The following is a 52,805-nucleotide window of genomic DNA, read 5'->3' on the forward strand; positions in this document are numbered from 1 at the left end:
AGGCGGCGCCGTCCCGCATAATGTCGCCGCGACATGCGCCGCCGCGCCGACCGCGGGCGGACTCCTCTCGCACAAGGCCCGAATCCATGCCCTCTCATTTCCATGCCGTGATATGGATCGACCACTCGCAGGCCAGGATCTTCCATTTCGGCCTCGGCGGCTCCGACGAAATCACGCTGCATCCGCACCTGGCGACACGCCATCTTCATCACAAGGCCAATGCGATCGGCAGCGGCCATGCAGCTCCCGACAAGGCGTTCTACACTGAGGTGACCAAAGCCGTCGCCGATGCCGGCGAGATCCTCATCATCGGTCCGGCGAGCGCGAAGACGGAGCTTGCCGACCACATTCACGCGAGCGCCCCCGATCTGGCCAAGCGGATCGTCGCGGTGGAAGCGGCCGATCATCCTTCGGACGCCGAGATCGTCGCCTATGCGAAGCGTCACTTTAAAATGCCGCTGCCGCGCGTGCAGACACCGGGCTCGGCAACAGGCGAGCGGCACTCGGGTTAGGACTGCACGGCCTGAACAGCCCGGGGCGCGATGATGTCTCGTCCCGGTCTCACCGCGCTTCAGGCCGCCTCTTCGCTGTCGAACTCGGTGAATTTCTTGTAGATCCAGTCGCGGCCGTCGCGGCGGCGCCAGACCTTGCCGACCACGAACTGCCCATTGATGGAGCGGCGCGGCACGATCACCGTCCAGAGGTGCCAGATATCGGTCCAGCTCGACTGCGGACCAATGGTCTTGAGGTTGCGATCAAGAGACATGTGGCGGAACTCGCTGGCGCAGAACTCAACCGATGGGCGCCGCGGCGAACCGTGACCTGTGGTCGCACGGATCGAAGGCCGCCCATCGCGAGCCGGGACAGACCTGATAACAGCCACCCGGACGGCCGCAACAAACGCTCGCCTTTAACCTAACCGATCAACCTTACTTCTTGGGATGGAGCGGCGCGACCGGTTGTAAGCCGGCGCCAAGTTTTCTAGACTACACGTGATTTGAGAACGAACGCTGTTTCAGACGCACGTTGATTTTCCAGCTGACGTCGAACTTTGAAAACGACCGGACGTTTGGAAATCATCGACGTGCCGGGATGACAATAATGAAACTGCAATGCGCATCTCTGCGCCTCGCGCTGCGAGTGATGCCGCCAGCGTCAGTGGTGAAGACGCCGCCGCAAGAGCGGCCGAACGCCGCCAACGACAACGAGGCGATCTGGCCGCTGGTGCCGTTTCCGCCCGGCTGGCACGCGTCGAACTGACCGGCCCGGCCGGAAAAGCGCAACGCCGCGCAAGCGCAATATCATCGCTTGGCGGCGTCCGTTAGGCATTGGGCGCTGAAATCCCCAACACACATATGTCGGTGGCGACGCCCAAAGGTTCGACGAGGTCAACGTCGGGACTGGTCGGGGCAGCTGGATTCGAACCAACGACCTGCAGTACCCAAAACTGCCGCGCTACCAGGCTGCGCTATACCCCGAATGTCCGGCGAGCCCCGTCGATACACGCTTCCCAGGGCGCCAGCAAGCTTCAGAAGGCGCCAGCAAGCTTCCAGAAGGCGCCAGCAAGGCCCGCAATCGCCTCGCCCGGCCCTATTTGCTGCCGAACAGGGGGTGGCCGACGCGGTCACCGGGGCGGATGCCGTACTTCTGCGCCGTTCCTGCCACCACCTCCAGCACGGCCCGGGCCGGGCCTCGGGACGAGATGATCTTGGTCGACAGCGGCTCGGTGTTCTCGGCGATGCGCAGGATGCGGCCGTCGGCGCGGATGAAGATCATGTCGAGCGACACGTACGTGTTCTTCATCCACATCGACACCTCCTGCTCGGGATTGAAGTCGAACAGCATGCCTTTGCCGTCCGCCAATTCCTTGCGATACATCAGGCCGGTCTGCTTCTCCTCCTCGGTCGTCGCCATTTCCACCGAGAAAACCTGCACGCCGTTCTTGGTGACGATCTCGAGCGGCTGGAAGCTGGCGGCGCCGACGGGCGCGCTGGCGAGGACACAGCCGATGATGACGAGGATGGCGGCAAGCCAGCCCTGCGCAGCGGACCGGGCGGCCTTTCGATCAGAATTCATGGGGCTCTCGAGGCGTGGGGGACTGGGCAAGTCCTTACGCGGCGGCCACCGGAAAGGAAAGAGGCGCGCCGGCCAGCCGGCACGCCTCTGCTCACGATCGCGAGAACTGGTTGTGTTCAGTGCGACTGCAATCCCGGCGATCCAGTCTCGGGATGGATCTCGGCCGCCATCATGCCCTTGGAGCCGGGCCCGAAGCGGACCAGGACGTACTGGCCCGGCCTGAGTTCAGTCATACCGAAGCGGCGCAGGGTCTCCATGTGCACGAAAATGTCGGGCGTGCCCTCGCCGCAGGTCAGGAAGCCGAAGCCGCGCAGCCGGTTGAACCATTTGACCTGGGCCCGTTCCAGCCCGCTGGTCGGAGTGACCGTGACGTGGGTGCGCGGCGGCAGCATCTGCGCCGGATGGATCGCGGTCGACTCGTCCATCGAGACCACGCGGAAGGCCTGGTAACCCTTGGTGCGCTGAATGCACTCGACGACGATGCGGGCGCCTTCATAAGCGGTCTGGAAGCCGTCGCGCCTGAGCACGGTCACGTGCAGGAGCACGTCGGGCCAGCCATTGTCGGGAACGATGAAGCCATAGCCTTTGGAGGCATCGAACCATTTGATGACGCCATGGACCTCGACGAGATTGGCGCTGGCCTCGCCGAGCCCGCTGAAGGGGCTGAGCCCGCTGTCGCGGCCGGCACCGCCGTGCTCGCCCGGCGTCATCCGCCCAGGCGATACTCCCTGCCCGGGAACTCCAAGCTTCTTGGACTCAAATCCGTCCGACGACCCCATAACCCCGGACCCCACAGTGCCATGCCATCCGCCACATTGGCGGCGCTCGAATCACGCGTCTTTTGAAAATCTTCTCAACTCGACGCGACGCGAATCTTCCGACTCAAAAGATAACACTCCCGGTTGAGAGGCATAGACAAAAAAGAGATTCGCCGGAACCTATGAACAGCTTGCATCGCAGCGAATCAAATTGATTCGTCTCAATTGCCGACGAAGGGACCGAGCGTCTCGCCGATGTCGTGATGGATGACGAGGTCGGCGACGTCATCCTGCTCGGTCGGCTCGCGGTTGATGATGACCAGACGTGCACCGGCGCGCTTGGCCATGAGCGGAAAACCCGCGGCCGGCCAGACCACGAGCGAGGAACCGATCGCGATGAAGAGGTCGCAGGATTGCGACAGCGCGGTCGCACGCTGCATTTCGTCGTCCGGCATCATCTGGCCGAAGGAGATCGTGGCGGTCTTCACCGGCTCGTCGCATGCCGTGCAATTGGGCGCCGCGCCATCGTCGTCGAAACGGCGCCTCACCCAGTCGAGCGGATAGGCCTGCCCACATCCGATGCAGCGCGCATAAGTAGTATTTCCGTGAAGTTCAACCACGTGCTCGCTGGCGAAGCCCGAGGCTTGGTGCAGATTGTCGATGTTCTGGGTGATCACGGCGGGAACCTTGCCGGCGCGGTAGAGCGAGGCCAGCGCGCGATGGCCGCGGCCGGGCTTCGCTGCGGCAAATACCTCCTCCATCGCGAAGCGGCGGCGCCAGGCTTCGTCGCGCGCCTCCGGGCTCGCGACGAATTCGTCGAACGGGATCGGACGGTTGCGCGTCCAAATTCCGCCCGGCGAGCGGAAGTCGGGAATGCCGCATTCGGTCGAGATGCCCGCGCCGGTGAACGGTACGATGGCCCTCGCCTCGGCGATCATGTCGCCGAGCCGCTCGACGCCGCTCTGAAGATCCGATGCGATCAATCGCGCCTCCCGACTCGTTTGGCCTGACAGCAATATGCACAAGCGACAAGATCGCTGACGTATTTATCAAGCGCGAACGCAACACGCTCGGCAACTTTTTCTCCCGGTCTTCGCTTATCACAATCCTGCAATGCCGCCTCCCCATTGACGCCCCATTCAGGAGCGCCAATGGATGTGTTGACGCGACTCAACGTGATTGCGGCGGCAGCGCTTGAGTTCAGATACGCACATACTCAGGTGTGGAGGGGATTTCACATGACCGAAGACGAAGAACGCAAAGCGCGCGAGCGCGATGAGATCGCCGCCCGGGTCGCCGCCTTCCGTGCTACGCAAGAGAAGTTCAAGCGCGAGCGCGAAGAATACTTCGTGTCGACGCTGGAGAACGCCCGCAAGGTGGAACGGCCATCGCTCTGGCCCTAGCATCGTCGCGCAGGCAAGCGCGAGGAGTTGCGAATGAAAAAAGCCCGGAGCAACGCTCCGGGCTTTTCGCTATTGGCGGCTACCAATGGCGCCAGTGGTGATGGCGGTAGTACGGCCCGCCGCCGTAATAGGCGTACGGACCCGGCCCGTAATAATAGCCCGGGCCGCCATAATAGCCGTAACCGGGACCGTAATAGCCATACGGTCGGGAGGCTGCGACCGCGCCCGCGGTGATGGCGCCGGCGGCAAGCCCGAACGCGAGGCCCGGGCCGATGCCGCGACCGCGCGCCTCGGCCGGCGCAGGCGCCGCGACGGCGGTCACGCCGACGGCCGCGATCGTGGCCAGAACTGCCAATGTCTTCTTCATGCTCCTCTCCTTCGCGTCTTCGCGGGATAACCGCGAGCGCCCGCGATGGTTGCGCAACCCGCGGAAAGCCGGCGCGGTCAAAAAGCGTTGATGCGCGGGGAACGAAATCGCCGGACGCGAATTGGTTTTCCAAGTGCGGGAGCCTCCGCCATCCGGGTTGAGGCAACAGCACGAAGACCCCGTCAGTATCTCCGCGATGCTGGCGGGGTTTTTCAGTTAACGGGAGCCAATGGCAGCAGAGCGCAATTGCTGCCAGCGGGGCGGACGATCGAGGAGGAATTTTTGCCATTAGCCGCTTTGCTGGCCCGTATCCGCAGGTTGGTTCCCAGATCCGACGATCAGCACTACGACGAGATCGTCCGCAGCTTCGGTGACGGCACACTGCGCCCACCGCCGACGCCGATGACCGACGGCGAACTGGCGCGGGCGATCGCCGAGTTCCTGAAGGAGCAGCCGTCGAGCAAATCCGTCGCGGTCCTTGGCCGCCGGCTCGACCCCTCCTCTCCCGTTTGAGTTCCTTTCGGGAGTAGGGAACCAGGATTGCGCGCGGACGTTGAGTCCTTCCTTACGCTGAGCGGAAGGAAAAGAGGTCCGACATGCCCGCGTGGCTCGAAGTCTTGCTCAACCTGTCCGGCTATGCCGGCTTCGTGGCGCTCGCCTCTCGCGGCGGCGTCGCTTGCCCGCAGGCGCCGGCCGACGATCGCATCTACGGCGACGAACGCTAAAGCATGATCCGGAAAAGTGCGCAGCGGTTTTCCCTCGCGACAAACGCGGAACGCGTTTGCGCGGAGATCATGCCCAAACAACAACCTGAAGCGCGATGACAGTTGATCCCAATCACATCGCGCTTTAGTTGGCGTGCGCCGCCTGGCCCGCCGTGCGCACCAGCCTGACGGCCTTGACCGCCACGCGCGTGTCCTCGGCCTGCGGCCGCAGCGAGAAGCTGATCACCACGAAAGCGAGACAGAACAGCGTGCCGACGACGGCGACGCGCCGGTAGGTGTACCGGTCGCCTTGGTAGAAGGACGGCGTCGAAAAAGGCGTCATGACAAAATTGCTTGTTGGCAAAGTCGCTTCTTGCTTCTTGCCAGACACCTACCCCACCCCGCGGCAAGCGCAACGCGATTGGGCTTTTAACCTAACCGAATAGGGTTATCGGCGTCCGCACAAGCACTCGTTAGGCACATCAGAGGCGGCGCCTCTGCCGTCGGGACAGGCGAAAGACCGGCCGACTTTGTTCCGGCTTCGACTCCATTTCGTTCTCGAAGAACGAATCGGAATCGCAGAAATGGATGCGGAGCAGTTCTTAACAAACACTTTGCGACCTCGATCAGAGCAGTCCGCATCCATGGCGCCTTCCTCGCCTCGCGCTTTCGGAGAAGCCACGCGCGGGGGCCGGGCATCACTCCGTCTCTTTCCGACTGCGGGGCGCATCGCCGCCGCGAGGCGCCCCCTGTTCTGCATCCGACTCCATTTCGTTCTCGAAGAACGAATCGGAGTCGAGAAAACCGGTGCGGAGCGAATCCTAACGATCGATGAAGGCGCGAACTCTCGCACCTTCGGCTGCACAGCTCTTCGGCGCCAAACTCTTCGGCGGTAAATCGAGCGCGAGCCGATGGAGCACGATCGCCGGTTGCCGCGTGTCGTCGACGCCGATCAAGCCGCCCGCTTCGTCTTCTCCTTGGAGAAGCATTCGAGGATCTGGATGCGGAGCTCTTCTGCGGCAGGCCCCTCGAGCTTCCTGAGCTCGTTCCAGAGCCTGATCACTTCGCGCTGTTTTTCGACAGTCATGAGTCACCTCCTAAAATGTCTCCCAAGGCGACCCGCACTAGAACAAAGAGGGAACAAAAAGTCCAGCCCCTCCGGTTAAATTTCACTGGCCTCGCGTTGAACCTTTTCCGAGCGGCACAGACTTACGGAAGCTGGGGATTTCAGCGCCCAGTCACACGGCAGCGCCGCCTGACGAACATACTCCGTCACCGCGGCGCTGTTGCTTTTTAGATTTTCAACCTTAAGTTTGAAATACGGTTGGCGGCCAGGCGCTGAAATCCCAACGCCGTCAGCCAAGAGAGCCCCGCGCGAAAGCGCGGGGCTTTTCTCTTGAAGTCGGTGTGATCTCTTGAAGGCGACGGGCGCGGATTGCATGCCAGCGAAGCGAAGCCTCGCCCTTGCGCATCGATCGGCTGAAATCCAGCGGGCCGGCAACGGTGCAGCGCAACCGCTCGGCCCTTTGGAAGCCGGCATCGCGAGCTTCGTCGTGGAGACGCGATGATCTGCGAGGTCTGTGAGAACGAAAGTCGCTTGCGCCTCAGACGGCGTCCTTGGCGACCTTCAGCGGCGAGGCCTTGACCGATTTGCTCGCGGGCTTCGCCGCAAACTGCATCGGCTCCTTGGTGAAGGGATTGACGCCCATGCGCGCTTCGGTCGCCGGCTTGTTCACGACCGACATCTTCACGAAGCCGGGAATGACGAACTCACCGGACTCGTTGAGCTCCTTGTAGCCGACCGTCGCCATGTACTCGATCACCGACTTCACGTCGTTCTTCGAAAGCTGCGTGCCCTCGGCAATTGCATCGATCAATTGGGTCTTCGTCATCTTCGCCATGTCTGAATTCCTTTGAATGGGGGGCGCGAGCAATTCCCGGAGAGGACGCGGCCGGACCGCGGGGGCGCGCTGCTGATTCATGCCAGAGGTCATGAAGTGTCCGGGCTTAGAACCCATCGAGGCCGAAAACGCAAGCACGGGTTCGCAAGGACTCCCTTCCTCCTGTGAACGATCCCCGCTCTCTTTTTGACCATTCGGCTGCTGGCGCGCCTTAGGATTGAAGTCCCTGAGCCTCCCCTACCAGAGAGCCCCGCTGCCCCCAGGCGGGGTTGGGCTGTTGCGACTCTTCTTGATCCGCCTGCCGGGTCACCTGCACGTGAAATCTGTGGCGCGGCCGGCGTTGTTGACACTTCGGTAACCTAACGCGGCCAAGCTTCAATCAGGTCTGTTGCGTTGGAGTACCCCACAGTGCTGGATTTTGACGAGCTGCGTGAACTCGCGGCTGATGTTCGTATTTTTGTCGAGGTCGCCGAAGACAAGGCCGAAGCGCTCAGGGCCGTCATCGCGGCTTACGACGTCGTGCTGGCGATCTTCCCCACTGAAGAGGGCATGGGTCTGCACGTCATCAAGGGCCGCGAAATCCTGGACGGGATTGCGAAGTCGCGGACGCATGCGATGTACAGCCACACCGCCATCGCCGTTCCCGACCTCGCACATGCAGAAGCGCTCAAGTTCCTGACGACCCCTGTCGACCACCGGATTGCGGCCTGAAGCATCATCCGGAGAAGTGCGCAGCGGTTCTCCCTCGCGACAAACGCGGGAACGCGTTTGCGCGGAGATCATGCTTGAACAACGACCTGAAGCGCGATGACGATTCACAGTCGCATCGCGCCTTGGTCGCTGGTGCGAACGTGCCGGTCTCGCCGCGAGGCACGACCGATGTGGCGCGCGCTCAGCTCGCGAATGAAGCCATATGCGTTCGCCCGGCAAGTCCGGCTGCGGATTTTCTTTTGAACTTTCTGCCGGCTCGCGCGTCTTACAGTTGAAGCGTCCCCAAGCTTCACCCCCGACAGAGAACCCCGCTTCCCCCAGGCGGGGTTTTCGCTTTTTGGCGCGCTTGCGCTGCATCGGCTCGCCCGGAATTTCAAGCCTCTCTTTGCCGTTGACCCGGCTTCCCTCCCGAAGCACCTTTTCGGCGGGCAGGCTTTTGAGGAGGAGTTATGCCGAAAACCCTTGTGGAATTCAGAGCGCAGAACCTTCGTTTGCTGGAACGGCTTTATCCCGATGATCCCAGATACATCCAGGCCTGGCTGAAGCAATTCGACGAGCAGAACGGGATCACCCCCGAAGCACGTCCAAAGTCCCGCAAAGCGCGAAGGACTTCTCCGCCGAGGAAGGTTGCTTCGCCCGGTCGGACCAGGTCAGCGCCCTCCTCCTCGGTCTCGCCACGCTGATCGGCGCAACGACGAGCGCGCATGCTTCGTTGCTGCGTGCTCCCCGTCGTAACGGGAGCGGCGACACCGGCGACGTGCCCCGATGCGATGCACGAGCAACGATACGAGGGCGCAGCCGATCACGGAATATCCGCGGCCTTCCGGCTGTCGCCGATTGAAACCGGCTTGTTCAAAAAATACTCGCGGTTGCCCGTCGCGGCCTCTGCGTACTGGTCGATGGCCACGATGATGGCCTGGACGTGGGCGTAGCACCACCCTTCCCGTGTCGCCTTTCTACGAACGTCCTCGAGCGCGGTCAGGAAGGGCGACAGTTCTCTCTCGTCGTCGAACCAGCGCCTGCTCACCATGTCCTCCCGCCGAGCACCCTGCCCTTGTTGTGATGCGGCTCTGCGCTCCTCAACGCGTCACGCTGGGCGCAGAGACTTTCAACCTTCGCCTCCATCCGAGACAGCAGCGCTTCGGCCGAGGCCGTCCCGACGCCCGCCCGCTGCAGCTGGAGGATCTCCTTCCTCTGCCTGCCAATCTGGATGCGCATCCGTTCGATCTCCCGCCTGACAAAGTCCAGGTCCGGCATGTTCAGCCCTCGCGATTTGAGTATGGTTGAAGAGAACAAAAACGGAACGAAGAGTCGAGTCCGACGTTTGACGGAAAAGGAGATTTTCGATGGCGGACAACACCCGGAAGGAACCAAAGGATTGGGTCTCCGGGGACGACCCGATGACGGGAGCCCAGGAATCCTACCTCAAGACCCTCGCCGAGCAGGCGCATCAGGACCTGCCCGAGGAGGAACTGACCAAGGCCGAGGCCTCGGAGCTGATCGAGGAGATGCGGCAAAAGGCCGGGCTGGAGCGGTGACCCGTATTCTTGCGGGAATCCGGAGCCATGTGTATGCAAACGAAATTGGGAATCGAAAATGCCTTATTTCGTTTGCGCCCGCGACGGAGCGGGCCAGATCATTTTGAAGCGCGACACAAGGGAAGCGGCCGAGAAGAAGGCCGCCGAGCTCCGCGACATGGGCTATTTCGAAGTCGAGATCGTCGCGAAGGGTAACGAGAAGGCGGCATGACGCTCGTCTGATCCGCCTTCGCGCTGCTCACTCGGAGCCAGCGCTTCATGCTTCCCTCAGCGCCTTGAAGGCGCTGAGAATGACGAATGCACCCAGACCGTAGGTCAGCGCATTCACGCCCCACGAGATGGCTATGCCGAGGAAGGTGGATCCTCCGACCGCTCCCCAGAAAAAATAAGCTGCGGTGATGCCCGGCCACTCCAGCGAGAGGAACGCGAAGTCGGTCAGCGGCTCCAGGACAAGGAGCACCGTCGAGATGAGCGCCCCGATGGCCAATGCGATGATGAGGCTCGCTTTAACGGAGTACATCAAAATCCCAGCAGAAAGCGGCCCACGACAAAGCGTGCAGCACGGCCATGAATCTTCGTATCGAGCCACCCACAGATGGCCACCCCAGCATGTCTCAGCCAGCCACCAACGAGGCACCTGACGAGGTCAAACAGGAGTTCTGCAACGAGTGCGGCCATGCCTTTAGTCGGCGCCACCTCTGGCGGGGTTCAAGGGTGGAGGGAATTATTACGGTGACAGTGCACTAAATACCCCCCTCCTCCACCGACGGCTTCGGCCCGCGCTTGGCGGGCTTCAGGACGCGCCCGGTCTGACGTTCGAGACGAGCGAGAAAGCGGCTGTCTCCGAGCGGCCGGCCGATGCTCTCGGCTGAACGCAGGGCGTCGAACAGATCGTCTTCCGGTTCGGTCGCCAGCAAATCGGCGAACTCTGGAAAACGATCGCGGATCGGCGCCAGCGCGGTCACGCCGTCCTCCCTGCCGCGCAAATGCGCGCGCGTGCTCGACCAGCGCCAGTCCTGTGCCCGCGCTACCTGCCGCGCCCGCACCGGATTGAGCGACACGTAGCGCAGCGCCGCCGCAAGATGCTCTTCGTCCATGGCAACGGCGCCGAACCGGCCCTGCCAGAAATGACCGGTACGCTTACGTCGCGCATGGATGATCCCGGCGTAGCTGCGGTGCACGCGCGAGAGCGCACGCCGCAGCCCGTCGGGATCGGACGGCACCAGGATCAGGTGCACGTGGTTCGGCATCAGGCACCAGGCCCACACCTCGACCCCGGCATCCCGGCAATTCGCCGCAAGCAGGTCGCGATACAGCGCATAGTCGCCGTCCTCGAAGAACGTGCGCCCCCGGCCATTGCCGCGCTGGGTGACATGGTGGGGGTGACCGGGAATGACGACACGAGCGAGACGGGCCATGCCGCATCATGGCCGTGAAAGCGGCCGGCGTCAAATTAAGTGCACTGTCACCGTAATTGTAATTTCGCGCGACAGACGCTGGAGCCAACCGTCGCTTTGGAGCTTTCGTTTCAAGATCGCCATCGAATGTGTCGCTCGGCGGCAACAGTTGGACGCGATGTGAATGTCTTCCTGCACTGAATTTCAGCTGTAATGGCGGGCGGCCCTTCCTGAAATCGAAGCGTAACATCAGCCCGTCAGGACGGTCTCTGGTCCTCGAACGTTCGCCGGCTAGAGCAAGTGTCATCGGGCGTCGGGACCGCAATCAACATGCAGGACGTCGTTATGCTCAAGAAACTGATCGTCGCTTTCGCTCTCATGAGCCTCCCGGGCCTCGCCGTCGCGGCGGACCTACCGGTTCGGTCTCAGATGCCGCTGAAAGCCCCTCCTCTGCAGCAGCAAGCGTTTTCGTGGACCGGCTTCTATATCGGCGGGAATGTTGGCGGCGCGTTCGACAACTCCGACCGCGTCGACGTGACCGGTCTCGCAGGTCCCGGCTCACTCGACCTTCGCAGTAAGAGCGACGGCGTCACGGCGGGTGGCCAGTTCGGCTACAACTACGAGTTCTCGCTCGGCAATCTGAGCGGCATCGTGATCGGTGTCGAGGCCGATGCGGCCTACACCGATCTGTCGGGCAGCCTTCCTATTGCTGCCGGGCCAGGCGCCACGGTGAACCTCAACAGCCGGCTGGATTATCTCGGAACGATTCGCGGCCGGCTCGGCTACGCCTTTGACCGCCTCCTGGTCTACGGGACCGGCGGTTTTGCCTATGGCACCGTCGAACACAGCGCCGACTTGAATGGTGCCAACTTCGCGAACCTTAAGACCACCGAGACCGGCTTCACCTATGGCGGCGGCTTCGAATATGCGCTGCCCGTTGACGTGTGGCTTCACATGTCTAGCACCAGCGCCGTCACAGTGGGTGCCGAATATCTGCGCTACGAGCTTGATGACAACAGCTTAAATTTCGCGGTTGGAGCCACTGCTGCGTCGATCAAGCTCAAGGATGTTGGCAACCTCGCCCGGGCCCGGATCAACTATAAATTCTGATCGGCCGCGAACCTGGGTGCTGGTTCCAACCTGTCATCGTCGGTCCCGCAGGGCCTCGCCTTCGGCCAGTCCGATGGACAAACACCGGCGGTCGATCTGGTGACCACGTCAGTTCAGAGGGCCACGGCGCCTGGATGCCGCGGCTCTGCTCAGCTACCGATGGTCTTGCGGTGGCCCTCAAGGTAGCCGCGCTCGGCCGGGGTTGGTCGGTCCATCCCCTCACATAGCACGGTGCCAGAAGGGATAGAGTGGGAAGGACGACCGGCCTTCTCGATCCGCGCGGCCTGCTCGGGTTTGAGCACAAGATCGATTGAAGCGAGGTTCTCGGCAAGTTGCTCCTCGGTGCGCGCCCCGAGCACGATTAGAGCCGATACTGGGACGATCACGCACATTACGGAGGCAGTGCACCAAATTTCGCATTACGGTGACAGTGCACTAAATTTCCGGATCTCTCCGTCGGGTTTCGGGGCCGGGCTTCGCCGACGATGCTGATTGAGTGCACTGTCACCGTAATTTTGCGAGGGCCGGGCTTAGGTCCTGGCTTCCGGTTCAAACCATCCGGGCCATCGGCCTTCCAGGCCTTGATCCAGTCATGGAGAATCTTGCGGGAGATCCCAAGCTCCCGGGCCACAGGGAGGACGCCTTCGCCCCGCTCAACCCGCTTGATCGCCTTCAATTTGTACGCCGTCGGAAACTGACGCTTCTTTCCTCGTCCTGCCACAAGTCATCCTCGAAATGCCTGTCACTGTAATTATCGTGTCTCACTTCAGGGGTGCAGTCCAGCACTGTCACCGTAATCCGAAGCTTGAGGCCGCTCGCGAGCGCTCCGCGAAGGTCATTGAACGGCGCGCGAACGACCGAGGGCCGGCGATCACCTCAGAGTAGAAAGCCGGCCCGGGCGCTATCGCATTGCATTGCAGGGTGTTAAGCTCCGCATCGCTCCACGTGCCTCAAGGTCGCGAGGACACAACCATGCAGCTCGATCGCCGGTTCGCCGATTACGGTTTGACTGGTGGGCTCTTTCTTGTTTGTCAGTTAGGTCTCCTTTGGGCTTTAGGGTATTGGTTCCCGGTTCTCAAAGAACTTGAGAAGCTTTGGTTGCCACCCAACAATTCCCTACTTGCGCCCATCACTGCGGGATTTGCTGGCGCGCTTGCTGTGATTGCCGTTTTCGTGGTGGGACTCGTGCTTGATCTACTGGCGTCCTATTTTCGAAACTTGGAGATGCACGTCTTCACAACTCACCTCCACTATAATCGCGACTGGCTAAACGGTCTATTTGAAGCGAACAAGGTCTACTGCGGGAAAGACTTCGAACCCTTCCAGCGCATGCAACAAGACCTGCTGTCCCGATCGCAACAAGGCCTTGGCGACGTCCTTATGATCCTTAAACTATGGAAGCTTGAAAGCAGACGCACTTATGTGGAGCTCGCGAAGGCCCTCTTCGGACGGATGCCATCTCAGTATCAACGGCTATGGAGCTTCCTCATATCCTACATCGCGGTGCAGTCTGGATCATCTACGCAGCTAAGTTTGATGACTGATGAATATTCGCTGTGGCGAACGGCACGGGCAATCGGGCTCGCCCTGTTCATATTTGCGGCCGAGGTCTTTCTTATTCCGGTTTACTCAAATGACGCATCGATGTTGACATTTTTCTTTGGTGCGCTGTTTTTTCTGTTCGGCATGATTTTCTCTATGTACATCACGCATGCAACCTATAGCCGGCTGTGTTTCACATTGTTCTCGCTGGTGTACGTCATCTACGACAAGCAGCTTCACGCGAAGAAGGATGCGAAGATCGCTTAGACGATCGCACTATCGCGTGCCCTGCCCCCACAAGCACAACCGCAACCGTTTGTGACAGTGCTGGACTAAATAGGTGTCCGGCATCAAATATCGTCGTCCCGCACTGCGGGAGTTTAGTGCACTGTCACGGACGGCTCTCGGGCACCACCTCCCCTGACTCTCAACAAGCGATCCGGGAATCAACGCAAAACGGTGGCTTGAATGAAAACCGCACTTGTCTTCGGCGCCACCGGCTTCATCGGCTCACATTTGCTGCGCGACCTGTTGGACAGTCCCGACTATTCGCGGATCGTCGCGGTGGCCCGCAAGCCGCTGGCGGTGAGCCATCCGAAGCTCACGGTGCTGATCGGCGATCTCGCTTCCCTGCCCGCGCTCAAGCCGCAACTGGTTGCGGACGAGATCTTCATCGCGCTGGGGACGACGCGCAAGCACACGCCTGACGAGGCCGAGTACTACAAGATCGATCATGATTATCCGCTGTTGGCGGCCGAGATCGCCAGGGCGAACGGCGCGCGGTCGGTGTTTCTGGTCACGGCCGTTGGCGCCAACGCCGCTTCCAGCGTGTTCTATCTCAGGACCAAGGGCGAGGTGGAGCGGGACATTCTCTCGCTCGATTTCGAGCACACACATATCTTCCGCCCCTCGATGATCCTCGGCGAGCGCGACGAGGACCGCCCGCGTGAACGCCTCATCATCGCGATCTGGAGCGTGCTCAATCCGCTGCTCGTTGGCCCGGCCGACCGGTATCGCGGGCTCGCCGGGAACGACATCGCGCATGCCATGGCCAAAGCCGCGCGGCATCAAACGGAGAAGACGCGAATCTATCATTGGAAAGAGATGACGGCACTGCTTCGAACGTGATCCGGTCCGAGCCGGACCGGCACCCCTCACGCACATTTGCCTCGGCCCCCTGCCCCTCCTCCCCGTTTCCTGCTATCTCACACCCGCCGGCACCGCCGCCCCAAAACCCTCCACCACCCAGGGAGCAACAACCATGCGATACCTCCACACCATGCTGCGCGTGCGCAATCTCGATGTCGCGCTGAAGTTCTATGTCGATGCTTTCGGTTTGAAGGAGGTGCGGCGGATCGAGAACGACAAGGGGCGCTTCACACTGGTGTTCCTGTGCTCGGCGGACGATCTCGAGGCGCTGAAGAAGCAGCCGCCGACGCGCGGCGCGCCGCTGGTCGAGCTCACCTGGAATTGGGACGAGGAGACCTACGGCGAGGACCGCTTCTTCGGCCATCTCGCCTATGAGGTCGACGACATCTATGCCACTTGCGAGAAGCTGATGAAGGCCGGCGTCACCATCAACCGGCCGCCGCGCGACGGCAACATGGCCTTCGTCCGCTCGCCGGACCTCCACTCGATCGAGCTGTTGCAGAAGGGCGATCCGAAGCCGCCGCAGGAGCCCTGGGCGTCGATGCCGAACACCGGTCATTGGTAGGTCTTCGCGCGGGAACAAGCGCTCACGGCCCGCGTTCATCTTCCAGTGAGGCAATTGGAGGAGGATGCGATGGCGAGAGGGCTGTTGCTGTGGATGCTTGGCGTGCCGATCCCGGTGATCATTCTGTTGTGGCTGTTCTTCGGCCGCTGAGCGTCAGGTTGAACTTTGCAATGAAAGCTCCGCCGCGTGCGGAGCTTTTTGCATGAGGGGCGCGCCGCAATCGCGCATCGCTCCGAGCGGCGAATTCCGCTATCACCCGCAGCAAGCGACAACGCGGGGAGACGCTTCATGCCTGGGACCAAGCTGACGATCTGGGGCCGTGCCAATTCGGTCAACGTGCAGAAGGTGCTGTGGTGCCTGACCGAGCTCGGCCTCGCCTACGAGCGCATCGATGCCGGCATGCAATACGGCAAGACGCGCGAGGCCGAGTATCTGACGATGAATCCCAATGCGCGGATCCCGACGCTGGTCGAGGGCGACTTCGTGCTGTGGGAGTCCAACTCGATCATGCGCTATCTCTGCCTCGCGCATGGAAGCGGCACGACGATCTACCCGGAGGCGCCGAAGCAGCGCGCCTCGGTCGACCGCTGGCTCGACTGGACGCTGTCGACCGTGCAGCCGGTCGACCGCCCGGTGTTCTGGGGCATCGTGCGCACGGCGCCCGCCGAGCGCGACATGATCCAGGTGCAGCGCGATGCCGATGCCGCCGCCGAGGTCTGGGCCATCGCCGACCGCCTGCTCTCATCGCGCCGCTTCATCGAGGGCGATGCGTTCACGCTGGCCGACATCGCGATCGGGTCCTATGCGCGGCGCTGGCTCGGGGTCGAAGGCATCAGCCGGCCGGTGCAGCCGCACCTCACCCGCTGGCTCGCCGAGCTCGGCAAACGGCCCGGATTTGCACAATTCGTCGCACCGCCGATGTCGTGAGCGCCGGCAGGGTGCAAGCTGCGGCGATCGCGCGAGGAATCGTCGTGCTGGCGCGCTGCTCCGGCGTCACGGCAGCACTTGACGGCTACTGTGCATGGGGTTGTTTTCGCAGTTTTGTCGGGGCTTCAGCGCCAGCCGCGCTCGACCAGCAGGACGGCGATGATGAGCACCAGCGTCACCACGGCGGTCGCGAGCCGGGCCGTCCAGCTCAGGCCGCGGCCGACCCACCACAGCAGCGCGCAATACATCATGATGGGAACGATGAGGTCGAGCCGCAGCAGGTCCGCCGGCATGGCCGTTAGCGCCTGACGCTGGTGTCGATGCTGATCGAGCCACCGACCTTCACGCAGGTCCCGGTGCCCTCGACCATGACGAAGCGCGGGCCGTAGGAGGCGCAGGAGCCCGCCCTTGCCTTTCCGGCGGCGCTCTTCAACGGCAGGGCGTTGCCCGCTTGCTGCCGTTCGGCGGGCGGGAGGCGGAGGCTCTCGGCCGCGGCCGCAGGCGTGGCCAGCAACGAGATCAGGATGAGGAGCAGCGTACGCATCGCCGCCTTGTAGCCCGGACCGGCGGGGCGCGCCATCGGGGGCGTTCGCGTCCGCGATCAGATGAACCTGACGCCGGCCGACTTGCCGCGGCGCCAGACCACCTGGCAGCTCCGCCCGGTGCGCGCGTCGCGTGCGAAGGCCATCCGGATCACGCCCGGAAGCTGGCTCGCGTCCTCGTCCAGCGTGATTTTCGCGCCCGTGTCGGAGATGTCCTGGACCAGGCAATGCCGCGCGGCGAAGCCGCCGTCGAGCGTGATCCAGGCGTGCTGCGACAGCAGCTTGCGGGCGGCGCGCTTTTTCGGCGGTGGCATTGGAAAATCTCCCGCTCCAGCGCTACGCAGGGAACCCTAACAAACCGTTGAAATCGACCCCGATGCCTCCCGGCCCGCGCTATCCACGGGCGCCAAAAGTCCGTTCCCGAACGGCTTGCCCGGGAGCGCAAAGGCCACTATACGTTCGCCCGCTGCAAGCCGCCGGGCGCTGTTCGGCCGGCCAGCGGCCGTGCCGCGGCAAGCGGCGGGGCCCTGCGTTTGCTCCCTTCGTCTATCGGTTAGGACGCCACCCTTTCACGGTGGAGAGAGCGGTTCGATTCCGCTAGGGAGCGCCAAAAAGCACCCAAAGTCATAGCGATGTCGGCAGGTTGGACAGACCACCAGGCGACAAGACCCAGGACGCCAAGAGCCGGTCCGAGCTGATCAACGACCTGCGCAGGCAGATGCGGGAGGTGCAAGAGAAGGCCCGCAAAGCTTACCGGGAGATCAGGCGGCGGCAGCAGACGCTCGGCCTGCGGACACATTGTTTCTGCGCAGAAACTCGGCTACCGGTGCGGTTTCAATCTATGGATCCGCAGCGATGACGGCCCGGGGGCTCACGTTCATCTACGTTGAGTATGGCGACATGGAGCGGCTCCAATTGGAGCTGAGGTACAGTCTGTCGACCTTGCTATATTGGGGCCGCCCCTTCCCTTTGGACGTTGTCGTCTACACTGACAAACCATATCGCCACGCGGATTTGCCGGTTCGGCTGGTCGACATTTCCAGCAAGATTTCGGAGTTTTCCCGCGACGGTCTCTACCATCACCGCATCAAGCCATGCGTCCTCCAGAAGGAAATGGAGACCAGCACGAACTATTGCGTCATGGCTGATACCGACACCTTCTTCCGCGAGGGATTCTTCGAACGTCTGCTGGCCTCGCTGAGATCCGGTGCTGTAGCCGTCGATCGCCGTCACGGCCGCGATCCCATGCCCCAGCTCGCGGGGTTCGCAACCAGTCTGCCTAATGCAGGTCCCTATCGCTACGATCCAAAGCTCGCCGTTGAATACAACAGCGGGCTCACGGCCGTTGATCCGGAGCGGCATCTTCCGGTGGTGCAGGATGCCATAGCATGGATCGACGCCGTGCTCGACCATGGCGCACGGCAGCTCACCATCGAGCAGATCGCCTTGTCCGAGTGCCTGCGTGCCCACGCGATTCCCATAGCGACGATGCAACCCACTTTCGGGCACTACTATCGGGTCGCTCACAAGCGATACATGCAGTGGCAGCTGCGACGCTGGAAGGAAACGGACGGCCGGCTGTTCTCACCGCAGCCAGGAACAATCCCGTACACGCGACTTCGGGTGAGGTGGTTCAGGATCTTCGCCAAGATCAGTACGATGCTCGGGCGCAATGTCGAGACGCAGACCCGGTGGAGATGAGCCGTCGAGTTCACGGTCGGCGCCAAAAGACCAGTGAGACGATCGTGACCAGTGGGACCAGCACAGCGGTGACCCTGCCAACCCATCTGGCCATTCGCTCGATCCGAAATTGAAGCGCCGCGTCTGGGGCTGGTGAGGCAGCGGGGTCGGTTGGCTTTCTACGCATGGCAGCTTTCTCTTAGCCGATCCCCTTCAACTTGGCACGCTCGGCTTGGGCGAACGCCTCGGCATCCTTCAGCCTCGGCCTTCGGGCGGCCCTTTAGCAGGTCAGCCAGCGATCCAGAACGGGCGAGCGACATGCTGGCGAACCACCGCGGTCAACCATCTGAGATTGCTCATGGTGGCCCTTGCTGGCGCTGCTGGTCTGATCGCCACCGCTTGATTCCGCAGCGAGGATGTTGCGACCTTACGCCGCGAGCCGTCGCTCGACTCCGGTCTGCGCATTTACCGGAAATTTACCCCTGCTCATGTTCGCCGGTATCAATTGCTTAGAGTTTCGCCGCTAGCCGTGGAACCCACGGAATCCCAAACAGATCGGCGCTCATGTCCGTCGAAGAGTTCCTCAGGCAACGGGCAGTGGACGTTGCGGTGAGCGGCAGCTACTCGCTCTCCCGCTGGTACGATTGCGAGGGCAAGCTGCGCAGCTTCGCCTGCCGGACCAAGCGCGTCTCGCCCTTCCGCATGATCGTGGACGTGCCTGTCGTCGGCAAGGTCGGCGAGCGCGTGACCTCCTACTTCCAGGATTTCGGCGAATTCCAGTGCACCATCAGCGCGACGCTGAAGGCGGGCTTCCTGATCGAGCTCGACATGACGCGGGCGCGGCGCGCCTGGATGTCGGAAAAGCTGACCTGGCTCGAAAAGAAGCAGAAGGATGCCAGCGTTCGCGAGCTACGGCGCGACGCGCGCTTCGTTCCGCAGGTCTCGCACACCGTCCTGACCCTCGCGGACGGGAGCACTCATTCCTGCTTCATCATCGATGTCTCGACCGCCGGCGTCGCGGTGTCCTCCGAGTACGATCCGCCGGTCGGAACCCCGCTTGCGGTCGGTGCCTGCGTCGGGCGGGTGATCCGCAAATTCGCGCATGGCTTTGCGGTCAAATTCGCCGAGAAGCAGTCCCGGGACGACCTCGTCCGCCTGATCGTGCGCGCATCGCAGCCGGCCTGATCCACCGCGTCGCTGCCCTATCGCGGCCAAAATGCGGTCTCAGCCTATGTAGGTCTGTGCCTCGGGCCGGACGTCATCTGCAGACTTGCGCTCGGGGGACCGAATGGCAGTCGACAAGATCACAGCTGATAAAATCACAGTCGATAAGATCACTTGGGACAGGGTCGGCCGGGTCACCGAGCCCGGCCGCTACATGTACACGTTCGGCTGGCTCACCATCACCGCCGGCGATATCGAGATCTGGAAGCGGTACCCACAGGCTGCGTTCACCCTGCTGGCGCAACCGGCCGATCCGGACGCATCGATCGGCGAAGAATTCCACCTCGGCGCCTTCGACGTCGCTCCCGGCGCCGCGCCGCCATTCACCACGCATTGAAGAACGGCTTCGAGGCCGCCGAGTCGCTGCAGCGCAAGTAGTAAGCCGCCGCGCGCTGCCTTGAGAGGTCATACTGCCCGCTGATCCGCTGCCGGGACAGGTGTGCAGTGAATCGAAGAAACCTACGCATTTCCTTGATCTGCCTTGCCAATCCCGGACCCGACATCCGACGCAAGGTCGTTGCCATGGATGACGAGGATTTTTTGTCATGCAATTGATTGCGCTTGTATTCTACTGCTTCGCAGGCGACGGGAATGAACGGCAGCTGTCGCCCGCATTCAGCGAGCCGACAGCAGGCGCATGACACATGGTCGCATCGGCCGCCGTAGATAAGCGGATCAAGGGAACCTATTTTCGGCGCCAATGTATCTGATCGAAGCGCTCCCCACCGTGATTGGAACTGCGGCCATCGCCCCGGCGCTGCTGATGCTGTGGCTTGTCATCGCGGCCGAAGAGCGCCCTGGTCCGCCGGCCCAGGTCTGGACTGCCTTCCTGCTCGGCGCGGCCAGCATTTCGCTCCTGGGGCTCGCCCGCGCTCCCTTCGCCAAGATGGTCGCAGCCCCCGACGACCCCTGGGCGGCGCTGGCCATGCATTCGATCTTCGGCGTCGCGCTGCCTGAAGAGGCCGTCAAGGTGATCGCCATCGTGCTGATTTCGTCGACCAAGCGGCGGACCTTCTCCAATCCAATGGACACCGTGGTCTATGGCGCCGCGGTCGGCCTCGGCTTCGCCGCCTACGAGAACCTCGCCTATCTGGTCCAGCACGCGGAGATGTGGCGCTCGCTGGCCGCCCTGCGCAGCGTGCTGACCGTGCCCTTCCACGGCGCACTCGGCATCATCGCGGGCGCCTACCTGACGATCGCACGCGCAGGCACGGCACTGGGCGCCAACCGCCGCCATCGCGATTGGGCACGCCTCTCCAGCCGGCTACTGATCTTCGCCGCCCCGCTCGCGCTGCATTCGGCCTTCGACTTCCCGTTGCTGGCGCTCCAGCGCATGCCCGATCTCGATCCGACGCTCCGGATGTGGCTGGGCGCCGCGAGCCTCCTGGTCGGCTTCGGCTCGATTGCTTTCGCCATCCGCCTGGTCCGGCGCGTCGCGCGCCACCATGCGCCGCGGACCGATGTCGCGCGCGAGCGGCTCAGCCAGCTCCGCCGGATGTGGGCGCTGCTGCTGGCCGGCGGCGGCATCGGCTTTCTGGGGCTCGCCTTCGTGCTGACCTCGATCCATCACTGGCTGATCAATCCCGAGCGTAACCTGACGCTGGCGCTGATTCCGATTGGTTTCGTCTCGATCCTGCTCGGCCTCGCGCTTCTGATTGTCACGACGGCGATCTACATTCTCGGCCGCAACCGCATCCGCACCAGCGCGGAAGGCTTTTCGTCGGCACCCGGCGGCGGCTGAGCCGCGCGATGGCAGGCGCGGTGCACACATACTAGATTGAGCGGCATGGGCTGCTGACGAGATCGAGGACTTCATGACATCGCCTGAGGAATTTTCACGGCTGCAATCCGCAATGAACCAGGCGGTCAAGACGCATTGGAAGGCCTTCCTGTTCGAGGGCATCCTGCTCGTGGTTCTCGGCGTTGCTGCATTGGTTCTCCCGCCGCTTGCAAGTCTTGCGACGGCGATCTTCCTCGGCTGGATGTTCCTGATCGGCGGCATCGGCGGGCTGATCGCGACCTATTGGGCGCGCAGCACGCCGGGCTTCTGGTGGTCGCTGATCTCGGCCGCGCTGGCCGTGCTCACCGGCATGCTGCTGCTGGCCCGGCCGATGCAGGCCGTACTGACGCTGACCATCGTGCTCGGCGCCTATTTCCTGGCGGAGGGCGTCGCTACCATCATGTACGCGCTGGAGCACCGCCGCGAGCTGAGCGGCCGCTGGTCGTGGCTCCTGGTCTCCGGTCTCGTCGACATCGCGATCTCGTTCATGGTGATCACGGGACTGCCAAGCTCGGCGGACTGGGCGATCGGCGTGCTCGTCGGTATCAACCTGCTGTTCGGCGGCGCCACCTTGATCGGCATGGCAATGGCGGCACGCAACAGCAAGACCTGAGGCGCCTCGCCGCCCTACGCGCCGATTGGGGGGTGACAAGCCGCCAGCGGCAGGCTATATGGCCTGCCATGATCACCGTCGCCACCAGCTATTTTTGGTATTTTAGCTACGACAGCTCGCTGGCGGCGGGAGGATCGCGCTCAATCTGACACATTGCAGCAAACGTCCGAACAAGCCGCCAGACCTGGCGGCTTTTTTATTGGCCGGCAGGTTCTAAAACAGACAGGAGCCCGCCGTGCTGAGCACGACCGACGATCTTCGTATCCGCGAACTGAAAGAACTGAGCACGCCGGCAGAGGTGATGCGAGAGGTCCCGCGCACGCTCACCGCGACGCGCGTGGTGATGGCCGCCCGCAATGCCATCCACGCCATCCTGAGCGGCCAGGACGACCGCCTGCTGGTCGTGGTCGGCCCCTGCTCGGTGCATGATCCCGAGGCCGCACTCGACTACGCCGAGCGCCTTGCGCGCTTGCGCGAGGACCTTGCCGACCAGCTCGAGATCGTGATGCGGGTCTATTTCGAGAAGCCGCGGACCACCGTCGGCTGGAAGGGCCTGATCAACGACCCAAATCTCGACGGCAGCTTCGACATCAACAAGGGCCTGCGGCTGGCGCGCAACGTGCTGTCGGCCGTGAACAATCTCGGTCTGCCCGCCGGCACCGAATTCCTGGACATGACGACGCCGCAATACATCGCCGACCTCGTCTCGTGGGCGGCGATCGGCGCGCGCACGACCGAGAGCCAGATCCACCGCGAGCTGGCCTCGGGGCTGTCCTGCCCGGTCGGTTTCAAGAACGGCACCGACGGCAACGTGCGGATCGCCGCGGACGCGGTGAAATCGGCCTCGCATCCGCATCATTTCATGGCGGTGACGAAGCTCGGCCGTTCGGCGATCGCCTCGACCGTGGGCAATGAGGACTGCCACATCATCCTGCGCGGCGGCAGCAGGCCCAACTACGACGCGGCCAGCGTTGCGGCCGCCTGTAACGAATTGACCAAATCCGGCGTCGCGCCGCTCGTGATGGTCGATGCAAGCCACGCCAATTCGAGCAAGAAGCCGGAGAATCAGCCGCTGGTGATCGCCGACATCGCCAGTCAGATTTCGGGCGGCGAAAGCCGCATCATGGGCGCGATGGTCGAGAGCAACATCGTCGCCGGTCGCCAGGACGTGGTGCCGGGCAAGCCACTCACCTACGGCCAGAGCATCACCGACGGCTGCATCGACTGGCCGACCACGGCAGGCGCGCTCGAGCAGCTCGCCGACGCCGTCGAGATCCGTCGCAACACCCGGCACGCCGGGCGGCACGAACGATCGGCCTGAGAAATCACGAGGCCAATGCATGATCCGGAAAAGTGCGCAGCGGTTCTCCGAAAAGATCATGCTTAAACAACAACCTAAGGCGCGATGACGATTCATCCTGATCGTATCGCGCTTTAGGTTGGCTCGCTCCTGACCTTCCCCGACGGGGAGAGGTCAAAGCAATCAGCAGCCGCGGCAGATGCTCCTGATCTTGCGATCGAGCTCCGCATCTTCCTTGTTCGCGGCGGTGTTCGGATCGCTCAGATTCTTCTCGCTCGGCACGTCAGCCGCACGCGGCTGGCGGTGACCAACGGGCGCCGGCCACACCGTTCCACGGCTTGCACCGGTGGAGGTCGATCCCTTCGAGCCGTTCGGCTGCGCAACCGCCGCGCCACAAAGCAAGACCACGAGCGATGCTGCCACCATGATCTTCTTCATTCTCAGTGCTCCATTCTCAAAACCGGCGCGCTCTCCACCCCACTCAGGTCTCGGGCGGGTAAAGATGAACGTCGCCGCAATAATCGACGATACGATAGCGCGTTTCGGCTCCCGCATCATCCGCATCGGGTGCGGTATTTTGCGGCGCCAGGACGTAACCTGGCCCCACCGGCGATTTGCCGGCGCCGCCGGGAATGTCGATGACATAGTCCGGCTGACATAGCCCTGACACCCGCCCGCGCAGCTGCCGCATCAGGTCCTGTCCCTCCGCCAGCGTCGTTCGCAGATGCGAGGTGCCCGGCGCGAGATCGCCGTGATGCAGATAGTAGGGCTTGATTCGGCATTCGACGAAAGCTCGCATCAAATCCGACAGAGCGGCGATGTTGTCATTGACGCCGCGCAACAGCACGGACTGGCTCACCAAGGGAACTCCGGCGTCGACGAGCCGTGCGCAGGCAGCACGTGCGGGCCCTGCCAGCTCGCGCGCGTGGTTGGCGTGCACTGCCAGCCAGGTGGTCGCGCCCGCGACCTTCAATGCCGCAACCATCTCCTCGCTGACGCGCGCGGGTTCGGCCACCGGTACGCGGGTGTGAAGACGGATGATCTTGACGTGATCGATCGCAGCCAGTTCGGCCATGATCTCGCTCATCCGCCGCGGCGACAGCATCAGGGGATCGCCACCGGTCAGAATCACTTCCCAGATCTCGTCGTGTGCCCGGATGTAGTCGATCGCCGCGCGATAAGCGCTGTCCGACAGCGCATTCTCCTTGCCGGGCCCCACCATCTCGCGGCGGAAGCAGAATCGGCAATAGACCGCGCAGACGTGAACGAGCTTGAACAACACGCGGTCGGGATAGCGATGCACGATCCCGGGAACTGGCGAATGCGGGCGGTCGCCGATCGGATCGGCATTCTCGCCCGGCCTCAGGTCCAGCTCGGCCGCGGTGGGAACGAATTGTCGCGCGATGGGGTCGTCGGGATCGCTGGTGTCGATCAGCTCGATCAGCGCCGGCGTGATCGCCACGGCATAGCGCGCGGCAACGCGTTCGAGCGCCGGCAGCGCCGCCGCGGGGGCCAGACCCTGGGCGACGAGCTCGGCAGGCTCGCGCAGAGTGCGTAAAAGGTTCGCCTTCGTCATCTCTCATCCGCAGGCGGTGTCCACACCACCTGATCAATTCGTGTTGCGCCGCTCGCCAGCATGACCAGCCGGTCGAAGCCGAGTGCGACACCACTCGCCTCCGGCATTACGGCGACCGCGGCCAGAAAGTCCTCGTCGAGCGGATAGGCTTCGCCGTAGCGGCGCTGCTTCTCCCTCATCGATTCCGTGAAGCGTTTTCGCTGCTCCTCGGCATCGGTCAGTTCGCCAAAGCCGTTGGCGAGCTCGACGCCGCACGCATAGACCTCGAATCGCTCGGCGACCCTCGGGGCGTCCGCCTTCACCCGCGCCAGCGCCGCCTCTGGAGATGGGTATTCAAACAGGATGGTCAAACGCCCCTGCCCGAGATGCGGCTCGACATGCTCGACCAGGACCTTGCTGAAGATGTCGGACCATGTGTCATCCTCGGCCACACGGACCTTACCGCGGGCCGCCGCGGCGAGCGCGTCACGGTTACCCTCGCCACCCGAAATTGTCGACAGCAGGTCGATGCCGGCGAAGCGCTCGAAGGCACCCGCGACCGTCAGGAGTTCCGGCTCGGCGAAGGGATCGGCGGTCCTGCCGCGAAAGGAAAAGGTCCCGATGCCGGTCGCCTGCGCCGCACGAGCGATTACGAGGAGACAATCGGTCATGATGGCATCATAGGGGGCACCCGCCCGGTACCATTCCAGCATGGTGAATTCGGGCAGATGCAGGTCGCCGCGCTCGCGGTCCCGAAACACCCGGGCGAACTCGAAAATCCGCGTCTCGCCCGCCGCCAGCAGCTTCTTGCAAGCGAATTCGGGCGAGGTCCGCAGGTATCGGCTGGCCCGGCTGCCGTCGGGCCGCATGATCTCGGTCCGGGGGGCGTGCAGATGGGTCTCGTTGCCCGGGGAGACCTGAAGGACCGAGGTTTCGACCTCCATGAAGCCTTGTTCGGCGAAAAAGGCCCGTAAAGCTCCGGTCACCGCGCCCCTGGCCTGGAGGAACGGCCGCCGGTCGAGGTGCCTGCCGGGCGACCAGAACGGCGACATCGGCTTGTCCCCGGCCATTAACTGACCGCTCCAGCCAGCAGCAAAGTGCTGGCATCCAACGGCAAAATCAGTATGTTGCGGCCCGAAACGGGCGCCGAGGTCCGATTTGAGGCCCCAAGTCCCCCATCAATTTGACCACGTCCTGGCCCTCGCCGGGCCAAGCAAGCAGGAAATACAGCTTTGAGAGTCATCGCCAGTTCTATTCGCAAGGGCAACGTGATCGAGCAAGACGGCAAGCTTTATGTCGTCGTGAGCGCCGAGAACATCCATCCCGGCAAGGGCACCCCGGTCAGCCAGATCGAAATGCGCCGAATCTCGGACGGGGTAAAGATCTCCGAACGCTACAAGACCACCGACCAGGTCGAAAAGGCCACGATCGAAGAGCGCAACTACACCTATCTCTATGAGGATGGCGACGGCTACCACTTCATGAACCCTGAGACCTACGACCAGGTCCAGGTCTCGAAGGACGTCGTCGGCGACGCCGCCGCGTATCTCCAGGAGAGCATGACGGTCAAGCTGTCCATGCACGACACCAACCCGGTGTCGATCGCGCTGCCGCAGCGCGTGACGCTGGAAGTGGTAGACACCGAGCCCGTGACCAAGGGTCAGACCGCCTCCTCCTCCTACAAGCCCGCGGTTCTCTCCAACGGCGTGCGCACCACCGTGCCGCCGCACATCACGGTCGGCACCCGCGTGGTGGTCATGACTGAAGACGGCTCCTACGCCGAGCGCGCCAAGGACTAAGCGGGCAATCGAGGATCGGAACAGGTACCGCCGGGGGCGAGGCAGTGGACAGGAAGAATTTCCGCTTCGTCCCGCTTCTCCTCGCGTCGCTATCGCTCCTCGCTGCCGCGCCGGTCGCTGCGGATGAATTCCGCGGCCCCTCGCTCACGGCCCTGCGCGTCGACTGGCGCGCAGCGCTCGACCAGCTCCGTGTCGAGATCAACAGTCGCCCGCAGATTGCGGGCGACTTCATCTTTGCACCCCGCCGTTCGGTCCCGCGCTACGATCCGCGCGCGATGCCCGCGCTGGTGCAGCTCAACGCGATCTCCTCGCGCTTCTTCACCGGCATCACCCGAAGTCCCGTACCCGTGCTGCTGCCGTTCGACGCTGCCGCGTACCTCGAGGCGCAGCGCAGCGGCGCGCCTGCGTCGCTCACGCTGTCGCGCTACCTGGCCGACTTCAATCCCGTCGACATGTTCGATGCCGGTCCGGCCGGCTACAGCGCGACCTTCTCGTTCGAGCCCGGCGCCGGCGAGGGTATGCCGAGCCGGCTATTCGCAAGGCCGGTCGAGGTGCAGATCACGGGCTCGGCGCTCGTCTACGACATCGCCGATCCAGCCGGCGGCAAGGGGGAGCCAGTCAAGCCGCTCGCGGCAACCTACCCGGACCTGCGCAAATTCATCCGGGAAGGCTATGTGCGCTACGCCTTCACGCGCTTCGGCGTCGCCTATGTGGTGTCGATCCAGTGCCTCGACAGCATCGCCAAGCCGCGGCGGCTCGCCTGCAAGGAAGCCTATCCAGTTGCCGAGCGCTTCTTGAAGGCCCTGCGTATCGCCGGTGGCCAGCGCATGCGGCCGTTGATGGACATTGCCTCCAACGTCCTTGACCGTCCCGCGGGACGTTCACCGGACTTCAGCTACCGGCCGAGCGGCGACATCATCCCGAACACCGGCTACCGCAAGCAAGGCGGCCATCCCGATATGATGGCCTATGCCCAGATCCGCTTTCCCCTCGACAAGGCGCCCGCCTTCGTACGCTCGCAATCCTACGGCAGGCGCGACAAGAGTGAAGGTCCGACCGCCTATCCCTGGCGCGACAATTTCTGCGAGTCGCGCAGTTTCGAAGTGTGGCAATGTGGCGGAGGCTACGGCCACCAGGGCGAGGACATCCGCGCCGCCGACTGCCCGCCGCCCGGCGAAGGCCGCGAGCCCTGCGATCCCAAGCAGCGCGCCGTCGTCGCCGTGCGTGACGCGATCGTCATCCGCGGAGCCAAGGACCAGGCCGCGACACTTCAAGTCAACAGCCGCACCGAGCACATCCGTTTCCGCTACATGCATATGAACCCGCACGCGTTGAACGCCGATGGCGTGCTCAATGGCCGCATCGTCACCGAAGGCGAGAAGATCGGTGTGATCTCGAACTATCTCGACCATCCCGCCGGCACGTCGATGCACCTGCATTTCGATGTGCAGGTGTTCACACGCGACGGCTGGATCTGGGTCAGCCCCTACGTCACGCTGGTCTCGGCCTATGAGCGCCTGATCCGCGCCCGCGGCCGCGAAGTCGGCCCGGAGATCGCAGGCACGGCGCAGCCGGTCGCCCATGCGCTGCCGGAGGATGTGATCAAGCCGGACCTGCGCGAGGGATCGAGCGGCGAGGACAATTGACGGCTTGCTCGCTCCCGATGCCGGGCGGCCCAAGAGCGTGTCATCGCGCAAACCTGCCGGCTCAATGAAGAAGGGACACGGTTCATGAGTGTCGGACTGATCGGTCTTCTCGACGATGTCGCGGCGATTGCAAAGGTGGCAGCAGCTTCGCTCGACGATGTGGCGAGCCAGGCCGCCAAAGCGGGCACGAAGGCGGCAGGCGTGGTCATCGACGACGCCGCCGTCACGCCGAACTACGTCATCGGCTTTGCCTCGAAACGCGAGCTGCCGATCGTCGGCAAGATTGCGGCCGGATCGCTGCGCAACAAATTGCTGATTCTGCTTCCCATTGCCCTGCTGCTTGGCTACTTCCTTCCCGCCGCGGTCACGCCGCTGCTCATGCTGGGCGGAGCCTTTCTCTGCTACGAGGGCGCCGAAAAGGTGCTCGAAGCCGTGCTGCCGCATCATGCGCACCACCACGAAGCTCAGCTGCAGCCGATTGCGTTGAATGCCCGGTCGGTCGAGGACGAGAAGGTCGCGAGCGCCATCAAGACGGACTTCATCCTGTCGGCGGAGATCATGGCGATCACGCTGGCGGCCCTCCCGGCGGGCAGCATCTGGACGCAGGCGCTGGTGCTGGCGCTGGTCGGCCTCTGCATCACCGTCGGGGTTTACGGCGTGGTGGCCCTGATCGTGAAGGCGGACGATGTCGGCATGGCCCTTGCGCGCTATGACGGCACCTCGATCATCGGCAGCGGAATCCGCTTGCTTGGACGCGCGCTCGTCCGCGGCATGCCCATCTTCCTGGCGGTGCTGAGCACCATCGGCACCGCCGCCATGATCTGGGTCGGCGGCGGCATCATCCTGCACGGCATCGAAAAATACGGCCCACCCGTGGTCGGCCACACGGTCCATGCCGTCACCGAGGCTGCCGCACACCTCCTTCCCTCCGTTGCGGGCGTCATCGAATGGTCGGTCGAGGCAGCCATCTCGGGCGTGCTTGGACTGCTTGTCGGCGCACTCGCGATTCCGGCCGTCGAATACGGTCTCGCACCGGCATGGAAACGGTTGAGGCGATCGCGATCGGCCTGAACATGCGGTGGCGGAGTGCGCGTGCAGCTACTCGATGAACGTCGTCAGTTGCGCGCCCTCGTCTGCGACGAACACCGCGATCAACTCCGCCGGCTCCGTCATACTGGCATTGGCCGAGACCAGATGCGTCGAGCCCGGCGGCTCGAAGAAGGACTGGCCGACGCCGAACGTCTCGACCGGGCCGCCGCCGAGCTGCGAGCGGATTTCGCCCTTCGTGATGTAGGCGGTGACAGAGCCCGCGTGACGATGCGGCCGCGAAAATCCGCCGGGACCGTAGGACACGCGCACGATGGTCACGCGCTTGCCCGGGACGTTCGGAAGCGCATAGGACCCGATCGGCTCGACCTTGTCGAGCGGCGAGCTCTCCGCCGCCGTGGCGCAGAGCGGTGCCAGCACTCCGGATACACTGTCGATCGTCAACGGCAGCACCTTGCCGATCGCAAGCGCGCAGGCGAGCCCTGCGACGACGGCAAGCGCCGTTGAACGTGACGGCATCGGGCACTGCACGGCAGAAAAGCTCATGGCTGTCATCGTGACCTCCCCTTGCCCCTCAGGATGCAGCTGCAGCGGCTGCGACCGGCCGCTTTGCCGGCGTCCAGCGAAACGCTGCGCCGAAACGGTTCCAGACGTTGATCGAGGCGACCGCTGACGTCAGGTACGTCAGTTCCGTCTCGGAGAATTCGCCAGACGCTTCCGCGTAGACTTCCTCGCTGACGCCATCGGGCAGACAGGTCAGCGCCTCGGTCCAGGCCAGCGCCGCGCGCTCGCGCGGCGAAAAAATCGGCGCCTCGCGCCAGACCGCGACCAGATGAAGCTTGTCGACAGGAACGCCGATCCGTTCCGACAGCAGGACGTGGTGCTGCACACAGAAGGCGCAGCCGTTGATCTGCGAGGCGCGCAGCTTGACGAGCTCGAGCAGCTGCTTGTCGAGCCCTGCGTTGGCCGCTAGCTGACCCAGCGCAAGCACCAGATCATACACGTCCGGCGCGATCCTCTTGAAATCCTCGTATTCGCTGCGGGCATGTGACATTGCCGTTTACCTCGGAATGTTATAAGTGTATTTATATCTTATAAGAGCTCTTATATGACACGCAAGACCGCTGCCAGCACAAGGCTGAAAAACGTGCGCAACGCACCCGCGCCTGCCGGCGACACCACGCGTGTTCCCGCTCCCGGCGAAGGCAAGCGCGGCGAGCAGGGCTATCTCGGCTATCTCCTGCGTCAGGCCCATGCCGCGGTTCGCCTGACGATGGAACGGACTCTCGCCGATCTTGGCGTGACGTCGCCGCAATTTGCGGTAATGACGATGCTCAACGCCTATCCGGGCTTGTCGGGGGCCGATGTCGCCCGCCTCACTTTCCTCACGCCCCAGACCGTCGGTGTGATCATTCGCAACCTCGAACGCGACGGCGCGATCGTGATGACACCTCATCCCGTCCACGGCCGCATCCTGCAATGGACGCTGACGCCGCGCGGCGCGACGCTGTTGAACGCGTGCCGGCAGCGTGTGCTCGAATTGGAGAAGCGCCTGGCTCGGGATCTGGATTCAAAGGCCGAAACCACGATCCGGCGCTGGCTTGCCGGAATCGCGAAGGATCTGCAGGGAGACTAGGCCACCGACATTCGCAGACGTTGGTTGCCGCCTCTGCTGCAGCAGCGCGCCTATCCGCCCTTCAACGCGTTCTTGACCTCGCCGTCGGGCCAGGTCTCCTCCGCCGCGATCACCCGCACGCGGCTTTGATCGGCGGTATTCACCAGCACGTGCGAACTCATCGGGTCACTGCTCTGCTCGAGACGCAATTCGGTTTCCGGCTTCCAGCTCAGCGTGGTCGCGAGATCGCCGGGGAAAATCTGCCACTGCGATCCGTCGTCGAGTTCGACGACGTGGCTTTCCGCATGCGTGCGTATCTTCATTCGACCCCGATTCGATTTGCCGATCGTGCGAAGGAAGGCCCCGGCATCAAGCCGGGACCCTGCTCCGTCAGTCGTTGTCGTGAATGACGGTCTTGCTGCGGTTGCCGAATTCATCTTCCTTCTTGATCACCGTGGTGCGGTCGGCAGGCTCGCGTTCCCTGATGACGGTGGTGCGGTCGTGGTCGCGGTCGCGCTCACGATATTCGTGCGACTGGCCGACCGTTACGCCTGCGCCGGCCGGTCCGACGTGAACGCCGACCTCGTCGGCGAACACAGGCGCTGCGACGGCGGTGACCATGGCTGCGGCAAGCAGATATTTCCTCATCTTCTCCTCCTTCCTGGTGTGGAGGGAATGCGGGAGTGCGACACTTGTTCCGGTGGGAACCGCCGACGCAATCAGGCAGAATTCTCACATCGCCGCCGTTCCAGGAACCGACTCACACGCGCCATGTTTCCGGCTAGAATGCGCTCATGACGCACGCTGATTCCTCGCCTCGTCCAACTCGCCGCGCCCTGCTCCAATCGGCGTTCGGTGCAGCCGCCTTGCTCGCCGTCCCGACGCGCCCTCTCGCCGCGCCTCCGGGATTCGACGAATGGCGCGAGAGCTTTCGCGCCCGCGCGATGGCGAAAGGTATTTCAGCCGCGACGTGGCAGCGCGCGATGGGGCGGATCGATCCGGACATGAGCGTATTCAAGCAGATGCGCAACCAGCCGGAATTCAACGAACAGCTCTGGCAATACATCAACCGCCGCGTCTCGGACTGGCGCATCATCAACGGCAAGATCGCGCTCAAGAACAACGAGGCGCTGCTTACGCGCGTCGAGCGCGATTTCGGCGTCGAACGCGGCACGCTGCTGGCGCTGTGGGGCGTCGAGTCCGCCTATGGCGATCCCCTGGTGCAGCAGAACCACATGAGGCCGGTGTTTCCCTCGTTGGCCGCGCTCGCCTGGAACGAGCCGCGCCGCAAGGCCTATTGGGAGACCGAGTTGATCAACGCCCTGCGCATCGTCGACAAGGGCTGGAGCGCGCCCGAGGAGATGCGCGGCTCGTGGGCCGGCGCGATGGGGCATTCGCAATGGATGCCGGAGGTCTGGCTCAATGTCGGCATCGACTATGACGGCGACGGCAAGGTGTCGCCATTCGGCAAGCCCGACGACGCACTGGGCTCGACGGCGAAGTATCTCGTCAACCGCGGCAAGTGGCATCGCGGCGAGCATTGGGGCTACGAGGTGCGCGTACCCGGCGGCATGAGCGGAAGCCGCACCTACGCGGCCTGGCAGGCGGCCGGCGTCACCCGCGCCGACGGCCAGCCGTTTCCGCAGCCGAACGCATCCGCGCAGATGTGGACGCCGGTTGCGGGCGGGCCGACCTTCCTGCTCGGGCCGAATTTCTATTCGGTGAAGAGCTATAACCCTTCCATGAACTATGCGCTGGCGATCTGCCATCTCGGCGACCGCTGCCTGGGAGCGCCACCCTTCATCCAGCCCTTCCCCGGCTCCGAGCGTGCGCTAACGCTGGCCGAGGTGCAGGAGATGCAGACGCGCCTGACCAAGGCCGGCTTCGATACCGGCGGTACCGACGGACGCGTCGGCAACGACACGATGAAGGCGGTGAAGGATTTTCAGCAGCGCGCCGGCATCACGCCGGCGGATGGTTATGGTGGGCTGAAGGTGCTGGCGAAGCTGCGGCAGGGCTCGTAGGTACCCCGTCATTGCGGAGCTCGCGTAGCGAGAACCCGGAATCTCGCGCCACAATCTCTGGATTCCGGGTTCGAGGCTTCGCCTCGCCCAGGAATGACAGCCTGCCTCAGTGCCTGTATTGCGGCTCTTCCGCATCGAGCTGGCGGCGGACCGCGGCAAGATGCAGCCGCGCGGATTCGGCATCTCCCTCGCGCATCTGCTTGTAGGTCGCGGCCGCAATCGCAGGATCGACCGGCAACACCTTTCGCCCCGTCGACATCGCCAGCACCTGAACCTCGGCAGCGCGCTCAAGGTAGTAGAGATCGTCCCAGGCCTCCGCGATGGTCGGCGCCAGCACCATCACGCCGTGATGCTTCATGAAGACGATGTCGGCATCGCCGACGGCGGAGGCTATGCGCGCGCCTTCACGGTTGTCGAGTGCAAGACCGTTGTACTCGCGGTCGACCGCGGTGCGGCCGTAGAATTTCAGCGCGGTCTGGCCGGCCCAGATCAGGGGCTCGCCCTCGGTCATCGACAGCGCCGTGGCGTAGGGCATGTGGGTGTGGAAGGCGACCTTGGCGCGCGGCAGCAGCCTGTGCATCTCGGCATGGATGTAGAAGGCGGTCGCCTCCGGCACACCCTCGCCGTCGAGCACGTTGCCGTGGAAGTCGCAGATCAGGAGCTTCGATGCGGTCAGCTCGCGGAAAGCGTAGCCGTAGGGATTGACGAGAAACAGATCATCATGGCCGGGTACGACGGCCGAGAAATGATTGCAGATGCCCTCCTCGAAACCGTTGCGCGCCGCCATGCGGAAGCAGGCGGCCAGATCCTCGCGCGCGGTGCGGATCGCGTCGGTCGCGAGGTCCGGCCGGTTGGAGCGGAATGGAGCGGGCGCTGGTGAGGACGCGTGAAGGCTATGCGCCATGGCGAAGGACACCTCTGTCGGTCGGGATCTGTCAGCCTTGTACAGGGACTGCGCCTGCGCGTCAGCCCCTGCAACCGCCGCCCTGCCCTGCGCGGCTCAGGTCCGCCGCGGCACGCCGCCCGCGTTCATTCCGCCGTCGATGACGAGCTCGCTGCCGGTGACATAGCGCGAGGCATCGGACGCCAGATACAGCACGCCGGAGGCGATCTCCGCGGCATGGCCGGCACGGCCGAGGGGCGTGACGACCTTGGCGCGCTCCTCCGGATCGATCGGCGCGTTCTGGCCGGCGCCGGTCGCCCCGGTCGGGATCTTGCCCCAGATCGGGGTATCGATGATGCCGGGGTGAACCGAATTGACGCGGATGCCGTCGCCCGCCGCCGCGCACTCCATCGCGATCGATTTGGCGAACAATCGCACGCCGCCCTTGGTCGCCGAATAGGCCGACAACCCGGGCGAGCCGCGCAAGCCCGCCAGCGACGACATCATGACGATCGAGCCACCGCCGGTCTTGCGCATCAAGGGCAGGCAATGCTTGACCGAGAGGAATACGCCATCGAGATTGATCGCATTCTGCTTGCGCCAGTCAGCAAGCGCCATGTCGACGATCGAGGGCACGGCGATGCCGATGCCGGCGTTGGAGACCATGATGTCGAGCCGGCCGTAGCGCTTCGCGATGTCGGCGACGACCTCCACCCAGCGCTCCTCGCTGGTGACGTCCTGCTCCAGGAAGATCGCCTTGCCGCCGGCCTTGGTGACGCGCCTGGCGAGCTCCGGGCCGCGCAGCTCGTCGATATCGGTGATGACGACCGCGGCGCCTTCGCGCGCGAACAGCTCGACGATGGCCTCGCCGATGCCGGAAGCGCCGCCGGTCACCAGTGCGACCTTGCCCTCAACCTGCCCTGTCATGTTCACTCCCGTTTTTGTTGTTTGAGCGCGCTATCCTTGCGCATGATCTCCGCGCAAACGCGGACCGCGTTTGTCGCGAGGGATCATGCGTCATCTAATCACGGATGGCCCTTGATCGGGTAGCGCGACGTCGACGACGCGGAATTGCACGCGCTCGGCGCCCTGGTAGCGGTCGACCGAGAGCGAGCCCGCGACATGCAGCTGCTGGCCTCGATTGGCGAGCAGCGCATTGCCGAGCTTCTGGCCGACCGAACGGAACGCGATGCCGTTGACCATGGCGCCGTCGCCCGACTTGAAACGCAGGCGCAGATGCGCCTGCCCGACCTCGTCGGCGAACACGAGCTGGTGCGCCGGCAGTGCCAGCACGGGCTCCGGATTGCCGCTGCCGAAGGGACCGGCGCGGTTGAGCGTCGTCGCCAGCTCCGGCGTCACAGCACGTGCGGAGACCGCGCCGTCGATATAGAGCTCGTTGACGTGGCGCGCCTCTGCGACATCGCGTGCCAGCGCGTTTTCGACATAGGCGCGGAATTCGGCGAGCTTCTCTTTCCGCAGCGTGACGCCGGCGGCCATCGCATGCCCGCCGCCCTTGAGCAGGATGCCGTCGGCGACCGCCTGCCGCACTGCCTTGCCGAGATCGACGCCGGCGATCGAGCGGCCCGAGCCGGTGCCGATGCCGCCGGGCTCCAGCGCAATGGCAAAGGCAGGCCGCGAGAACTTCTCCTTCAGGCGGGAGGCGACGAGGCCGACCACGCCGGGATGCCAGCCTTCCGAGGCCGTGACGATCACGGCGAGCTTGTCCTCCAGCCCGATCGAGGCCAGTGCCTCGGCTTCGGCCTGGGCTTCGGCGGCCTGCTCGATGACGCGGCGCTCGCTGTTGAGACGATCGAGCTCCGCCGCGATCCGCGCAGCCTCGACGCTGTCGCCCTCCAGCAGCAACCGCACGCCGAGATCGGCGCGGCCGATGCGGCCGCCGGCATTGACGCGCGGCCCTAGCATGAAGCCGAGATGCCAGGCCTCCGGCGGGCCGTTGAGCCGCGCCACGTCCATCAGTGCGGTATGCCCGACATGGTCGCGCCGTCGCATCGCGATCAGGCCCTTGGCCACGAAGGCGCGGTTGAGACCGATCAGCGGCGCCACGTCGGCGACCGTGCCGAGCGCGACGTGATGCAGCATGCCGAGCAGATCCGGCTCCGGCATCTCGGAGGTCCAGAAGTCGCGCTGGCGCAGTTCGCGGTTGACGGCGACCAGTGTCACCAGCACGAGGCCGACGGCAGCGAGATGACCGAGGCCGGAGAGATCGTCGGGGCGGTTCGGATTGACCAGCGCATCGACTTCGGGAAGGTCGAGCCCGCATTGGTGGTGGTCGATCACGACCACGGACATGCCGAGACGTTTTGCTTCTGCGAGCGGCTCGACGCTGGTGGTGCCGCAATCGACGGTCACGAGCAGCGTCGCGCCCTTTGCTGCAAGCGCCCGCACCGCCTCGGTATTGGGGCCGTAGCCTTCGAATATCCGGTCGGGAATATGGATCAGCGGATCGAGCCCGCAATGGCGCAGGTGCCAGGCAAGCAGCGCCGCCGAGGTGGCGCCGTCGACGTCGTAGTCGCCGAAGATCGCGACCTTCTCGCCCCTTGCCGCGGCATCGGCGATCCGCTTGGCGGCGGCTTCCATCTCCGTCACGGTGAACGGGTCCGGCAGCAGCTTTCGGATGGTCGGATCGAGAAAGTCGAGCACCGCGTCGATATCTATCCCGCGGCCGGCCAGCACCCGCGCCAGCAGTTCCGGCAGTTGGTGCCGCTGCACGATGGCGAGCGCCTGCGCCGCCCCGCGCCCGTCCAGCCGGTCGCGCCAGAGCTTGTCGGTCAGCGAACGTGCCACGCCCAGGAAAGCCTGGGGCGCTTCGACGGGCAAGGCGGTGGCGGGCGGCGTCATGGCGGATGCAACTTGTTGGGAGCTCGGGGTCCAGGCGATCACGCGGACGCACGGTTACTGGCTGTCCGAGGATTGGCCGGCAATCGGCCGGGATTTGCAACGGCCCGGACGCACAAAGCGGTGGATGGCCGCTCGGCCGGCCGGGGTGACTACCATTTAGGCATTCCGCCGAACAGCAAATTAAGCAGGCGTTAGGCGGAATCTTCGAAAAAGAATCGTATTCGATCTGTAAGTCGTTGTTCCCCGTTCATTGCAGATCAGGCCTCATTGCCAAGGGAAGCTCCCCGATGTCTGCTGCGCTGGGTCTGAAAGCCAAGCCGATTGCCCCCGAAGCCACGGACGATGATTCCGACATCTCCGCGCTGATCAACCGCCTCACTGCCGAGGTCAACCAGATCGCGATCGACAAGACCAAGTCGATCCAGCAGATCACCAATCAGATGAAGATGCTGGCGCTGAACGCGCTGATCGAGAGTTCGCGCGCAGGCGCGCAGGGCGCAGGCTTTGCGGTGGTGGCGCAGGAGGTGCGCGGCGTCGGCCAGCAGGTCGAGACCATCGCGCGCGAACTCGAAACCCAATTGACGAAACGCACCGGCGATCTCGTCTCCTCGATCGAGCGCATGAGCCAGCGTTCGCGCGGCGAGCGCATGGTCGATCTGTCGCTCAACGCCATCGAGCTGATCGACCGCAATCTCTATGAGCGCACCTGCGACGTGCGCTGGTGGGCGACCGATTCCGCCGTGGTCGATTGCGCGGCCTCGCCTGGGGCTGCGGCCGTCTCCCATGCCTCGCAGCGCCTCGGCGTGATCCTGGGGGCCTACACGGTCTATCTCGACCTCTGGCTCTGCGATCTCGACGGCAACGTCATCGCCAACGGCCGCGCCGACCGCTTTCGCGTCGTCGGCCAGAACGTCGCCCACACCAGATGGTTTCGCGAGGCACGGTCCTTGCGCTCCGGCGATGACTATGTCGCCGGCGACGTCGAGAACCAGCCGCTGCTCGGCAACGCGCAGGTCGCGACCTATTGCGCCAGCGTCCGCGACGGCGGCCAGGCCAATGGCGCGCCGATCGGCGTGCTCGCCATCCATTTCGACTGGGAGCCGCAGGCCCGCGCCATCGTCCAGGGCGTGCGCGTCGGCGACAGCGACAAGGCCCGCGTGCTGCTGGTCGACTCGAATTTTCGCGTGATCGCGGCCTCCGACGGCCAGGGCATCCTCAGCGAGCGCATCTCGCTGTCGCTGGATGGCCAGCGTTCCGGCTTCTATCAGGACCGCTCCGGCACGATGGTCGCCTTCCATGCGACGCCCGGCTACGAGACCTATCGGGGCCTCGGCTGGTATGGCGTGATCGTCTGCGGGGCCTGAGGCGAGCAGCGGCCGTCCGCGAAACCGGATCGTTCTCGGCCACCCGATCCAATCCTCGAAAACAACCCCATGCACAGTAGCTCGAGGCTTGTTTTCATTGGTGTTTCTCAAGGGCACCCTGCCGCCCCGTCTTTCGTCCGTCGAAACGCTTTGACACGTCGGGCAAAACACTGGCAATCTAAGATCATCACAGGTTGCGTGCACGGCATGAGGGACTGATCCCTTCCGCTGCGATCTTGTGATATCGCAGCCCAGCTTCTGAAGCATTTTCCGGCAAGGCTCGCCCGTTACAGGCAAGAGCCTGCGCCATGGCTCGCATAGAGTCGCTTCGCATCACGTTGATCGACGTGACAGCGCGAGCTCCCCTGGTTCGTCTCGCGCTCCGATAGACCGAGGAGACATGCCATGAAGATCGTCGTGATCGGCGGAACCGGCTTGATCGGATCGAAGCTCGTCGCGAAGCTCAAGCAACAGGGCCACGAGGTGGTGGCAGCCTCGCCGAAATCAGGCGTGAACGCCGTGACCGGCGAAGGCCTTGCCGCGGCGCTGGCGGGCGCGGAGGTCGTCGTCGATGTCGCCAACGCGCCGTCCTGGGAGCCGGCTGCCGTGCTCGAGTTCTTCCAGCGGTCGAGCAGGAATCTCGGCGCGACAGAGGCCGCAGCAGACGTGAAACATCACGTGGCGCTCTCGATCGTCGGTACCGACCGCGCGCCCGACAACGCCTATTTCCGTGCCAAGCTGGCGCAGGAAACCATCATCAAGTCCGCCTCGGTCCCCTACTCGATCGTGCGCGCCACCCAGTTCTTCGAATTCCTCGGGGCCATCGCCGAGACAGGCGTGATCGACGGCAAGATCGTCGTTCCCACGGCCCAGTTTCAGCCGATCGCGGCCGACGACGTCGTCGATCGGCTCGCGGAGGTCGCAACCGGCAAGCCGCTCAACGGCACGATCGATATCGCTGGCCCCGAGAAGGCCCCCTTCAATGAATTCATCGCACGCCGCCTGAAGGCATCGCGCGATGTCCGCCCAGTGGTGGGGGATCCGAAGGCGCCCTATTACGGCGCCCTCATTGACGACAAGTCGCTGACCCCGCTCGGCGATGCGCGGCTGGGGACAACGCCGCTCGCAACATGGCTCGCGAGCCTCTGAAGGCTCGGCCAGACTCAACCACGATGGAAATGGCAAAGAAGGGGAAATCCCATGCGAAGATTGCTGATCGCAACCGCGGTTTATGCCGCATCCTTCCTGGCGGCCCATGCAGCAGAGACCGCCGCCCAATCGGCCGCCCCCTTGGCCAAGGTCACGATCGTCTTTGACCAGGCGCTGCCTAATGTCCCCGGCAAGAGCATGAAGGGCGTGCTGGTCGAGTACGGGCCCGGAGGCTCCTCGCCCGCCCACATTCACGCGCCGTCCGCCTTCATCTATGCCACGGTCCTCGAAGGAGCGATCCGCAGTCAGGTCAATGATGGCCCGGCCAAGGTCTTTCACAAGGGAGAGAACTTCTCTGAAAGGCCCGGTGACCGCCACGCCGTCAGCGCCAATGCCAGCAATAGCGAGCCCGCGAAGCTGCTGGCCGTGTTCGTGGTGGACACGACCGACAAGGAGCTGACGACGCCGATCGCGAAGTAACGCCGGACCGGTTCGTGCCGTCAGAGGCCGCGACGCGCCGCCATTTCGGCTGCAAGCAGCAGAGCAGCGTCACAAGCGCGAAGAGGTTCTGCAGGCGGGCTTTGCCGAGACGGAAGGCAAGGACCTCACGCTGAGAATTGCGTAACGCGCAATTCCGCGGTCGCATGCATCCGCCGACCAATTCTACTTGCTAGCTTGTCGTAACCGGCGCAGCATGGCTGCCTCCGGCCACATGGCTGATCAGGCCGGTCGCAACCGCGCGAACAATGGCGCAAGATAACCAAGATAAAAGACTAAAGCGGAGGAAACGCATGACAATCGATGTCTCTCGTCGGTCCCTGCTCGCACTCGGGGCGGGTCTCGGCGCCAGCGCCATGCTCGGCAGCAGCGCGCTGGCGCGGGCTCCCAAGCTCGGCACGCAGACGCCCTACTGGCACCGATTCATTCTCGGCGATGCCGAGGTGACCGTCGTATCCGACGGGCCGCTGCCGCTTGGCGATCCCTCGGGGACCTTCACCGGCGTTCCCAAGGAAGAGGTCAAGAAGATGCTCGCCGACAATTTCCTGTCGCCGGACAACGTCGTGCTCGAACAGAACTCGCCGATCGTGAACACCGGCGACAAGCTGATCCTGTTCGATACCGGCATGGGCAGCTCAAAGATGTTCGGCGCCAGCACCGGCCGGCAGCAGAAGAGCATGACCGAGGCCGGCATCAAGCCGGGCGACATCGACGCCGTCGTCTGCTCGCATGCCCATATCGACCATATCGGCGGCATCGTCGACGAAGGCGGCAAGCCGTTGTTTCCGAACGCGCAGGTCTACATCTCGCAGACCGATTTCGACTTCTGGACCGACGAGGGCAAGCTCGGCAGCGCGGCCAAGGACTTCGTCGTCCACGCCCGCAAGAACCTGCTGCCGGTTCGCGACCGCATCGTGTTCTTCAAGGACGGCCAGGAATTCCTGCCCGGCGTGCAGGCGATCGCGGCACCGGGCCACACCGTCGGTCACACCATCTTCATGGTCTCTTCGGCGGGAAAATCCTTCGCCTTCCTTGGCGACCTCTCGCACCATTCGGTGCTGCTGCTGGAGCGGCCGCGGATGGAGTTCTCGTACGACACCGACCCGAAGCAGGCGGCCGACTCGCGTGTCAAGCTGCTGACCATGCTGGCCGCCAACAAGGTCCCGGTGATGTCCTATCACTTCGCTTGGCCGGGCTATGGCCATGTCGCCAAGGCCGGAGATGGCTTCCGCTACTATCCGGAGCCGATGCAGATGACGTTGTAACTCTCGTCAGATCAGGTCCGGGCGGCGCTCGCCGTCCGGACTGCGCCCTCGCTGGGCGAGGCGATTTTATAAGCGGTCGAGGCGCGATCGCAGCTGGGCGTCAGTCTCACGGCCCAATGCAAGCAATCCAGAATAAGGGTCCCCTGCTATGCCGAGCACGGCAGCAAACGCAGGCTCCGTCTTCATTCCGCGTCCCCTGTGCCCTACCACCGCCTTCCGCAGGCGTCCATCGTCGAGAGCGAGCAGTCTCCGCTCGATCTCGAAGTGCTGCCATCCCTCCTGCTGATCGACCGGTCTCGGATCTCCGAACAGTTCGAAGGGCCAGCCACCCCATTCGAAACGGGCGACCACCGGCCGCCGGCTGGAGCGCCATTGGTAGAGAGCAAATCCGTCACAGTCCCCGTACTGTCGCCACACCAGCTCCGCGAAAACTGCCGCGTCGCGCACCTGACACACGACATCGATGTCGCTTGTCGGCGTCGAAATTCCCAAGGGCAGCGTCCCAACCACGCGCGGATCGAATCCACTCAGCTCCCCGAGCAATCCCGAACTGCTGATCGCAGCTTCGTAGCTATCGATCCAACTGGTCATCGCCGAGGACCTCGACCAGGCGAAAGCGCTCGCACATCAGCATCATGTCATCGCTATATCGTCCAAGCCTGCCGAAATAGCCTTGATGGGCGCGGCGCCAAAAGGCCAGGCTCCGGTCACCTTCTCCCTCCTCATGAGCAAAGGCTGCGTCGACCTCGTTGAACCGCCGATATGTCACGTCGATGGTTTCGATGACGCAGCGCGGCTCCGCTCGCCCGTCGAGCACGACCCAGCGCTCGCCGGGTGTGGAGGTGTTCGGCTCGTCTTCGGTACTGCATGTCGCGGTCTTGATGCCCCTGACCACGAGCTCAACCAACTCATCCGCCAGCGCGGGGCTGTCGCCGAATGCGAAGGTTCGCAGAAGTCGATACCGCTCCGGAATCTTCTTGGCCATGCTGTCCGACTCTCACGTTAGCCCAGAAAGCAAGCGGAGCCGATCGCGTCGGGATGGCGCCGTCTAACATCCCAGCCTGTCGGCGATCCCGCCAAAATCCCTTGCGACGATGTCCCAGTTGCCGGTCGCCTCGAAGTCGACCTTCTGCAGCGGACCGTATTCCGTCGGCCGTGCTACGAACGCCGTCTTCAGCCCGTTCTTCTGCGCGGCCGCGAGATCGCCGTTGTGGGCGGCGACCATCATCACCTCCTCCGGCTTGAGGCAAAGCAGCTTTGCTGCGCCGAGATAGGTCTCGGGATCGGGCTTGTAGTGCTCGAACAGCTCGGCCGACAGGATGAGGTCCCACGGCAGGCCGGCGAACTTCGCCATGTTGGTGAGCAGCGCGACGTTGCCGTTCGACAGCGGCGCGATGACGAACTTGGTCTTGAGCCGGGTCAGGCCGGCGACGCTGTCCGGCCACGGGTGCAGGCGGTGCCAGCCTTTGGTGAGATAATCGAGATCGGCTTCCGTCAGCCCCTTGATGGCGAACTTCTCGACAAGCTTGTCCAGCGAGCGACGATGCAGATCATCCAGCATGACATAGCCGCGCTCGGGGTGTTTGCGCACGTCGTCCATCGAGGCCATGTACATGCCGCGCCAACCATCGACGAGTGCGGTCCAGTCGGCGGTGATGCCACGCTGCTTGCCCCACCACATAAAGTCGGCGATGAGACTCGTGCGCCAGTCGACGACGGTGCCGAACACGTCGAAGACGAGGGCTTTGACGGCGGAGTGATCGGATGGTGGTGTCATGTTTCGCTCCGCGGATTTTCCTGCGCCGGGCTGACTCCGGGTTCAGATCGAGGCTTTAAAGCATGTTCCTTCCTATGCAACAATAGCGGTTGTCCGCCACATCAACTTCGTCTAGGGCGAGCAATGCCACTGCCTCGACCAATTGGGACGCGCACCCATCTGCTATGGCAACCATTCCTCTCGCATTCATTCTGCTCAAAGATGCCCGCCTCCCGGATCAGGAGGCCTTGATTCAGTCAATACGCGGTCGTCATCCCGACTTGCAGTGCAGTCGCAGCGCCGCCGTATTGAGCGACGGCGCTACTCGTCCGATGTTGATCCCCGTCGGAAATCACACCCTGACGATCTTCCTGGTACCGGAGCCGGTGCCTTCTGATCAGCAACTTTGGGAGCGAGCCTCTCGGCTATGGCCGGAAGCTTTCCGCGCCGCGGGACGCCATCGCGCGCACCTCGCCATCGCGGTGATGGACTCTGCCAAGAGCAATGCCGAAACGAAAGAGCTGGGATTTGCCGAGCGTACGCTCCTCACAACCGCCCTTGTAGGCGCAGTGCTCGCAGCGACGCCCGGTGTGGTCGCCGTCATCTGGGATGGAAAGGTCGGTCGTTCGCCCGAGATGTGGCTGGAGCGGTCGCGCAGCGCCTTTGCGGCTTATCCAGATCAACCGTTCGCATTGTGGACGGAGATCGTCCCCTACCGTTCCGGCAAAACCATAGGAGCCTATACAGTCGGACTGTCGGCGTTCACTGGAAGAGAGATCGAGTTCGAGGTGGATGGGCTCGATCAAGACACCGTCACCGCCCGTGTCGCCCAGCTTTCGGCCTACTTCATCGCAACCGGCCTGGAGGACGGATTTAAGAGCGGCGAGGTGTTCGAAGCCGATTCCGAGATCGATCATCGCGTCGTGGTGCTCCACCGCAATTCGCGCTTCAACATCGGGCCGGTCGTCTCATTCTCATCCCTCGATGACCGATCGGGGAGACGCAGGACCTACCCGATCATTCCCGCCGCAATCGCCCGGAATCATCCGCTGCTGATCATGCTGGGCAAGGTCGGACTTTTCGATCCTGCCGATGCGAAGAACCACATCAGGCTCAGGCCGGATCACTACCAATCGGAGGTTCGCCTCGAGAGCTTCGATCAAGGCCTCTCGCAGGCGCTGTCCGGCATGATCGCAACCGACCTCTATGCCGAGGCCGACACCAAAGCGCGCCGAGCGGTCGCGGGCGGAGACATGGCGTCCGCGAGGTCAATTCTCCAGCCGTGGGCCGAGGAGGTTGGCTTGCTTCAAGGAGCAGCCAAGCTCGCTCTGACTTTGTGCGACGCGTTCTTGTTCGTGCCAGCGCCGCTGCGCGGCCCGTAGCGGGCGGACGTTGGACCCGTCCCGGCCACGTCTGGCTGAGCCAGCCGAACGATCGCGTGGGCGGGCCAGCTTAGTCCAGATGGAACTTCGCGAGCTCGCGATGCTCGGCCTTGATGTAGCGCACGGTGCCGGTGACGGAGCGCATCACCACCGTCTCGGTCTCGATCACGCCGTCCTTGCGGAACTTGACGCCCGACAGCAGCGAGCCCGTGGTGACGCCGGTGGCGGCGAACAGGCAGTCGCCGCGCGCCATGTCCTCGATGCCGTAGATCATCTTGGGGTCGTTGACACCCATCTTCGCGGCGCGTTCGCGCTTCTCGTCGGAATCGAGGATGAGGCGGCACTGCATCTGGCCGCCGATGCAGCGCAGTGCCACGGCCGCGAGCACGCCTTCCGGCGCACCGCCCGTGCCGAGATACATGTCGACGCCGGTGTTGTCGGGGTCGGCGCAGTGGATCACGCCGGCGACGTCGCCGTCGGTGATCAGGCGCACGGCGGCGCCGGTCGAGCGCACGCCCGAAATGATGTCGGCATGGCGCGGCCGGTCGAGCACGAGCACCGTGATGTGTTCCGGCTTGACGCCCTTGGCCTTCGCGAGGCGGCGGACATTGTCGGCCGGCGAGGCATCGAGATCGACGACGCCCTTGTCGTAGCCGGGGCCGATCGCGAGCTTCTGCATGTAGACGTCGGGGGCGTGCAGCAGCGTGCCGCCGTCGGCCATCGCCATGGTGGCGATCGAGCCCGGCATGTTCTTGGCGCACAGCGTGGTGCCCTCGAGCGGGTCGACCGCGATGTCGACCTGGGGTCCAGTCTTGAGGCCGACCTCCTCGCCGATATAGAGCATCGGTGCCTCGTCGCGCTCGCCCTCGCCGATCACGATGGTGCCCTGGATCGGCAGCTTGTTGAGCTCGCGCCGCATGGCGTCGACGGCGGCCTGGTCGGCCGCTTTCTCGTTGCCGTGCCCGCGCAGCCGCGCCGAGGACACCGCCGCCCGCTCCGTCACCCGCACGATCTCCAGCGTCAGAATGCGCTCGAGCAAGGCGTGCGGGGGGACTTCAATATGGGTCGACATCGGCTCACTCCTTCGAAACGTTTGGGCCGGAAATCTCCGTCCGCATCAACTCGTAACACCCACAGTTCGTTCGAACCGTTTTATCGCTTGAGCATGACCTTTCCGGAAAACCGCTCAACACTTTTCCGAGGTCATGCTCTAGTTCTTCTCAATCCTGATGACCTGCGGCCGCCCGCTGATTACCTTGTCCTTCTGCACGGCGGCGAGCGCACGGCGCACGGCATCCTCGTGTGTGGCATAGGTGATCAGGATGACGGGCACCGGGACCGCCTTGCCGTCGCTGGGCGCAGCGCCGCCATTGGGATGACGCTGCACGATCGACTCGATCGAAATCTTCTGCTCGGCCAGCCGCGTCGCGATCGCGGCTGCGGTGCCGGGGAAATCGCGCGCGAGCAGGCGGATGTAATAGCCGCCCTCGTGGCGCTCCATCGGCGCCTTCTTGGTGTCGCGCAGCTGCGAGATCGGCCGGCCGAACGGATTGGCACGGATGCCGCGCGCGACGTCGGCGATGTCGGCGACGACGGCGGATGCCGTCGCAGCCCCGCCGGCGCCGGGACCGACCAGCGTGATCGGCGGAATGCCCTCGCCGTCGATCGTGACCGCATTGGTGACACCCATCACCTGTGCGATCGAGGATGATTTCGGCACCATGGTCGGATGCACGCGCTGCTCGATGCCCTTGGTGGTGCGGACCGCAACGCCGAGCAGCTTGACGCGATAGCCGAGATCGGCCGCCGCCCGCAGATCTTCCGGCGCGATGGATGAGATGCCTTCGACATACACGGCACTTTGAGCAACTTTCGTGCCGAAGGCGAGGCTGGCGAGGATGGCGAGCTTCTGCGCGGTGTCGTGGCCGTCGACGTCGAAGGACGGATCGGCCTCGGCATAGCCGAGCCGCTGCGCGTCCTTGAGGCATTCGGCGAAGGACAGCCCTTCCTGTTCCATCCGGGTCAGGATGTAGTTGCAGGTGCCGTTGAGGATGCCGTAGACGCGGTCGATGCCGGTTCCGGCGAGACCTTCGCGTAACGTCTTGATGACGGGGATCGCCGCGCCGACCGCTGCCTCGAAATTCAGCGCGCCGCCGTGCTTTTCGGCCGCCTTGGCGAGCTTGAGGCCATGCCTGGCCAGCAGCGCCTTGTTGGCGGTGACCACCGACTTGCCGGCGCTCAGCGCGGCTTCCACCGCCGACAGCGCCGGATCGCCCGCGCCGCCCATCAGCTCGACGAAGCAGTCGACCTCGGGATGGGTGGCCAGCGCCATCGGATCCCTGGCCCATTCGACGCCGCGCAGGTCGACGCCGCGCTTCTTCGCCTTCGAGCGCGCAGTGACGGCGACGACGCGGATGCCGCGGCCGCTGCGGCCCGCGAGCACGCGCGCCTGTGTTTCGATCAAACGGACAACTTCGGCGCCCACGGTGCCGAGCCCCGCTATGCCCACTTTCAGGGGTGCAACCATGGTATCTTAGAAAACCTGCCGAAGAGAACTCAACGCCGATTGGCGAGCGGAACGACGTTGTGCAACGTTTCGATGCCGCTTTCAAGGAAGCGGCGCACGCCGCGCGCGGCCTGCCTGATCCGTTGCTCGTTTTCCACCATGGCGATGCGGACATATCCTTCACCATGCTCGCCGAAGCCGACGCCGGGCGAGACCGCAACGCCGGATTTCTCCACCAACAGGGTCGCGAACTGCATGCTGCCGACGCTGCGGAAGGCTTCCGGCAGCGGCACCCAGGCGAACATCGAGGCCTCCGGCGCCGGGATCTCCCAGCCGGCGCGCCCGAACGATTCCACCAGCGCGTCGCGGCGCTTGCGGTAGGTGTCGCGCATCTCCTTGATGCAATCGTCCGGCCCGTTCAGCGCCGCGGTCGCGGCGACCTGGACCGGCGTGAACGCGCCGTAGTCGAGGTATGATTTGACGCGGGCGAGCGCCGCGATCACGCGCTCATTGCCGACCGCAAAGCCCATGCGCCAGCCGGCCATCGAATACGTCTTCGACATCGAGGTGAATTCGACGGCGACGTCCATCGCGCCGGGCACCTGGAGCACCGAGGGCGGCGGGTTGTTCTCGTCGAAATAGACCTCGGCATAGGCGAGATCGGACAGGATCAGGATCTCATGCTTCTTCGCGAAGGCGACGAGGTCCTTGTAGAAATCGAGGCTCGCGACATAGGCGGTCGGGTTCGAGGGATAACAGACGACGAGCGCGAGCGGCTTGGGAATCGAATGCACGATCGCCCGCTCCGCCGCCTCGAAGAATTGCGGCGTCGGCTCCGACGGCACCGAGCGGATCACGCCGCCCGCCATCAAGAAGCCGAAGGCGTGAATCGGGTAGCTCGGGTTCGGACAGAGGATGACGTCGCCGGGCGCGGTGATCGCCTGCGCCACGTTGGCGAAACCTTCTTTCGAGCCCAGCGTCGCCACCACCTGGGTTTCGGGATTGAGCTTCACGCCGAAGCGGCGGGCGTAATAGGCGGCCTGGGCCCTGCGCAGTCCGGGAATTCCGCGGGAGGCCGAGTAGCGGTCGGTGCGCGGCTTGCCCAGCGTCTCCTTCAGCTTCTCCAGCACATGCGCCGGCGCCGGCAGATCCGGATTGCCCATGCCGAGGTCAATGATGTCGGCGCCGGCATTCCGCGCGGCTGCCTTGGCCCGGTTGACCTGTTCGAACACGTAAGGCGGCAGGCGGCGGATGCGGTAAAACTCTTCCATGGCTCTCTAGGGCTCCGGGCAACCGGTCAGGACAGAATCGACAAGCCACGAGGGCCATTTCAAAAGGCGCTCATGTTCATCGCGAAAATCACTCAAAATCAAATACTTAGAGCAATCATCGGCGACGAGGATTGAAGTCGTTCGCCCTGACTCTTGGCTGAACCGGAATCTTTTAGCACGGCGAGGCGGAGGCGCCAGCGATTACCTTGCGCCTCATTTGGCGTCCTTGGCGGCCACCGCCTGGCGATCGCGTGCCGCGGCGAGCTCGGCCTCGATCTTGGCGCGCCGGTCCGGCGGGATGATCGCCTCATCGCGATCCGGCGGCAGGTCATGCACCGGCAGATAAGTGCCGGGCTCCCTGACATGCGGCTGTGCATCCCCCGGCGTCAGATCCGCGAGCTGGCTCGAGCATCCGCCGAGGGCGAACGCCGCGAGCAGCAGCGCGCTGCAGATCGGCCGCGTCTTTTGCAGGTCCCATAACGCCAACACTTGGGAAATCCCCTACTCGTCCCAAAGCACGGCCCCAGGCAACCTTACCCAAGACCGCGCCCAAGCTCAAACCATTGCTGCCCAAATGGTGCGAGCGAAAAAAGCCCTTGCCAACAAGACGAGCGGTGCGGCTCGATTGTGACGGAACCAAGAAAATTTGTCGCAGTGCAACACATCTTCGAGAGTGTTTAACGTCAAACATGCGAGCTTCGCGGTGACGAATACGGAATGAATCGTTACTGTTCTGCTCATGAGCATGGCCACAACCGACACGCCGAAAACCGGGACGAAGTTCGACGCGGAAGCCTTCGCGATGAATGTCGCGCGGGCGATGGAGAGCGGCGGCAAGGCGCTCGCCGCCTATCTCAAGCCGCGCGAGAGCGGCGAGGTGCAGGACCGCCCGCCGGCCGAGCTTGCCGAGGTCGTCAGGACCTTCACGTCGGTCGCCGAATACTGGCTGTCGGACACCTCCCGCTCCTCCGATCTGCAGACCAAGCTCGCGAAGGACTATCTCGACCTCTGGGGCTCGGCGGTGCGCCGCATGGCCGGTCAGGACGCCCAGCCCGCAATCGCGCCCTCGCCGCGCGACAAGCGCTTTGCCGATCCGGAATGGAAGTCGAACCAGTTCTTCGACTTCGTCATGCAGCTCTATCTGCTCACGACCAAATGGGCGCAGGAGCTGGTGCGCGATGCCGAAGGGCTCGATCCGCAGACCCGCCGCAAGGCGGAGTTCTACATCCAGCAGGTCATCAACGCATTGTCGCCATCCAACTTCGTGCTGACCAATCCGGAGGTGCTGCGCGAGACGGTGGCGAGCAGCGGCGAGAACCTCGCGCGCGGCTTGAAGATGCTGGCCGAGGACATCGCGGCCGGCAAGGGCATGCTGAAGATCCGCCAGTCCGATCCGGACAATCTCGTCGTCGGCGTCAACATGGCGACGACGCCGGGCAAGGTGATCTACCAGAACGAGATCATGCAGCTGATCCAGTACGCTCCGACCACGGAGAAGGTGCTGCGCACGCCGCTCCTGATCGTGCCGCCCTGGATCAACAAGTTCTACATCCTCGATCTGAAGCCGGAGAAATCCTACATCAAGTGGTGCGTCGATCAGGGCATCACCGTGTTCGTGATCTCATGGGTCAATCCCGACAAGCGGCTCGGCAACAAGAGCTGGGAAGCCTACATGAAGGAGGGCCCGCTCACGGCGATGGACGTGATCGAGAAGGTCACCGGCGAGATGAAGGTGCACACCGCCGGCTATTGCGTCGGCGGCACCATGCTGGCGACCACGCTGGCCTGGCTCGCCGAGAAGCGCCGCCAGCGCGTGTCGTCCGCGACGTTCTTCGCCGCCCAGATCGACTTCACCCATGCCGGCGATCTCCTCGTGTTCGTCGACGAGGAGCAGATCTCGGCGCTCGAGCAGGACATGAAGGCCGCCGGCGTGCTCGAAGGCTCGAAAATGGCGATGGCCTTCAACATGCTGCGCTCCAACGACCTGATCTGGTCTTATGTCGTCAGCAACTATCTGAAGGGCCAGCAGCCGAGCGCGTTCGACCTGTTGCACTGGAACTCGGACGCGACGCGGATGACCGCAGCCAACCATTCCTATTACCTGCGCAATTGCTATCTGGAGAACCGGCTCTCCACCGGCACGATGGTGCTCGACAACACCCTGCTCGACCTGTCCAAGGTGAAAGTGCCTGTCTACAATCTCGCCACCCGCGAGGACCACATCGCGCCGGCCGAATCGGTGCTGTACGGCTCGCAATTCTTCGGCGGTCCGGTGAAGTATGTCCTGTCCGGCTCGGGCCACATCGCCGGCGTGGTCAATCCGCCCGCCTTGAACAAGTACCAGTACTGGACCAACGACAACGTCAAGGACGTCAGTATCGCGCAGTGGATGAAGGGCGCCGTGGAGCACAAGGGCTCGTGGTGGACGGACTGGCGGGAGTGGCTGGGCGAACTCGATCCCGAGGAAGTCCCCGCGCGTGAGGTCGGCAGCGAAGCATTCCCACCGATCGAGGATGCACCCGGCAGCTATGTCAGGGTTCGCGCATAGCGGAATCTCCCGCGCTTGTATAAGCTCGCTTGCAGCACCGCGACGACTGAGGGAACCGGACTATGACGCGCGAATTGTTCTGGCTGACACTGACGGTGATCCTGACCGGAATCCTCTGGATTCCCTACACCATCAACCGCTGCCAGGTTCGCGGGTTGAGCGGTGCCATGGCCAACCCCTCGCGCGGCGACAAGCCGCAGGCGGAGTGGGCGAACCGGCTGATGTTCGCGCATGACAACGCGGTCGAGAACCTCATCGTCTTCGCCCCGCTGGTGCTGATCCTGAACGCGATCGACTATTCCACGAAATGGACCGTGCTCGCCTGCGCCGTCTATTTCTGGGCTCGTGTCGCGCACACCATCGTCTATGCGCTCGGAATTCCGGTGTTCCGCACTCTCGCCTTCACCGTCGGCTTCCTCGCCCAGGCCGTGCTGGCGCTGGCGATTTTCGGATTGGTTTGAAGTCACTCCGATGCGGGTTCATGCCTAGGGAATCCAACCGGGACTTTCTCCGGTTTCAGGATCTCGATGCTGATACGATCCTGTCGATTGTTGCGCGCGCACAGGTGCTGGCGGCAGCGTGGATGGACCGCGCCATGCCGCAGAGCCTCGCCGGCAAACGCGTTGCCGTCATCGTCGACGATGGCGGCTGGCGGAATACGACCGCATTCGATCTCGGCGTCAGAGCCATGGGAGGCATCTCGGTACAGCCTCCGCTCCGGTTCAATGTCCATGAGACTACAGCTGATCTCGCCAAGTATCTCGACAACTGGTTCGACATCCTGATCGTGCGCACCCGGGAATTGTCGACCTTGCACGAGCTTGCAGCGCACGCCACCGTCCCAGTGATCAACGCCAGAACGCGATCAAATCACCCCTGCGAGACGCTCGGCGATCTCACCTATGTCAACGACAAGCGCGGATCGCTCGAGGGCCTGAAGGTTGTCGGTGTCGCTCCAGACGCCAACATTCTGCGGTCTTGGATCGAAGCCTCGATCTTGCTGCCGATCCAGGTGACGCAGATCTATCCAGAAGACTGGCACATTAAGGATATCGCGTGTCCGAACTTCGCCACGAGCACCAGTCTGGACAGCTTGCTCGATGCAGATGTGATCATCACGGATTGCTGGCCCGATGGCGGACGGGCGGATCAACTCCTTCAATACCAGATATCGGCGCCCCTCCTCGACAGCTGCCGTCGCGACGTCATTTTCCTGCCCTGCCCGCCCGTGACCAGAGGCAAGGAGGTTAACGCCACCGCGATGACCCACCCTGCATGTCAGAGCACGGCCGCGAAGGCTTTCCTGCTCCACGCGCAAAACGCCCTGCTGGAATGGGTCGCCGCATAGCTGGCGCCGGTCGGCACGTTCTCGCGCATCGACCGCATCGGCCAGGATGTCGACCTGGTCACGGCCCGGATCGCTTCGGCGGTCCGGTCATCGCGAAGCATTGAAGTCTCGTGTCCCGGACGCGCGAAGCGCGAGCCGGGACCAAGAAAGCCGCAAACAAAGCCGGTGCCTGAGCCCCGGCTCAGCAGCGCAGCGCCAAGTGGCGCTGCGCTGCGTCCGGGGCACGAGCTGTGCCTGCCCTACTCCTCCGGCAGACCCAGCATCAGCCGCATGTTCTGCACGGCAGCGCCGGAGGCGCCCTTGCCGAGATTGTCGAGCCGGGCAACCAGCAGTGCCTGATGGTACTTGTCGCTGGCGAAGACGTAGAGCTCGAGCATGTTGGTCTCGTTGAGCGCCTCCGGCTCGAGCCGGCCGCCCTTGGTCGCCTCGTTCTGCAGCGGCATCACCTTGACGTATTTCGAACCGGCGTAACGCTTTGCCATCGCCGCCTGCAGGTCGGCCCCGCCAGTCTTGCCCGGCAGCGCGTCGAGCTGCAGCGGCACCGAGACCAGCATGCCTTGCCGGTAGTTGCCGACCGAGGGAATGAAGATCGGACGCCGCGTCAGGTTGGAGTAGAGCTGCATCTCCGGCAGATGCTTGTGCTCGAAGCCGAGGCCGTAGAGCTCGAAGGATGGCGCGCTGCCGTCTTCGAAGCTCGCGATCATCGACTTGCCGCCGCCGGAATAGCCGCTCACCGCGTTGACGGTGACGGGATAGTCCGGAGGCAGGAGGCCGGCATCGACGATCGGCCGCAGCAGCGCGATCGCACCGGTCGGATAGCAGCCGGGATTCGAGACCTTCTTCGCCGCCTTGATCTTGCCGGCCTGGTCCGGCGTCAGCTCGGGAAAGCCGTAGGCCCAGTCCGGCGCGACCCGGTACGCGGTCGAGGCGTCCAGCACCTTCGGCGCCGCGGCGCCCATGCTGTCGACCAGCGCAACGGTTTCCTTCGCGGCATCGTCGGGCA

67 protein-coding genes and 2 tRNA genes (1 of these 69 running past the window's edge) are annotated in these 52,805 nt (G+C 63.9%); 34 read left to right on the top strand and 35 right to left on the bottom strand.

What is annotated here, in order from left to right; translation table 11 throughout:
• Positions 1-86 precede the first annotated feature (86 nt).
• Positions 87-512 (top strand): translational machinery protein, encoded by a 426-nt coding sequence (locus tag H1B27_RS29735; RefSeq protein WP_197968512.1) that lies wholly within the window; start codon positions 87-89, stop codon positions 510-512.
• A 59-nt stretch (positions 513-571) separates the two neighbouring features.
• Here H1B27_RS29735 and H1B27_RS29740 read toward each other — a convergent pair whose 3' ends face one another.
• Positions 572-766, bottom strand: coding sequence for a hypothetical protein (locus H1B27_RS29740; RefSeq protein ID WP_197968513.1), 195 nt, complete (start codon positions 764-766; stop codon positions 572-574).
• Between the two features lie 335 nt (positions 767-1,101).
• On the opposite strand from H1B27_RS29740, the gene H1B27_RS29745 reads away from it, so the two are divergent.
• Complete coding sequence (locus H1B27_RS29745) at positions 1,102-1,260, top strand: hypothetical protein (RefSeq protein ID WP_197488755.1); 159 nt, start codon at positions 1,102-1,104, stop codon at positions 1,258-1,260.
• Between the two features lie 141 nt (positions 1,261-1,401).
• On the opposite strand, the gene H1B27_RS29750 is transcribed toward H1B27_RS29745, so the two are convergent.
• From H1B27_RS29750 to H1B27_RS29765, 4 genes are all read right to left on the bottom strand, one after another.
• Positions 1,402-1,478: transfer RNA gene (locus H1B27_RS29750), tRNA-Pro, on the bottom strand.
• A gap of 112 nt (positions 1,479-1,590) precedes the next feature.
• Entirely contained in the window at positions 1,591-2,076 is a 486-nt protein-coding gene (locus tag H1B27_RS29755; RefSeq protein WP_061881879.1) for a DUF192 domain-containing protein, read from the bottom strand.
• Between the two features lie 116 nt (positions 2,077-2,192).
• Positions 2,193-2,855, bottom strand: coding sequence for a cold-shock protein (locus tag H1B27_RS29760; RefSeq protein ID WP_061881880.1), 663 nt, complete (start codon positions 2,853-2,855; stop codon positions 2,193-2,195).
• Between the two features lie 200 nt (positions 2,856-3,055).
• Positions 3,056-3,817 (bottom strand): SIR2 family NAD-dependent protein deacylase, encoded by a 762-nt coding sequence (locus H1B27_RS29765; RefSeq protein WP_197968514.1) that lies wholly within the window; start codon positions 3,815-3,817, stop codon positions 3,056-3,058.
• Positions 3,818-4,072: 255 nt separating this feature from the next.
• Here H1B27_RS29765 and H1B27_RS29770 point away from each other — a divergent pair, with 255 nt between their 5' ends.
• Entirely contained in the window at positions 4,073-4,237 is a 165-nt protein-coding gene (locus H1B27_RS29770; RefSeq protein ID WP_162832225.1) for a hypothetical protein, read from the top strand.
• Between the two features lie 79 nt (positions 4,238-4,316).
• On the opposite strand, the gene H1B27_RS29775 is transcribed toward H1B27_RS29770, so the two are convergent.
• A complete protein-coding gene (locus H1B27_RS29775; RefSeq protein WP_197968515.1) occupies positions 4,317-4,604 on the bottom strand; it encodes a hypothetical protein in 288 nt (95 codons plus the stop codon).
• A 45-nt stretch (positions 4,605-4,649) separates the two neighbouring features.
• Here H1B27_RS29775 and H1B27_RS40375 point away from each other — a divergent pair, with 45 nt between their 5' ends.
• Together H1B27_RS40375 and H1B27_RS40885 are read left to right on the top strand one after the other, a co-directional pair.
• Positions 4,650-5,117: a hypothetical protein gene (locus H1B27_RS40375; RefSeq protein WP_246515800.1), complete on the top strand. Its 468-nt coding sequence runs from the start codon at positions 4,650-4,652 to the stop codon at positions 5,115-5,117.
• An 83-nt stretch (positions 5,118-5,200) separates the two neighbouring features.
• Positions 5,201-5,329 carry a hypothetical protein gene (locus H1B27_RS40885; RefSeq protein WP_061881883.1) on the top strand — a complete coding sequence of 43 codons (129 nt, stop codon included), beginning with the start codon at positions 5,201-5,203 and terminating at the stop codon, positions 5,327-5,329.
• 124 nt (positions 5,330-5,453) lie between these two features.
• On the opposite strand, the gene H1B27_RS29785 is transcribed toward H1B27_RS40885, so the two are convergent.
• The 3 genes from H1B27_RS29785 to H1B27_RS29790 all read right to left on the bottom strand — a co-directional run bounded on the left by H1B27_RS29785 (position 5,454) and on the right by H1B27_RS29790 (position 7,209).
• Positions 5,454-5,651, bottom strand: a complete 198-nt coding sequence (locus H1B27_RS29785) for a hypothetical protein (protein WP_197968516.1) — start codon at positions 5,649-5,651, stop codon at positions 5,454-5,456.
• A 609-nt stretch (positions 5,652-6,260) separates the two neighbouring features.
• Positions 6,261-6,395, bottom strand: a complete 135-nt coding sequence (locus H1B27_RS40890) for a hypothetical protein (protein ID WP_257187419.1) — start codon at positions 6,393-6,395, stop codon at positions 6,261-6,263.
• Positions 6,396-6,912: 517 nt separating this feature from the next.
• Entirely contained in the window at positions 6,913-7,209 is a 297-nt protein-coding gene (locus H1B27_RS29790; protein ID WP_018323108.1) for an HU family DNA-binding protein, read from the bottom strand.
• Positions 7,210-7,617: 408 nt separating this feature from the next.
• Between H1B27_RS29790 and H1B27_RS29795 the strand changes: the two genes are divergently transcribed.
• Positions 7,618-7,920 (top strand): hypothetical protein, encoded by a 303-nt coding sequence (locus H1B27_RS29795; RefSeq protein WP_131868552.1) that lies wholly within the window; start codon positions 7,618-7,620, stop codon positions 7,918-7,920.
• Between the two features lie 74 nt (positions 7,921-7,994).
• Entirely contained in the window at positions 7,995-8,195 is a 201-nt protein-coding gene (locus tag H1B27_RS29800; RefSeq protein WP_197968517.1) for a hypothetical protein, read from the top strand.
• 527 nt (positions 8,196-8,722) lie between these two features.
• Here the strand turns inward: H1B27_RS29800 and H1B27_RS29805 are convergent.
• Together H1B27_RS29805 and H1B27_RS29810 are read right to left on the bottom strand one after the other, a co-directional pair.
• Positions 8,723-8,950 carry a hypothetical protein gene (locus H1B27_RS29805; RefSeq protein WP_028182153.1) on the bottom strand — a complete coding sequence of 76 codons (228 nt, stop codon included), beginning with the start codon at positions 8,948-8,950 and terminating at the stop codon, positions 8,723-8,725.
• Complete coding sequence (locus H1B27_RS29810) at positions 8,944-9,177, bottom strand: hypothetical protein (RefSeq protein WP_197968518.1); 234 nt, start codon at positions 9,175-9,177, stop codon at positions 8,944-8,946. The genes H1B27_RS29805 and H1B27_RS29810 overlap by 7 nt, the downstream gene beginning before the upstream one ends.
• 89 nt (positions 9,178-9,266) lie before the next feature.
• Between H1B27_RS29810 and H1B27_RS29815 the strand changes: the two genes are divergently transcribed.
• Together H1B27_RS29815 and H1B27_RS29820 are read left to right on the top strand one after the other, a co-directional pair.
• Positions 9,267-9,458, top strand: coding sequence for a DUF3072 domain-containing protein (locus H1B27_RS29815; RefSeq protein WP_061881887.1), 192 nt, complete (start codon positions 9,267-9,269; stop codon positions 9,456-9,458).
• Positions 9,459-9,516: 58 nt separating this feature from the next.
• The gene (locus H1B27_RS29820) at positions 9,517-9,669 is read left to right on the top strand and encodes a hypothetical protein (RefSeq protein WP_156505331.1); all 153 of its coding nucleotides are present in this window, start codon (positions 9,517-9,519) and stop codon (positions 9,667-9,669) included.
• Positions 9,670-9,714: 45 nt separating this feature from the next.
• On the opposite strand, the gene H1B27_RS29825 is transcribed toward H1B27_RS29820, so the two are convergent.
• Positions 9,715-9,978, bottom strand: a complete 264-nt coding sequence (locus H1B27_RS29825; RefSeq protein WP_197968519.1) for a hypothetical protein — start codon at positions 9,976-9,978, stop codon at positions 9,715-9,717.
• Between the two features lie 223 nt (positions 9,979-10,201).
• Positions 10,202-10,876: a transposase gene (locus H1B27_RS29830; RefSeq protein WP_197968520.1), complete on the bottom strand. Its 675-nt coding sequence runs from the start codon at positions 10,874-10,876 to the stop codon at positions 10,202-10,204.
• A gap of 324 nt (positions 10,877-11,200) precedes the next feature.
• Here H1B27_RS29830 and H1B27_RS29835 point away from each other — a divergent pair, with 324 nt between their 5' ends.
• On the top strand, positions 11,201-11,965 hold the full coding sequence (locus H1B27_RS29835) for an outer membrane protein (protein WP_197968521.1): 765 nt from the start codon (positions 11,201-11,203) through the stop codon (positions 11,963-11,965).
• Between the two features lie 391 nt (positions 11,966-12,356).
• Here the strand turns inward: H1B27_RS29835 and H1B27_RS40380 are convergent, their stop codons facing one another.
• Positions 12,357-12,686, bottom strand: a complete 330-nt coding sequence (locus H1B27_RS40380) for a helix-turn-helix domain-containing protein (protein ID WP_311977158.1) — start codon at positions 12,684-12,686, stop codon at positions 12,357-12,359.
• 251 nt (positions 12,687-12,937) lie between these two features.
• Between H1B27_RS40380 and H1B27_RS29845 the strand changes: the two genes are divergently transcribed.
• The 4 genes from H1B27_RS29845 to H1B27_RS29860 all read left to right on the top strand — a co-directional run bounded on the left by H1B27_RS29845 (position 12,938) and on the right by H1B27_RS29860 (position 16,148).
• Positions 12,938-13,774, top strand: a complete 837-nt coding sequence (locus H1B27_RS29845) for a hypothetical protein (RefSeq protein ID WP_197968522.1) — start codon at positions 12,938-12,940, stop codon at positions 13,772-13,774.
• A 201-nt stretch (positions 13,775-13,975) separates the two neighbouring features.
• On the top strand, positions 13,976-14,635 hold the full coding sequence (locus H1B27_RS29850) for an oxidoreductase (protein WP_197968523.1): 660 nt from the start codon (positions 13,976-13,978) through the stop codon (positions 14,633-14,635).
• Positions 14,636-14,768: 133 nt separating this feature from the next.
• Positions 14,769-15,221, top strand: a complete 453-nt coding sequence (locus H1B27_RS29855; RefSeq protein ID WP_028136582.1) for a VOC family protein — start codon at positions 14,769-14,771, stop codon at positions 15,219-15,221.
• A 288-nt stretch (positions 15,222-15,509) separates the two neighbouring features.
• Positions 15,510-16,148 (top strand): glutathione S-transferase family protein, encoded by a 639-nt coding sequence (locus H1B27_RS29860; protein WP_197968524.1) that lies wholly within the window; start codon positions 15,510-15,512, stop codon positions 16,146-16,148.
• Between the two features lie 125 nt (positions 16,149-16,273).
• On the opposite strand, the gene H1B27_RS29865 is transcribed toward H1B27_RS29860, so the two are convergent.
• The 3 genes from H1B27_RS29865 to H1B27_RS29875 are packed head-to-tail and all read right to left on the bottom strand — an operon-like array spanning position 16,274 to position 17,004.
• Entirely contained in the window at positions 16,274-16,441 is a 168-nt protein-coding gene (locus tag H1B27_RS29865) for a hypothetical protein (protein ID WP_035678397.1), read from the bottom strand.
• A gap of 5 nt (positions 16,442-16,446) precedes the next feature.
• Entirely contained in the window at positions 16,447-16,692 is a 246-nt protein-coding gene (locus H1B27_RS29870) for a hypothetical protein (protein WP_197968552.1), read from the bottom strand.
• Positions 16,693-16,749: 57 nt separating this feature from the next.
• Positions 16,750-17,004, bottom strand: coding sequence for a PilZ domain-containing protein (locus H1B27_RS29875; RefSeq protein ID WP_061880412.1), 255 nt, complete (start codon positions 17,002-17,004; stop codon positions 16,750-16,752).
• 221 nt (positions 17,005-17,225) lie between these two features.
• On the opposite strand from H1B27_RS29875, the gene H1B27_RS29880 reads away from it, so the two are divergent.
• From H1B27_RS29880 to H1B27_RS29910, 7 genes are all read left to right on the top strand, one after another.
• Positions 17,226-17,300 (top strand) — tRNA-Glu (locus tag H1B27_RS29880).
• 245 nt (positions 17,301-17,545) lie between these two features.
• A complete protein-coding gene (locus H1B27_RS29885) occupies positions 17,546-18,391 on the top strand; it encodes a hypothetical protein (protein ID WP_197968525.1) in 846 nt (281 codons plus the stop codon).
• 543 nt (positions 18,392-18,934) lie between these two features.
• A complete protein-coding gene (locus H1B27_RS29890) occupies positions 18,935-19,555 on the top strand; it encodes a PilZ domain-containing protein (RefSeq protein ID WP_197968526.1) in 621 nt (206 codons plus the stop codon).
• Between the two features lie 103 nt (positions 19,556-19,658).
• Positions 19,659-19,931, top strand: a complete 273-nt coding sequence (locus H1B27_RS29895) for a hypothetical protein (protein ID WP_061880409.1) — start codon at positions 19,659-19,661, stop codon at positions 19,929-19,931.
• Positions 19,932-20,294: 363 nt separating this feature from the next.
• Complete coding sequence (locus H1B27_RS29900) at positions 20,295-21,335, top strand: PrsW family glutamic-type intramembrane protease (RefSeq protein WP_028177540.1); 1,041 nt, start codon at positions 20,295-20,297, stop codon at positions 21,333-21,335.
• A gap of 73 nt (positions 21,336-21,408) precedes the next feature.
• On the top strand, positions 21,409-21,987 hold the full coding sequence (locus H1B27_RS29905) for an HdeD family acid-resistance protein (RefSeq protein ID WP_061880407.1): 579 nt from the start codon (positions 21,409-21,411) through the stop codon (positions 21,985-21,987).
• A gap of 235 nt (positions 21,988-22,222) precedes the next feature.
• On the top strand, positions 22,223-23,308 hold the full coding sequence (locus H1B27_RS29910) for a 3-deoxy-7-phosphoheptulonate synthase (protein WP_061880406.1): 1,086 nt from the start codon (positions 22,223-22,225) through the stop codon (positions 23,306-23,308).
• A gap of 162 nt (positions 23,309-23,470) precedes the next feature.
• Here the strand turns inward: H1B27_RS29910 and H1B27_RS29915 are convergent, their stop codons facing one another.
• From H1B27_RS29915 to epmA, 3 genes are read right to left on the bottom strand one after another with little or no spacing between them, the layout of a single operon-like run.
• The gene (locus tag H1B27_RS29915) at positions 23,471-23,725 is read right to left on the bottom strand and encodes a hypothetical protein (RefSeq protein WP_061880405.1); all 255 of its coding nucleotides are present in this window, start codon (positions 23,723-23,725) and stop codon (positions 23,471-23,473) included.
• Positions 23,726-23,768: 43 nt separating this feature from the next.
• Positions 23,769-24,863 (bottom strand): lysine-2,3-aminomutase-like protein, encoded by a 1,095-nt coding sequence (locus H1B27_RS29920; protein WP_197968527.1) that lies wholly within the window; start codon positions 24,861-24,863, stop codon positions 23,769-23,771.
• Entirely contained in the window at positions 24,860-25,912 is a 1,053-nt protein-coding gene (gene epmA, locus H1B27_RS29925; RefSeq protein WP_197968528.1) for an EF-P lysine aminoacylase EpmA, read from the bottom strand. Before epmA ends, H1B27_RS29920 begins: the two co-directional genes overlap by 4 nt.
• 162 nt (positions 25,913-26,074) lie before the next feature.
• Between epmA and efp the strand changes: the two genes are divergently transcribed.
• The 3 genes from efp to H1B27_RS29940 all read left to right on the top strand — a co-directional run bounded on the left by efp (position 26,075) and on the right by H1B27_RS29940 (position 29,358).
• Positions 26,075-26,641, top strand: coding sequence for an elongation factor P (efp, locus tag H1B27_RS29930; protein ID WP_028177546.1), 567 nt, complete (start codon positions 26,075-26,077; stop codon positions 26,639-26,641).
• 44 nt (positions 26,642-26,685) lie between these two features.
• On the top strand, positions 26,686-28,287 hold the full coding sequence (locus H1B27_RS29935; RefSeq protein ID WP_197968529.1) for a M23 family peptidase: 1,602 nt from the start codon (positions 26,686-26,688) through the stop codon (positions 28,285-28,287).
• Between the two features lie 84 nt (positions 28,288-28,371).
• Complete coding sequence (locus H1B27_RS29940; RefSeq protein WP_197968530.1) at positions 28,372-29,358, top strand: DUF808 domain-containing protein; 987 nt, start codon at positions 28,372-28,374, stop codon at positions 29,356-29,358.
• A gap of 27 nt (positions 29,359-29,385) precedes the next feature.
• Here the strand turns inward: H1B27_RS29940 and H1B27_RS29945 are convergent, their stop codons facing one another.
• Together H1B27_RS29945 and H1B27_RS29950 are read right to left on the bottom strand one after the other, a co-directional pair.
• Complete coding sequence (locus H1B27_RS29945; protein ID WP_197968531.1) at positions 29,386-29,889, bottom strand: cupin domain-containing protein; 504 nt, start codon at positions 29,887-29,889, stop codon at positions 29,386-29,388.
• A 19-nt stretch (positions 29,890-29,908) separates the two neighbouring features.
• Positions 29,909-30,388 carry a carboxymuconolactone decarboxylase family protein gene (locus H1B27_RS29950; RefSeq protein WP_197968532.1) on the bottom strand — a complete coding sequence of 160 codons (480 nt, stop codon included), beginning with the start codon at positions 30,386-30,388 and terminating at the stop codon, positions 29,909-29,911.
• Between the two features lie 54 nt (positions 30,389-30,442).
• On the opposite strand from H1B27_RS29950, the gene H1B27_RS29955 reads away from it, so the two are divergent.
• The gene (locus H1B27_RS29955; RefSeq protein ID WP_197968533.1) at positions 30,443-30,970 is read left to right on the top strand and encodes a MarR family winged helix-turn-helix transcriptional regulator; all 528 of its coding nucleotides are present in this window, start codon (positions 30,443-30,445) and stop codon (positions 30,968-30,970) included.
• Positions 30,971-31,020: 50 nt separating this feature from the next.
• On the opposite strand, the gene H1B27_RS29960 is transcribed toward H1B27_RS29955, so the two are convergent.
• Both H1B27_RS29960 and H1B27_RS29965 read right to left on the bottom strand, forming a co-directional pair.
• Positions 31,021-31,272: a hypothetical protein gene (locus tag H1B27_RS29960; RefSeq protein ID WP_197968534.1), complete on the bottom strand. Its 252-nt coding sequence runs from the start codon at positions 31,270-31,272 to the stop codon at positions 31,021-31,023.
• Between the two features lie 67 nt (positions 31,273-31,339).
• The gene (locus H1B27_RS29965) at positions 31,340-31,597 is read right to left on the bottom strand and encodes a hypothetical protein (RefSeq protein WP_131868524.1); all 258 of its coding nucleotides are present in this window, start codon (positions 31,595-31,597) and stop codon (positions 31,340-31,342) included.
• A 146-nt stretch (positions 31,598-31,743) separates the two neighbouring features.
• Between H1B27_RS29965 and H1B27_RS29970 the strand changes: the two genes are divergently transcribed.
• Positions 31,744-32,973 (top strand): lytic murein transglycosylase, encoded by a 1,230-nt coding sequence (locus H1B27_RS29970; protein ID WP_197968535.1) that lies wholly within the window; start codon positions 31,744-31,746, stop codon positions 32,971-32,973.
• Positions 32,974-33,079: 106 nt separating this feature from the next.
• On the opposite strand, the gene H1B27_RS29975 is transcribed toward H1B27_RS29970, so the two are convergent.
• The 3 genes from H1B27_RS29975 to recJ form a co-directional block, all read right to left on the bottom strand.
• Entirely contained in the window at positions 33,080-33,877 is a 798-nt protein-coding gene (locus H1B27_RS29975; protein WP_061880394.1) for an aldolase, read from the bottom strand.
• A gap of 96 nt (positions 33,878-33,973) precedes the next feature.
• Complete coding sequence (locus H1B27_RS29980) at positions 33,974-34,783, bottom strand: SDR family NAD(P)-dependent oxidoreductase (protein WP_061880393.1); 810 nt, start codon at positions 34,781-34,783, stop codon at positions 33,974-33,976.
• 90 nt (positions 34,784-34,873) lie between these two features.
• Complete coding sequence (recJ, locus tag H1B27_RS29985; protein ID WP_197968536.1) at positions 34,874-36,715, bottom strand: single-stranded-DNA-specific exonuclease RecJ; 1,842 nt, start codon at positions 36,713-36,715, stop codon at positions 34,874-34,876.
• A gap of 287 nt (positions 36,716-37,002) precedes the next feature.
• Between recJ and H1B27_RS29990 the strand changes: the two genes are divergently transcribed.
• The 4 genes from H1B27_RS29990 (at position 37,003) to H1B27_RS30005 (ending at position 40,991) form a co-directional block, all read left to right on the top strand.
• Positions 37,003-38,079, top strand: a complete 1,077-nt coding sequence (locus H1B27_RS29990) for a methyl-accepting chemotaxis protein (RefSeq protein ID WP_028177558.1) — start codon at positions 37,003-37,005, stop codon at positions 38,077-38,079.
• A gap of 405 nt (positions 38,080-38,484) precedes the next feature.
• A complete protein-coding gene (locus H1B27_RS29995; protein WP_197968537.1) occupies positions 38,485-39,228 on the top strand; it encodes an SDR family oxidoreductase in 744 nt (247 codons plus the stop codon).
• 51 nt (positions 39,229-39,279) lie between these two features.
• Entirely contained in the window at positions 39,280-39,708 is a 429-nt protein-coding gene (locus H1B27_RS30000; RefSeq protein WP_131868518.1) for a cupin domain-containing protein, read from the top strand.
• Between the two features lie 311 nt (positions 39,709-40,019).
• Positions 40,020-40,991, top strand: coding sequence for an MBL fold metallo-hydrolase (locus H1B27_RS30005; protein ID WP_197968538.1), 972 nt, complete (start codon positions 40,020-40,022; stop codon positions 40,989-40,991).
• A gap of 66 nt (positions 40,992-41,057) precedes the next feature.
• Here H1B27_RS30005 and H1B27_RS30010 read toward each other — a convergent pair whose 3' ends face one another.
• From H1B27_RS30010 to H1B27_RS30020, 3 genes are all read right to left on the bottom strand, one after another.
• Positions 41,058-41,582 carry a DUF4269 domain-containing protein gene (locus H1B27_RS30010; protein ID WP_197968539.1) on the bottom strand — a complete coding sequence of 175 codons (525 nt, stop codon included), beginning with the start codon at positions 41,580-41,582 and terminating at the stop codon, positions 41,058-41,060.
• Positions 41,563-41,976: an ASCH domain-containing protein gene (locus H1B27_RS30015; RefSeq protein WP_197968540.1), complete on the bottom strand. Its 414-nt coding sequence runs from the start codon at positions 41,974-41,976 to the stop codon at positions 41,563-41,565. The genes H1B27_RS30010 and H1B27_RS30015 overlap by 20 nt, the downstream gene beginning before the upstream one ends.
• A 63-nt stretch (positions 41,977-42,039) precedes the next feature.
• A complete protein-coding gene (locus tag H1B27_RS30020; RefSeq protein WP_197968541.1) occupies positions 42,040-42,768 on the bottom strand; it encodes a haloacid dehalogenase type II in 729 nt (242 codons plus the stop codon).
• Between the two features lie 311 nt (positions 42,769-43,079).
• On the opposite strand from H1B27_RS30020, the gene H1B27_RS30025 reads away from it, so the two are divergent.
• On the top strand, positions 43,080-44,129 hold the full coding sequence (locus H1B27_RS30025; protein ID WP_245312063.1) for a hypothetical protein: 1,050 nt from the start codon (positions 43,080-43,082) through the stop codon (positions 44,127-44,129).
• Positions 44,130-44,199: 70 nt separating this feature from the next.
• On the opposite strand, the gene glpX is transcribed toward H1B27_RS30025, so the two are convergent.
• The 4 genes from glpX to H1B27_RS30045 form a co-directional block, all read right to left on the bottom strand.
• Positions 44,200-45,201 carry a class II fructose-bisphosphatase gene (gene glpX / locus H1B27_RS30030; RefSeq protein WP_061880385.1) on the bottom strand — a complete coding sequence of 334 codons (1,002 nt, stop codon included), beginning with the start codon at positions 45,199-45,201 and terminating at the stop codon, positions 44,200-44,202.
• Positions 45,202-45,339: 138 nt separating this feature from the next.
• Positions 45,340-46,656, bottom strand: coding sequence for a homoserine dehydrogenase (locus tag H1B27_RS30035; protein ID WP_061880384.1), 1,317 nt, complete (start codon positions 46,654-46,656; stop codon positions 45,340-45,342).
• 29 nt (positions 46,657-46,685) lie between these two features.
• Positions 46,686-47,906, bottom strand: a complete 1,221-nt coding sequence (locus H1B27_RS30040; protein ID WP_061880383.1) for an LL-diaminopimelate aminotransferase — start codon at positions 47,904-47,906, stop codon at positions 46,686-46,688.
• Positions 47,907-48,119: 213 nt separating this feature from the next.
• Positions 48,120-48,395: a hypothetical protein gene (locus H1B27_RS30045; protein WP_061880382.1), complete on the bottom strand. Its 276-nt coding sequence runs from the start codon at positions 48,393-48,395 to the stop codon at positions 48,120-48,122.
• Between the two features lie 250 nt (positions 48,396-48,645).
• On the opposite strand from H1B27_RS30045, the gene H1B27_RS30050 reads away from it, so the two are divergent.
• From H1B27_RS30050 to H1B27_RS30060, 3 genes are all read left to right on the top strand, one after another.
• Positions 48,646-50,454 (top strand): PHA/PHB synthase family protein, encoded by a 1,809-nt coding sequence (locus H1B27_RS30050; RefSeq protein ID WP_061880381.1) that lies wholly within the window; start codon positions 48,646-48,648, stop codon positions 50,452-50,454.
• Positions 50,455-50,516: 62 nt separating this feature from the next.
• The gene (locus H1B27_RS30055) at positions 50,517-50,915 is read left to right on the top strand and encodes an MAPEG family protein (RefSeq protein ID WP_197968543.1); all 399 of its coding nucleotides are present in this window, start codon (positions 50,517-50,519) and stop codon (positions 50,913-50,915) included.
• A gap of 20 nt (positions 50,916-50,935) precedes the next feature.
• On the top strand, positions 50,936-51,802 hold the full coding sequence (locus H1B27_RS30060) for an ornithine carbamoyltransferase (RefSeq protein ID WP_197968544.1): 867 nt from the start codon (positions 50,936-50,938) through the stop codon (positions 51,800-51,802).
• 239 nt (positions 51,803-52,041) lie between these two features.
• Here the strand turns inward: H1B27_RS30060 and argC are convergent, their stop codons facing one another.
• Positions 52,042-52,805 carry the 3' portion of an N-acetyl-gamma-glutamyl-phosphate reductase gene (argC, locus tag H1B27_RS30065; RefSeq protein WP_197968545.1) on the bottom strand. Its footprint extends 220 nt past the window's final position, so the window shows 764 of its 984 coding nt (coding positions 221-984); its start codon lies beyond the right edge, outside the window; its stop codon occupies positions 52,042-52,044.

The organism is Bradyrhizobium diversitatis (assembly GCF_016031635.1).
Taxonomy (GTDB): Bacteria; Pseudomonadota; Alphaproteobacteria; order Rhizobiales; family Xanthobacteraceae; genus Bradyrhizobium; species Bradyrhizobium diversitatis.

Bases quoted from the DNA above. Each gene is read 5' to 3' on its own strand.
- H1B27_RS29735 (WP_197968512.1), top strand. From the start codon at position 87: ATGCCCTCTCATTTCCATGCCGTGATATGGATCGACCACTCGCAGGCC.
- H1B27_RS29740 (WP_197968513.1), bottom strand. From the start codon at position 766: ATGTCTCTTGATCGCAACCTCAAGACCATTGGTCCGCAGTCGAGCTGG.
- H1B27_RS29745 (WP_197488755.1), top strand. From the start codon at position 1,102: ATGAAACTGCAATGCGCATCTCTGCGCCTCGCGCTGCGAGTGATGCCG.
- H1B27_RS29755 (WP_061881879.1), bottom strand. From the start codon at position 2,076: ATGAATTCTGATCGAAAGGCCGCCCGGTCCGCTGCGCAGGGCTGGCTT.
- H1B27_RS29760 (WP_061881880.1), bottom strand. From the start codon at position 2,855: ATGGGGTCGTCGGACGGATTTGAGTCCAAGAAGCTTGGAGTTCCCGGG.
- H1B27_RS29770 (WP_162832225.1), top strand. From the start codon at position 4,073: ATGACCGAAGACGAAGAACGCAAAGCGCGCGAGCGCGATGAGATCGCC.
- H1B27_RS29775 (WP_197968515.1), bottom strand. From the start codon at position 4,604: ATGAAGAAGACATTGGCAGTTCTGGCCACGATCGCGGCCGTCGGCGTG.
- H1B27_RS40375 (WP_246515800.1), top strand. From the start codon at position 4,650: ATGGTTGCGCAACCCGCGGAAAGCCGGCGCGGTCAAAAAGCGTTGATG.
- H1B27_RS40885 (WP_061881883.1), top strand. From the start codon at position 5,201: ATGCCCGCGTGGCTCGAAGTCTTGCTCAACCTGTCCGGCTATGCCGGC.
- H1B27_RS29785 (WP_197968516.1), bottom strand. From the start codon at position 5,651: ATGACGCCTTTTTCGACGCCGTCCTTCTACCAAGGCGACCGGTACACC.
- H1B27_RS40890 (WP_257187419.1), bottom strand. From the start codon at position 6,395: ATGACTGTCGAAAAACAGCGCGAAGTGATCAGGCTCTGGAACGAGCTC.
- H1B27_RS29790 (WP_018323108.1), bottom strand. From the start codon at position 7,209: ATGGCGAAGATGACGAAGACCCAATTGATCGATGCAATTGCCGAGGGC.
- H1B27_RS29805 (WP_028182153.1), bottom strand. From the start codon at position 8,950: ATGGTGAGCAGGCGCTGGTTCGACGACGAGAGAGAACTGTCGCCCTTC.
- H1B27_RS29810 (WP_197968518.1), bottom strand. From the start codon at position 9,177: ATGCCGGACCTGGACTTTGTCAGGCGGGAGATCGAACGGATGCGCATC.
- H1B27_RS29815 (WP_061881887.1), top strand. From the start codon at position 9,267: ATGGCGGACAACACCCGGAAGGAACCAAAGGATTGGGTCTCCGGGGAC.
- H1B27_RS29820 (WP_156505331.1), top strand. From the start codon at position 9,517: ATGCCTTATTTCGTTTGCGCCCGCGACGGAGCGGGCCAGATCATTTTG.
- H1B27_RS29825 (WP_197968519.1), bottom strand. From the start codon at position 9,978: ATGTACTCCGTTAAAGCGAGCCTCATCATCGCATTGGCCATCGGGGCG.
- H1B27_RS29830 (WP_197968520.1), bottom strand. From the start codon at position 10,876: ATGGCCCGTCTCGCTCGTGTCGTCATTCCCGGTCACCCCCACCATGTC.
- H1B27_RS29835 (WP_197968521.1), top strand. From the start codon at position 11,201: ATGCTCAAGAAACTGATCGTCGCTTTCGCTCTCATGAGCCTCCCGGGC.
- H1B27_RS29845 (WP_197968522.1), top strand. From the start codon at position 12,938: ATGCAGCTCGATCGCCGGTTCGCCGATTACGGTTTGACTGGTGGGCTC.
- H1B27_RS29850 (WP_197968523.1), top strand. From the start codon at position 13,976: ATGAAAACCGCACTTGTCTTCGGCGCCACCGGCTTCATCGGCTCACAT.
- H1B27_RS29855 (WP_028136582.1), top strand. From the start codon at position 14,769: ATGCGATACCTCCACACCATGCTGCGCGTGCGCAATCTCGATGTCGCG.
- H1B27_RS29860 (WP_197968524.1), top strand. From the start codon at position 15,510: ATGCCTGGGACCAAGCTGACGATCTGGGGCCGTGCCAATTCGGTCAAC.
- H1B27_RS29865 (WP_035678397.1), bottom strand. From the start codon at position 16,441: ATGCCGGCGGACCTGCTGCGGCTCGACCTCATCGTTCCCATCATGATG.
- H1B27_RS29870 (WP_197968552.1), bottom strand. From the start codon at position 16,692: ATGCGTACGCTGCTCCTCATCCTGATCTCGTTGCTGGCCACGCCTGCG.
- H1B27_RS29875 (WP_061880412.1), bottom strand. From the start codon at position 17,004: ATGCCACCGCCGAAAAAGCGCGCCGCCCGCAAGCTGCTGTCGCAGCAC.
- H1B27_RS29885 (WP_197968525.1), top strand. From the start codon at position 17,546: ATGACGGCCCGGGGGCTCACGTTCATCTACGTTGAGTATGGCGACATG.
- H1B27_RS29890 (WP_197968526.1), top strand. From the start codon at position 18,935: ATGTCCGTCGAAGAGTTCCTCAGGCAACGGGCAGTGGACGTTGCGGTG.
- H1B27_RS29895 (WP_061880409.1), top strand. From the start codon at position 19,659: ATGGCAGTCGACAAGATCACAGCTGATAAAATCACAGTCGATAAGATC.
- H1B27_RS29900 (WP_028177540.1), top strand. From the start codon at position 20,295: ATGTATCTGATCGAAGCGCTCCCCACCGTGATTGGAACTGCGGCCATC.
- H1B27_RS29905 (WP_061880407.1), top strand. From the start codon at position 21,409: ATGACATCGCCTGAGGAATTTTCACGGCTGCAATCCGCAATGAACCAG.
- H1B27_RS29915 (WP_061880405.1), bottom strand. From the start codon at position 23,725: ATGAAGAAGATCATGGTGGCAGCATCGCTCGTGGTCTTGCTTTGTGGC.
- H1B27_RS29920 (WP_197968527.1), bottom strand. From the start codon at position 24,863: ATGACGAAGGCGAACCTTTTACGCACTCTGCGCGAGCCTGCCGAGCTC.
- epmA (WP_197968528.1), bottom strand. From the start codon at position 25,912: ATGGCCGGGGACAAGCCGATGTCGCCGTTCTGGTCGCCCGGCAGGCAC.
- H1B27_RS29940 (WP_197968530.1), top strand. From the start codon at position 28,372: ATGAGTGTCGGACTGATCGGTCTTCTCGACGATGTCGCGGCGATTGCA.
- H1B27_RS29945 (WP_197968531.1), bottom strand. From the start codon at position 29,889: ATGACAGCCATGAGCTTTTCTGCCGTGCAGTGCCCGATGCCGTCACGT.
- H1B27_RS29950 (WP_197968532.1), bottom strand. From the start codon at position 30,388: ATGTCACATGCCCGCAGCGAATACGAGGATTTCAAGAGGATCGCGCCG.
- H1B27_RS29955 (WP_197968533.1), top strand. From the start codon at position 30,443: ATGACACGCAAGACCGCTGCCAGCACAAGGCTGAAAAACGTGCGCAAC.
- H1B27_RS29960 (WP_197968534.1), bottom strand. From the start codon at position 31,272: ATGAAGATACGCACGCATGCGGAAAGCCACGTCGTCGAACTCGACGAC.
- H1B27_RS29965 (WP_131868524.1), bottom strand. From the start codon at position 31,597: ATGAGGAAATATCTGCTTGCCGCAGCCATGGTCACCGCCGTCGCAGCG.
- H1B27_RS29970 (WP_197968535.1), top strand. From the start codon at position 31,744: ATGACGCACGCTGATTCCTCGCCTCGTCCAACTCGCCGCGCCCTGCTC.
- H1B27_RS29975 (WP_061880394.1), bottom strand. From the start codon at position 33,877: ATGGCGCATAGCCTTCACGCGTCCTCACCAGCGCCCGCTCCATTCCGC.
- H1B27_RS29980 (WP_061880393.1), bottom strand. From the start codon at position 34,783: ATGACAGGGCAGGTTGAGGGCAAGGTCGCACTGGTGACCGGCGGCGCT.
- recJ (WP_197968536.1), bottom strand. From the start codon at position 36,715: ATGACGCCGCCCGCCACCGCCTTGCCCGTCGAAGCGCCCCAGGCTTTC.
- H1B27_RS29990 (WP_028177558.1), top strand. From the start codon at position 37,003: ATGTCTGCTGCGCTGGGTCTGAAAGCCAAGCCGATTGCCCCCGAAGCC.
- H1B27_RS29995 (WP_197968537.1), top strand. From the start codon at position 38,485: ATGAAGATCGTCGTGATCGGCGGAACCGGCTTGATCGGATCGAAGCTC.
- H1B27_RS30000 (WP_131868518.1), top strand. From the start codon at position 39,280: ATGCGAAGATTGCTGATCGCAACCGCGGTTTATGCCGCATCCTTCCTG.
- H1B27_RS30005 (WP_197968538.1), top strand. From the start codon at position 40,020: ATGACAATCGATGTCTCTCGTCGGTCCCTGCTCGCACTCGGGGCGGGT.
- H1B27_RS30010 (WP_197968539.1), bottom strand. From the start codon at position 41,582: ATGACCAGTTGGATCGATAGCTACGAAGCTGCGATCAGCAGTTCGGGA.
- H1B27_RS30015 (WP_197968540.1), bottom strand. From the start codon at position 41,976: ATGGCCAAGAAGATTCCGGAGCGGTATCGACTTCTGCGAACCTTCGCA.
- H1B27_RS30020 (WP_197968541.1), bottom strand. From the start codon at position 42,768: ATGACACCACCATCCGATCACTCCGCCGTCAAAGCCCTCGTCTTCGAC.
- H1B27_RS30025 (WP_245312063.1), top strand. From the start codon at position 43,080: ATGTTGATCCCCGTCGGAAATCACACCCTGACGATCTTCCTGGTACCG.
- glpX (WP_061880385.1), bottom strand. From the start codon at position 45,201: ATGTCGACCCATATTGAAGTCCCCCCGCACGCCTTGCTCGAGCGCATT.
- H1B27_RS30035 (WP_061880384.1), bottom strand. From the start codon at position 46,656: ATGGTTGCACCCCTGAAAGTGGGCATAGCGGGGCTCGGCACCGTGGGC.
- H1B27_RS30040 (WP_061880383.1), bottom strand. From the start codon at position 47,906: ATGGAAGAGTTTTACCGCATCCGCCGCCTGCCGCCTTACGTGTTCGAA.
- H1B27_RS30050 (WP_061880381.1), top strand. From the start codon at position 48,646: ATGAGCATGGCCACAACCGACACGCCGAAAACCGGGACGAAGTTCGAC.
- H1B27_RS30055 (WP_197968543.1), top strand. From the start codon at position 50,517: ATGACGCGCGAATTGTTCTGGCTGACACTGACGGTGATCCTGACCGGA.
- H1B27_RS30060 (WP_197968544.1), top strand. From the start codon at position 50,936: ATGCCTAGGGAATCCAACCGGGACTTTCTCCGGTTTCAGGATCTCGAT.